45 protein-coding genes (1 of these 45 only partly in view) are annotated in these 57,671 nt (G+C 73.5%); 33 read left to right on the top strand and 12 right to left on the bottom strand.

What is annotated here, in order from left to right:
• The 3 genes from AMPC_RS14190 to AMPC_RS14180 form a co-directional block, all read right to left on the bottom strand.
• Positions 1 to 110, bottom strand: the start of a protein-coding gene (locus tag AMPC_RS14190) for a decaprenyl-phosphate phosphoribosyltransferase (RefSeq protein WP_248341935.1). Its footprint begins 769 nt before the window's first position; only the first 110 of its 879 coding nucleotides appear in the window; its start codon is at positions 108 to 110; its stop codon lies off the left edge, out of view.
• A gap of 215 nt (positions 111 to 325) precedes the next feature.
• Positions 326 to 1,630, bottom strand: coding sequence for a UDP-glucose dehydrogenase family protein (locus AMPC_RS14185; protein WP_248341934.1), 1,305 nt, complete (start codon positions 1,628 to 1,630; stop codon positions 326 to 328).
• Positions 1,631 to 1,691: 61 nt separating this feature from the next.
• Entirely contained in the window at positions 1,692 to 2,618 is a 927-nt protein-coding gene (locus AMPC_RS14180) for a nucleotidyltransferase family protein (RefSeq protein WP_248341933.1), read from the bottom strand.
• Positions 2,619 to 2,700: 82 nt separating this feature from the next.
• Here AMPC_RS14180 and AMPC_RS14175 point away from each other — a divergent pair, with 82 nt between their 5' ends.
• Positions 2,701 to 3,942, top strand: coding sequence for a baeRF10 domain-containing protein (locus AMPC_RS14175; RefSeq protein WP_248341932.1), 1,242 nt, complete (start codon positions 2,701 to 2,703; stop codon positions 3,940 to 3,942).
• Positions 3,943 to 3,997: 55 nt separating this feature from the next.
• The gene (locus tag AMPC_RS14170; protein WP_248341931.1) at positions 3,998 to 5,470 is read left to right on the top strand and encodes a hypothetical protein; all 1,473 of its coding nucleotides are present in this window, start codon (positions 3,998 to 4,000) and stop codon (positions 5,468 to 5,470) included.
• A gap of 52 nt (positions 5,471 to 5,522) precedes the next feature.
• Here AMPC_RS14170 and AMPC_RS14165 read toward each other — a convergent pair whose 3' ends face one another.
• A complete protein-coding gene (locus tag AMPC_RS14165) occupies positions 5,523 to 6,956 on the bottom strand; it encodes a glycosyltransferase (RefSeq protein WP_248341930.1) in 1,434 nt (477 codons plus the stop codon).
• An 11-nt stretch (positions 6,957 to 6,967) separates the two neighbouring features.
• Complete coding sequence (locus tag AMPC_RS14160; RefSeq protein WP_248341929.1) at positions 6,968 to 8,131, bottom strand: glycosyltransferase; 1,164 nt, start codon at positions 8,129 to 8,131, stop codon at positions 6,968 to 6,970.
• A gap of 36 nt (positions 8,132 to 8,167) precedes the next feature.
• Between AMPC_RS14160 and AMPC_RS14155 the strand changes: the two genes are divergently transcribed.
• Genes AMPC_RS14155 through AMPC_RS14130 form a run of 6 tightly spaced genes read left to right on the top strand, consistent with a single transcriptional unit; the run spans position 8,168 to position 13,649 of the window.
• Entirely contained in the window at positions 8,168 to 8,950 is a 783-nt protein-coding gene (locus AMPC_RS14155; RefSeq protein WP_248341928.1) for a glycosyltransferase family 2 protein, read from the top strand.
• Positions 8,951 to 8,979: 29 nt separating this feature from the next.
• Positions 8,980 to 9,720 carry an FkbM family methyltransferase gene (locus AMPC_RS14150; RefSeq protein WP_248341927.1) on the top strand — a complete coding sequence of 247 codons (741 nt, stop codon included), beginning with the start codon at positions 8,980 to 8,982 and terminating at the stop codon, positions 9,718 to 9,720.
• Complete coding sequence (locus tag AMPC_RS14145; protein ID WP_248341926.1) at positions 9,717 to 10,601, top strand: glycosyltransferase family protein; 885 nt, start codon at positions 9,717 to 9,719, stop codon at positions 10,599 to 10,601. The genes AMPC_RS14150 and AMPC_RS14145 overlap by 4 nt, the downstream gene beginning before the upstream one ends.
• Positions 10,585 to 12,069, top strand: a complete 1,485-nt coding sequence (locus tag AMPC_RS14140) for an oligosaccharide flippase family protein (RefSeq protein WP_248341925.1) — start codon at positions 10,585 to 10,587, stop codon at positions 12,067 to 12,069. Before AMPC_RS14145 ends, AMPC_RS14140 begins: the two co-directional genes overlap by 17 nt.
• A 12-nt stretch (positions 12,070 to 12,081) precedes the next feature.
• Positions 12,082 to 12,522, top strand: a complete 441-nt coding sequence (locus AMPC_RS14135; protein ID WP_248341924.1) for a low molecular weight protein-tyrosine-phosphatase — start codon at positions 12,082 to 12,084, stop codon at positions 12,520 to 12,522.
• Positions 12,519 to 13,649 carry a polysaccharide biosynthesis/export family protein gene (locus tag AMPC_RS14130; RefSeq protein WP_248341923.1) on the top strand — a complete coding sequence of 377 codons (1,131 nt, stop codon included), beginning with the start codon at positions 12,519 to 12,521 and terminating at the stop codon, positions 13,647 to 13,649. Before AMPC_RS14135 ends, AMPC_RS14130 begins: the two co-directional genes overlap by 4 nt.
• Positions 13,650 to 13,658: 9 nt before the next feature.
• Here the strand turns inward: AMPC_RS14130 and AMPC_RS14125 are convergent, their stop codons facing one another.
• The gene (locus AMPC_RS14125) at positions 13,659 to 13,859 is read right to left on the bottom strand and encodes a hypothetical protein (RefSeq protein ID WP_248341922.1); all 201 of its coding nucleotides are present in this window, start codon (positions 13,857 to 13,859) and stop codon (positions 13,659 to 13,661) included.
• A 439-nt stretch (positions 13,860 to 14,298) separates the two neighbouring features.
• Positions 14,299 to 15,090 carry a hypothetical protein gene (locus AMPC_RS14120; protein WP_248341921.1) on the bottom strand — a complete coding sequence of 264 codons (792 nt, stop codon included), beginning with the start codon at positions 15,088 to 15,090 and terminating at the stop codon, positions 14,299 to 14,301.
• Positions 15,091 to 15,346: 256 nt separating this feature from the next.
• On the opposite strand from AMPC_RS14120, the gene AMPC_RS14115 reads away from it, so the two are divergent.
• Positions 15,347 to 16,507: an acyltransferase family protein gene (locus AMPC_RS14115; protein ID WP_248341920.1), complete on the top strand. Its 1,161-nt coding sequence runs from the start codon at positions 15,347 to 15,349 to the stop codon at positions 16,505 to 16,507.
• Between the two features lie 57 nt (positions 16,508 to 16,564).
• On the top strand, positions 16,565 to 18,031 hold the full coding sequence (locus tag AMPC_RS14110; RefSeq protein WP_248341919.1) for a capsule assembly Wzi family protein: 1,467 nt from the start codon (positions 16,565 to 16,567) through the stop codon (positions 18,029 to 18,031).
• Positions 18,032 to 18,041: 10 nt separating this feature from the next.
• On the opposite strand, the gene AMPC_RS14105 is transcribed toward AMPC_RS14110, so the two are convergent.
• On the bottom strand, positions 18,042 to 18,347 hold the full coding sequence (locus tag AMPC_RS14105; RefSeq protein ID WP_248341918.1) for a hypothetical protein: 306 nt from the start codon (positions 18,345 to 18,347) through the stop codon (positions 18,042 to 18,044).
• Between the two features lie 182 nt (positions 18,348 to 18,529).
• Between AMPC_RS14105 and AMPC_RS14100 the strand changes: the two genes are divergently transcribed.
• The 14 genes from AMPC_RS14100 to AMPC_RS14035 all read left to right on the top strand — a co-directional run bounded on the left by AMPC_RS14100 (position 18,530) and on the right by AMPC_RS14035 (position 35,899).
• Positions 18,530 to 20,077, top strand: coding sequence for a lipopolysaccharide biosynthesis protein (locus tag AMPC_RS14100; RefSeq protein WP_248346325.1), 1,548 nt, complete (start codon positions 18,530 to 18,532; stop codon positions 20,075 to 20,077).
• Positions 20,067 to 21,263 carry a glycosyltransferase family 4 protein gene (locus AMPC_RS14095; protein WP_248341917.1) on the top strand — a complete coding sequence of 399 codons (1,197 nt, stop codon included), beginning with the start codon at positions 20,067 to 20,069 and terminating at the stop codon, positions 21,261 to 21,263. The genes AMPC_RS14100 and AMPC_RS14095 overlap by 11 nt, the downstream gene beginning before the upstream one ends.
• A gap of 55 nt (positions 21,264 to 21,318) precedes the next feature.
• Positions 21,319 to 22,518: a glycosyltransferase family 4 protein gene (locus tag AMPC_RS14090; RefSeq protein WP_248341916.1), complete on the top strand. Its 1,200-nt coding sequence runs from the start codon at positions 21,319 to 21,321 to the stop codon at positions 22,516 to 22,518.
• On the top strand, positions 22,515 to 23,858 hold the full coding sequence (locus AMPC_RS14085) for a hypothetical protein (RefSeq protein WP_248341915.1): 1,344 nt from the start codon (positions 22,515 to 22,517) through the stop codon (positions 23,856 to 23,858). Before AMPC_RS14090 ends, AMPC_RS14085 begins: the two co-directional genes overlap by 4 nt.
• Before the next feature lie 121 nt (positions 23,859 to 23,979).
• A complete protein-coding gene (locus tag AMPC_RS14080) occupies positions 23,980 to 26,112 on the top strand; it encodes a glycosyltransferase family 4 protein (RefSeq protein ID WP_248341914.1) in 2,133 nt (710 codons plus the stop codon).
• Complete coding sequence (locus tag AMPC_RS14075; RefSeq protein WP_248341913.1) at positions 26,109 to 26,849, top strand: class I SAM-dependent DNA methyltransferase; 741 nt, start codon at positions 26,109 to 26,111, stop codon at positions 26,847 to 26,849. The genes AMPC_RS14080 and AMPC_RS14075 overlap by 4 nt, the downstream gene beginning before the upstream one ends.
• A complete protein-coding gene (locus AMPC_RS14070; protein ID WP_248341912.1) occupies positions 26,846 to 28,018 on the top strand; it encodes a glycosyltransferase in 1,173 nt (390 codons plus the stop codon). Before AMPC_RS14075 ends, AMPC_RS14070 begins: the two co-directional genes overlap by 4 nt.
• Positions 28,015 to 28,584, top strand: coding sequence for a WcaF family extracellular polysaccharide biosynthesis acetyltransferase (locus AMPC_RS14065; protein WP_248341911.1), 570 nt, complete (start codon positions 28,015 to 28,017; stop codon positions 28,582 to 28,584). Before AMPC_RS14070 ends, AMPC_RS14065 begins: the two co-directional genes overlap by 4 nt.
• On the top strand, positions 28,581 to 29,777 hold the full coding sequence (locus AMPC_RS14060; protein ID WP_248341910.1) for a glycosyltransferase family 4 protein: 1,197 nt from the start codon (positions 28,581 to 28,583) through the stop codon (positions 29,775 to 29,777). Before AMPC_RS14065 ends, AMPC_RS14060 begins: the two co-directional genes overlap by 4 nt.
• A 119-nt stretch (positions 29,778 to 29,896) precedes the next feature.
• The gene (locus tag AMPC_RS14055) at positions 29,897 to 31,387 is read left to right on the top strand and encodes an MraY family glycosyltransferase (protein WP_248341909.1); all 1,491 of its coding nucleotides are present in this window, start codon (positions 29,897 to 29,899) and stop codon (positions 31,385 to 31,387) included.
• 10 nt (positions 31,388 to 31,397) lie between these two features.
• Positions 31,398 to 33,650, top strand: coding sequence for a polysaccharide biosynthesis tyrosine autokinase (locus tag AMPC_RS14050; RefSeq protein ID WP_248341908.1), 2,253 nt, complete (start codon positions 31,398 to 31,400; stop codon positions 33,648 to 33,650).
• 28 nt (positions 33,651 to 33,678) lie between these two features.
• On the top strand, positions 33,679 to 34,344 hold the full coding sequence (locus AMPC_RS14045; protein WP_248341907.1) for a diacylglycerol kinase family protein: 666 nt from the start codon (positions 33,679 to 33,681) through the stop codon (positions 34,342 to 34,344).
• On the top strand, positions 34,341 to 35,153 hold the full coding sequence (locus AMPC_RS14040; RefSeq protein WP_248341906.1) for a phosphatase PAP2 family protein: 813 nt from the start codon (positions 34,341 to 34,343) through the stop codon (positions 35,151 to 35,153). The genes AMPC_RS14045 and AMPC_RS14040 overlap by 4 nt, the downstream gene beginning before the upstream one ends.
• Before the next feature lie 218 nt (positions 35,154 to 35,371).
• A complete protein-coding gene (locus AMPC_RS14035; protein ID WP_248341905.1) occupies positions 35,372 to 35,899 on the top strand; it encodes a hypothetical protein in 528 nt (175 codons plus the stop codon).
• An 88-nt stretch (positions 35,900 to 35,987) separates the two neighbouring features.
• Here AMPC_RS14035 and AMPC_RS14030 read toward each other — a convergent pair whose 3' ends face one another.
• Positions 35,988 to 37,649 (bottom strand): Ig-like domain-containing protein, encoded by a 1,662-nt coding sequence (locus tag AMPC_RS14030; RefSeq protein ID WP_248341904.1) that lies wholly within the window; start codon positions 37,647 to 37,649, stop codon positions 35,988 to 35,990.
• A 215-nt stretch (positions 37,650 to 37,864) separates the two neighbouring features.
• Entirely contained in the window at positions 37,865 to 38,296 is a 432-nt protein-coding gene (locus tag AMPC_RS14025; protein WP_248341903.1) for a hypothetical protein, read from the bottom strand.
• A gap of 55 nt (positions 38,297 to 38,351) precedes the next feature.
• Here AMPC_RS14025 and AMPC_RS14020 point away from each other — a divergent pair, with 55 nt between their 5' ends.
• From AMPC_RS14020 to AMPC_RS14005, 4 genes are all read left to right on the top strand, one after another.
• The gene (locus AMPC_RS14020) at positions 38,352 to 39,080 is read left to right on the top strand and encodes an FKBP-type peptidyl-prolyl cis-trans isomerase (protein ID WP_248341902.1); all 729 of its coding nucleotides are present in this window, start codon (positions 38,352 to 38,354) and stop codon (positions 39,078 to 39,080) included.
• 424 nt (positions 39,081 to 39,504) lie between these two features.
• Complete coding sequence (locus AMPC_RS14015) at positions 39,505 to 45,027, top strand: choice-of-anchor D domain-containing protein (protein WP_248341901.1); 5,523 nt, start codon at positions 39,505 to 39,507, stop codon at positions 45,025 to 45,027.
• A gap of 28 nt (positions 45,028 to 45,055) precedes the next feature.
• The gene (locus AMPC_RS14010; protein WP_248341900.1) at positions 45,056 to 46,141 is read left to right on the top strand and encodes an Ig-like domain-containing protein; all 1,086 of its coding nucleotides are present in this window, start codon (positions 45,056 to 45,058) and stop codon (positions 46,139 to 46,141) included.
• 121 nt (positions 46,142 to 46,262) lie between these two features.
• A complete protein-coding gene (locus AMPC_RS14005) occupies positions 46,263 to 46,988 on the top strand; it encodes a hypothetical protein (RefSeq protein WP_248341899.1) in 726 nt (241 codons plus the stop codon).
• 59 nt (positions 46,989 to 47,047) lie between these two features.
• Here AMPC_RS14005 and AMPC_RS14000 read toward each other — a convergent pair whose 3' ends face one another.
• Complete coding sequence (locus AMPC_RS14000) at positions 47,048 to 47,512, bottom strand: zf-HC2 domain-containing protein (RefSeq protein ID WP_248341898.1); 465 nt, start codon at positions 47,510 to 47,512, stop codon at positions 47,048 to 47,050.
• Positions 47,509 to 48,111 (bottom strand): RNA polymerase sigma factor, encoded by a 603-nt coding sequence (locus AMPC_RS13995; protein WP_248341897.1) that lies wholly within the window; start codon positions 48,109 to 48,111, stop codon positions 47,509 to 47,511. The genes AMPC_RS14000 and AMPC_RS13995 overlap by 4 nt, the downstream gene beginning before the upstream one ends.
• A 125-nt stretch (positions 48,112 to 48,236) precedes the next feature.
• On the opposite strand from AMPC_RS13995, the gene AMPC_RS13990 reads away from it, so the two are divergent.
• From AMPC_RS13990 to AMPC_RS13970, 5 genes are all read left to right on the top strand, one after another.
• Positions 48,237 to 51,491 carry a DUF4175 domain-containing protein gene (locus AMPC_RS13990; protein ID WP_248341896.1) on the top strand — a complete coding sequence of 1,085 codons (3,255 nt, stop codon included), beginning with the start codon at positions 48,237 to 48,239 and terminating at the stop codon, positions 51,489 to 51,491.
• Between the two features lie 209 nt (positions 51,492 to 51,700).
• Positions 51,701 to 53,293 carry a peptidase MA family metallohydrolase gene (locus tag AMPC_RS13985; RefSeq protein WP_248341895.1) on the top strand — a complete coding sequence of 531 codons (1,593 nt, stop codon included), beginning with the start codon at positions 51,701 to 51,703 and terminating at the stop codon, positions 53,291 to 53,293.
• 17 nt (positions 53,294 to 53,310) lie between these two features.
• Positions 53,311 to 54,330 carry an AAA family ATPase gene (locus AMPC_RS13980; RefSeq protein ID WP_248346324.1) on the top strand — a complete coding sequence of 340 codons (1,020 nt, stop codon included), beginning with the start codon at positions 53,311 to 53,313 and terminating at the stop codon, positions 54,328 to 54,330.
• 154 nt (positions 54,331 to 54,484) lie between these two features.
• A complete protein-coding gene (locus AMPC_RS13975; protein WP_248341894.1) occupies positions 54,485 to 55,384 on the top strand; it encodes a DUF58 domain-containing protein in 900 nt (299 codons plus the stop codon).
• Positions 55,381 to 57,597, top strand: a complete 2,217-nt coding sequence (locus AMPC_RS13970) for a vWA domain-containing protein (protein ID WP_248341893.1) — start codon at positions 55,381 to 55,383, stop codon at positions 57,595 to 57,597. The genes AMPC_RS13975 and AMPC_RS13970 overlap by 4 nt, the downstream gene beginning before the upstream one ends.
• Positions 57,598 to 57,671: the final 74 nt, after the last annotated feature.

Here is a 57,671-nt window from a genome sequence, read left to right as displayed (position 1 = left end):
GCCGCCGGATCCCCCGCCCGCTGCGCGAAGAGCAGCGGCGCGAGGAGGGCCAGGTTCTTCGTCCACTGCCGCGGCCGGAGCGCGGCGAGGAGGGCGGCGGGCCGGGTCACGGGGCCACGCTACCCCGGGTCCTCGCGGCAGGCGAGTTCCGGGCGCGCCGCCTCGGGCTGGCCGCGCGTCGCACCCCCTCCCTCACCCTCCCCCGCTCCGCGGGAGAGGGGAACGGCGTGGGGCTCGGGGTGAGCTGCTCCCGGCTGAGCCTTGCGGCGCTCCCTCCCCGCTCGGGCGGGGAGGGCTGGGGAGGGGCGGCCAGGAGGACCCGCTGCTACGACTTCCCCCGCCCGATCCCGTAGTAGGTGAACCCGGCCGCCCGCATCCGGCCGGCGTCCCAGATGTTGCGGCCGTCGAAGAGCACCGGCTGCCGGAGGGTGGCCTTGAGCCGGTCGAGGTCCGGCATGCGGAACTCGCTCCACTCGGTGACGAGGAAGAGCGCGTCGGCCCCCTTCGCCGCGGCCCAGGCGTCGGGCGTGATCTCGACGTGGGGCCCGAGCACCTGGCGCGCCGTCTCGGAGGCGACCGGGTCGTGGGCGGCCACGGTGGCGCCGGCGCCGGTGAGCCCCTCGATGAGGCTGATGCTCGGCGCCTCGCGCATGTCGTCGGTGCGGGGCTTGAACGCGAGCCCCCAGACCGCGAACCGCTTGCCGGCGAGCGAGCCGAAGTGGCGCTGCGCCTTCTGGAGCAGCACCTGCTTCTGCTTCTCGTTCACCCGCTCCACCGCCCGGAGCAGGTCGAAGTCGAGCCCCGCCGCCCGCCCCATGCTGAGGAGCGCGCGCACGTCCTTGGGGAAGCAGGAGCCGCCGTAGCCGACGCCCGGGAAGAGGAAGGGGAAGCCGATGCGCTTGTCCGAGCCCATGCCGCGCCGGACCGCGTCCACGTCGGCGCCCATCCGCTCGCAGAGCGCGGCCACGTCGTTCATGAAGCTGATGCGGGTCGCCAGCATGGCGTTGGCGGCGTACTTGGTGAGCTCGGCGGAGCGGGTGTCCATGAAGAGGATCGGCTGCTCCACCCGGACGAACGGCCCGTAGAGCTCGCCCATCACCGCGCGCGCCCGCTCGGAGGGAGTGCCCACCACCACGCGGTCGGGCTTCATGAAGTCCTCGACCGCCGCCCCCTCCTTGAGGAACTCCGGGTTGGAGGCCACGTCGAAGGGCTCCGAGGTGACCGAGGCGATCACCGCGGTGACCCGGTCCGCCGAGCCGACCGGCACGGTGCTCTTGTTCACCACCACGGCGTAGCCGGTGAGGGCGCGCCCGATCTCCTCGGCGGCCGCGAGCACGTAGGAGAGGTCGGCCGAGCCGTCCTCGCCGGGCGGCGTGCCGACCGCGATGAAGATCACCTCGGCGCCGGGGACCGCGTCGGCGACGCGGGTGGTGAAGGCGAGGCGGCCGTCGCGGGCGTTCCGCTTCACCAGCTCGTCGAGGCCGGGCTCGTAGATGGGAAGCCGCCCGGACTCGAGGATCTCGATCTTGCGCGGGTCCTTGTCCACGCAGGTGACCTGGTGGCCCGACTCGGCGAAGCAGGTTCCGGTCACCAGGCCCACGTAGCCCGTGCCGATCACGGCGATCTTCACGCGTCCGTCCTTTCCTCAGGAGCCGCGGGAAGATACCACAGGAGGGTGCTGGGGCTCGCCCCTAGCCCTGGAGGCCGAGGAGCACCTTGCGCGCCGCCTCCTGCTCGCCGCGCAGCACCCGCAGGCGCCCCGGATCGCGCGCCCCCTCGATCACCGCCTCCACGAGCGCACGCTCGCCTGCCAGTAGTACGGGCAGCAGGGCGAGCGTCCGCTCGGCCACCTCCGGGAAGAAGGAGGCCGTGAGCGAGAGCGAGCCGTGGAGCGCGCGCGAGAGGCCGAGCCGCGCGGCCCGCGCGTGGAGCGTCGCCCGGTCGAGGTCGAGGCGGACGAGCTCGCGGACGTCCACGAAGGTGACGAGCTGGCTCCGGAGCCCCTCGAGCGCCTGGTCGGCCGCCGCGAGGAGGAGCGCGTCCTCGGGCGCCGGCCGCGCCACCCCCGGCCCCATGGCGCGGAACGGCGTGGCGCGGTCGAAGAGGCCGCCGTCGTCCGCGGTGCCCTCGAGCAGCCCCTCCTGGATGCGCAGCTCGATGCGCCCGTCGGAGAAGACCGCCGTGTGCCCGCCGGCGCCGGTGGACGCGGGCTGGAAGTCCCCGCCGAGCCCGGCCGCGAAGCGGGCCCCGTCCTCGCCGCGCACCGCGAGCCGCAGGTCGCCCACCGGCCGGAAGGCGAGGTGCGGGTAGAGCCAGTCCACCGTGGCCGCCGCGCCGAGCAGCACCGCGCGCACCCCGGCGAGCTCGCGCAGCGCCCCCTTGAGCGTGACCAGCTTGAAGACGTTGTCGTTGACCACGCCCTGGTAGCTCGTGAGGAGCCGCTCCCGGAAGCGCTCGGGCAGGCGAGCGCCCAGCGGCCGCGACTCGACCTGATAGGAGGCCATCGGGGCGAGGCCGTGCGACTCGAGCACGTTGACGAGGTCGTCGAGGTCGCAGGGCGGGAGCTCCGCCGGAGGGTCGAAGGCCGCGAGGGCCCGGATGGCGTCGAGGAGGGGCACGGCAGCCCTGTAACCCCGGAGCGGGGAGGGCCGCAACGGTGCTCTCGACCTCGCGCCCGGCCGTGGTCAGGTTTCGGGGGCCATGACCTCCCAAGAGCTGCGTGGCCATCTCGCCGAGCTGGCCGCGGTCCGGAGTGACGACGACCCCATCCTGAGCCTCTACCTCGACATCCGCTGGAACGACGAGCAGCAGCGCGATCGGGTCCGGGTCTGGCTGCAGGAGCGGACCAAGGCCGCGCTCGCGGGCCGGGCCGAGCCGGAGCAGGCCTCGCTCGCGCGCACCCTCGAGCAGGCGCGCGAGCTCGTGCAGCAGACCTTCGAGCGGAGCGCGGGGGAGGGGAAGCGCGGCCTCGCGCTCTTCGCCTGCGGCCGGATCGGGCTCTGGAAGCCGCTCTTCTTCCACGAGCCGCTCGAGAACCAGTTCACGGTGGACCGGGTCCCGCGGCTCCTGCAGCTCGCCCGGCTCGCGGGAGAGCTCGAGCCGGCGCTGGTGGTGCTGGCCTCCGTCCGCGGCGCGCACATCTACGAGGTGGCCGCCAACGAGGTGGTCGGGGAGATCACGGTCGCCGGCCCCATGCCGCGCCGGGTGGGCGACGCCTCCTTCGGCGCCGGCGCCGGCGAGCAGTTCGAGCGGGCCGAGAAGAACGCGCGCCACGTGGACGAGCTGCTGGCCCGGTTCCGGCGCATGGCCGCCGACGAGCTGGTGCACCTGTTCGACCGCGCGCCGCGCAGCCACGTGGTGCTCTTCGGACCGCAGCAGGCCCTCGCGAACTTCGAGCGCGAGCTGCCGGAGCGGGTCTGCGATCGCATCGCCGCGCGCTACCCGGCGCCGGCGGAGGGGACCAACGGCAACGGCGGCGCGGGCGGGCGGGCCGAGCTCGTCGCCCGGGCGGCCGAGGCGGTGGCGGTGGCGCAGGCGCGGGACGAGATCGCGCGGATCGACGGCGCGGTGGGGCAGGCCCTGCGCGGCTCCCTCTCGGTGCTGGGGCTCGAGGACGTGGTCCTCGCGGTCAACGAGCGGCGCGTGGGGCGGCTGCTCCTCGAGGCCGACTTCGACGCCGACGGCTGGCGCTGCAAGCAGTGCGGGGCCATGGGCGTCGAGCACACCCGCACCTGCAACTTCTGCGAGGGCCCGCTCGAGCTCGTCCCGTCCCTCGGCGACGAGCTGGTGCGCCGGGTCCTGGCCGACGACGGCGAGGTGCAGGTGGTGGCCCACGCCAACAAGCTGCACAGCTACCAGGGGGTGGCGGCGCAGCTCCGCCAGGCCTCGCAGACCGGGCTCAGCGGCTCGCCGGCGCAGCCGAACCAGCCGTGGGCGACGTAGCGGGGTCGGGGAGGGTCCGGGCAGGGGCCCGGCGCGGTGTGGTATCTCTCCCCACGTGAACGACGACGCGAAGCGCGGCGAGCCGCGCGCCTGCTCCCCCGGGGCCGCGGCCAAGGCGGGCGCGGCGGCGCTGCTGGTCGGGGGCGTGATCGCCTTCACGCTGGTGCGCCCGCCGGTGCGGCTGATCCACCCGGACGCCCTGCACTTCATGGGGATCTTCCAGGAGGTGTACGGGACCGTCCACGGCTGGCGGGAGGCGCCCGCGGCCTTCTGGGAGGCCCTGCAGCGGGTCAACGCGTACGACCTGAGCCGCGGTCGCCTGGTCAACTACCTCCTGTTCGGCCTCGAGGCCGCGATCCGGAGCCGCCTCCCGTTCCCATTCGTGAGCTGGCTCACGCTCGGCGTGCTGCTGCTCAACGCGGGGCTGCTGGCCCGGCTCGTCACGCGCCACGTCGAGCCGGCGGAGCGGAGGCAGACGATGGCCTGCCTCGCCTTCGCCCTCGCCGCCCTCGACCCCATGACCTTCTACGCGTACGAGATGCAGTTCACGTACGCCAAGTACACCTGCGTCACTTTCGTCCTCCTCTTCCTGCTCTCGCGCGCGGCCGTCGCCCGGGCGGTCGCGCTCGTCGGCGCGGCCTTCTCGGACGAGATCGGCCTGGTGATGGTCATGGCCGTCCTGGCCGCCGGCACCTTCAACCACGTCCGCCGCCGCGCGGGCTCCGAGCGCCCGGCGCTGGCGCTGGGTGGCGCGCTCGCGCTCGGCGCGCTCGCCGCGCTGGCGGCGCTGGTCGCCTATCACGCCATCCTGGGAGGGCTCTTCGGCGAGATGCCGTGGGTGATCCGGAAGGGCGGCTTCGACACGCCGCACGAGCCGTTCGCGCGCGAGCTCGGCCACTCCTTCGCGTACGCCTTCGCGACGTTCCAGTCGATCCTGACCACCCCGGGGACCCTGCTCTTCGCCGCCCTGCTCGGCGCTGGCGCGTGGAAGGCGGCGGCGCGGGAGCGGCCCGGCGGCGTGGTCGGCCTGGCCCGCGGGGCGTGGCAGGCGCTCGTGACCGACCCGGCCGTGCAGCTCCAGGTCGGCGCGCTGTGCGTGGCGTTCTTCGTCGTCCTCGCGATGTACCGGGGGGTCGGCGTGCAGTACTACTATCCGTACCCGATCGCGGTGATCTTGACGTTCACGTTCCTGTCGTTCGTGATCGCGAGGTGCCAGCCGGCCGTCGGCGTGGCGGTCGTCCTCGCGACGCTCGGCTGCCTCGTCCTGCGGCTGCCCGAGACCTTCCGATCGATGCGGGAGCACGCGGTCGCCGTGTGGCTGCCCGACGGCGCGGTCACCCTCGAGGCGTTCGAGCGCATCGACACGGCGGTGACCGACGCGCGGCGGGGGGAGTACGGTCCCTTCCGCGCCGTCAACAACCACCAGGAGCTCGACCTGGACGGTGGATACGTCTACACGGCCCGCTACTTCCCGGTGCAGGGCATGGTCCGGGTGCTCGTCTGGCCCGACGACGGGCCGTTCCGCTAGGCGCGCGGGCGCCGCAGCCTGGGCCGGATCACGGCGCGCGCGCCGGCCGGGCTCACTCCCGCTCCAGCACCGCCACGAGCGACAGCGCCGGCACCGGCAGCACCGGCTCGAGCTTGCGGAAGAGCGGCGTGAGCGCGTTCAGCATCAGGATCTGCCCGAGGCCGAAGGTGCGGCGGCGCAGCACCTTGCCGTTGAGCCACCAGGCGAGGGTGCCGATCCGGTTGAACTTCACGATCTCCCGCACCCGGAAGCCGCTCCCCGCGGCGAGCGCGGCGAGGCTCTCCTCGGTGTAGCGCCGCTTGTGGCCGAGCACCGCGTCGAGGGTGCCCATGTTCCAGGGCCCCTGCGGCACCAGCACCACCGCCCGCCCGCCCGGGGAGAGCACCTCGCGGATGTTCCGGAGCGCCCCCGCGTCGTCGTCCACGTGCTCCACCACGTTGAGGCAGACGACGGTGTCGAAGCCCTCCGGCAGCCGGGGGTAGCTCGCCGGGTCGGTGACGTCGGTGAACTGGGTGGTGAGGTAGGGCTTGTCGGCGGTGAGCGCCCGCAGCGACTCGAGGTAGAGCGGGTTGATGTCGCTCGCCACGTAGCGCCGGCGCGGGATGAGGTGGCGCGTCATGTTGCCGGTGCCGCTGCCGATCTCGAGCACCCGCTCGCCGCAGTACGGCCGCACCACGTCGGCCATCCAGGCGTTGAAGCGCGGGGCGCGCGAGAGGCGCCCCAGGATCTGGCTGCCGTAGGCGTCGGCCGTGTAGATCTTGTCGGAGAGGGTGAAGCGGGCGATGGCCGCGAGCGCCTTCACGCCGTCGCGCCAGCTGATCTTCTTGCCCTCCTGGTAGGTGCGCCCGGAGTAGCTGATGGGCACCTCGAAGAGCCGCGCGCCGCGCTTGGCGAGCTTGATGGAGAGCTCGGGCTCGAGCCGGAAGTCGTTGGAGACGAGCGGGATCGACTTGAGGAGCGCGGTCCTCACCGCCTTGTAGCAGGTCTCCATGTCGGTGAGGTTGAGGTCGGTCGCGAGGTTGGTGAGGAAGGTGAGGAGCTTGTTGCCGAGCTGGTGCCGGTAGTGGAGCACCCGCCGCGCCTCGGCGCCGGCGAAGCGCGAGCCGAACACCGCGTCGGCCTGCTCCTCCACGAAGACGCGCACGATCCGCAGGAGGTCCTGCGGGTGGTACTCGAGGTCGGCGTCGTGGATGACCGAGAGCTCGCAGGAGGCCCGCGCCAGCGCGGTGCGGATGGCCGCGCCCTTGCCCTGGTTCACCGGGTGCTCGAGGAAGATCCAGGAGAGCTTCCCCTTCGGCTCCGCCGCCACCTTCTCCGCGAAGGCGCGCAGCACCTCGCCGGTCCGGTCGCGCGAGCAGTCGTTCACCACGATCACCTCGACGCGGTCGAGGTGCGGGCTCTGCTCGAGCACGCGCAGGCGCTCGAGGGAGGCGGCGACGAGGTGCTCCTCGTTGTAGGCGGGGACGAGGACCGAGAGCGACGTCATGGGCGAGGGTTCTACCCCGAAAAGCGCCCGGCGATCACCGCCTCGTAGGCGCGCCGGAGCGCCGCGCCGACCGGAGCGGGCGCCCAGCGCGCGCGCACCAGCGCCCGGCCCCGGGCCCCCATCGCCGCCCGGCGCGCCGGATCGCCGAGCAGCCCGGCCAGGGCCTCGGCGAGCGGCGCCGGATCGCAGGGGACCACCGCGCCCGCGCCGGCGGCCGCGATCTCCCCGGCGATGTTCACCTTGTCCGAGACCACCACCGGCAGCCCCGCCGCCATCGCCTCGGCCACCGCCATCCCGAAGTTCTCGCGGTAGGAGGGGGCGGCGAGGAGCGCCGCCCGAGCGAGCGCCCGGGCCCGGCCGGCGGCGTCCAGGAGCCCGGTGAAGGTCACCCGCGCCGCGATCCCGGCCCGGGCGCAGAGGGCCTCCACCTCCGCCTGGTGGCCCGCCTCGTCCGGCCCGGCGACCACCAGCCGCGCCCCCGGCTCGCGCGCCAGGACCTGGCGGAAGGCCGGGACGAGCAGGTCGAGCCCCTTCATCGGGTGGATGCGCCCGAGCACCAGCACGTCGCGGCTCGCCGCCCGGACCGCCTCCTCGCCCACCGCGGCGAAGGGCGCCGGATCGACGGTGTTGCCGACCACGAAGGAGGGGAGGGCGCGCGCCCAGGCCGGCGCCGCCGCGCGCTCGGCCTCGGCGGTGAAGTGGACGGCCGCGGCGCGGCGCAGGGTGCGGCCCTCGAGGAGCGCGAGGAAGAGCCGCTTCTCGAGCCGGCGCTGCCGGAGGGCCCACGGGTCGAGCGAGCCGTGCGGCGTGAGCACGTAGGGCACCTTCGCCCGCTCCGCCGCGCGCGCGGCGGCGATGCCGGGGAAGGCCCACATCATGTGGGCGTGGACGAGGTCGAACTCGCCCGCCCGGCGCAGGAGGGCCGCGCCGAGCGCCGGCGAGAAGAAGGCGCGGGAGCGGCCCCAGGCCGGGAAGAAGGTGACCGGCACGCCGTCCTGCACGCGGGACCCGGCCGCGACGGGCGGGAGGTCCGCCGAGGCGCGCGCGGTGGTCGCGAAGACCTCCGCCTCCACCCCGGCCGCCCGGAGCGCCCGCGCGTACCCGGCCACCGCCGGCGGCGGGCCGCCCCACTCCAGCGCCGGGGGGTAGCAGCCGACGACGTGAAGGACGCGCACGGGGCGAGACTACACTAGGATGCGCGGACAACAGAGATGCGCGTCTCCTTCGTCGTCCCGACCCGGAACCAGGCCCCCTTCCTGCGCCGCTGCCTCGACTCCTGCCTGGCGCAGGGGATCGCCGACGCCGAGGTGCTGGTGCGCGACGGGCTCTCCACCGACGGCACGCAGGAGATCCTGGCGAGCTACGGCGACCGCGTCCGTTGGGTCTCGAAGCGCGACTCGGGGCAGGCGCAGGCGGTGAACGAGGGGATCCGGGAGGCGCGCGGCGAGGTCGTCGCCTGGATCAACTCGGACGACTGCTACGACGGCCCCGGCGTGGTCGCCCGGGCGCTGGCGGCCTTCGAGCGCGATCCGGCGCTCGACCTCGCCTACGGGGAGGCGCTGGTGGTGGACGTGGAGGGCCGTCCCATCCGGCCCTTCGCCCGCCGCGAGGTCGCCACCGCCCGCGACGTGCTCCTCGCCCCGACCGGCCCCTCCCAGCCCGCCACCTTCTTCCGCCGCGCGCTGTTCCTCGAGGCGGGCGGGCTGCGGGAGGACCTGCACTACGCCCTCGACTACGACCTCTGGCTCCGCCTCTTCGCCCGCGCCCGCAAGGTGGAGCGGCTCCCGTTCACCGTGGCCCGCATGACCTTCCACGCCGGCGCCAAGTCGGTGGCCGCCATGGGCACGCAGATCGCCGAGGCGGTGGCGCTGAAGCGCGCCTTCGCGCGGGGGCTCCGGCTCTCGCCCCTCGAGCGGCTGCGGCTGGAGGCCGGGATCGCCTCGCTCCGGCTGTACCGGGTCGCGGTCCGGTCCGGGCTCTGGCGCGGCGCGTGAACCGGCGCCGCGATGCTAAGCTGACTCCCGTGAGCGCGCCCCTCCTCCCCCGGCTCCGCCGCGCCGTCCGCCGCACCGGGCTCGATGTCGTCCGCTTCCACCGCCGCTCGCACCCGCTCGCCCGGCGCATGCAGCTCCTCGCCGACCGCCGCATCGACCTCGTGCTCGACGTCGGCGCCAACGCGGGGCAGTACGGGCAGGAGCTGCGCCTCTACGGCTACCGCGGCCGGCTGGTCTCCTACGAGCCGCTCTCGGCGCCGTACCGCAAGCTCGCCCGCGCCGCCGCCGGCGATCCGGGCTGGGAGACGGCGCAGCTCGCGCTCGGCGACGCGCCCGGTCAGGCCACCCTGCACGTGGCCGGCAACTCGGCCAGCAGCTCGCTCCTCGACATGCTGCCGCTCCACCTCGAGAGCGCGCCGGAGGCGGCCTACGTCGGCACCGAGGAGGTGCGGGTCTCGACGCTCTCCGAGGAGCTGCCGCGCCGCCGTCGGCCCGGCGAGCGGGTCTACCTCAAGCTCGACGCGCAGGGGTTCGAGCGGCGCATCCTCGCGGGCGCCGGGGCCGCGCTCCAGGAGCTGGCGGGGGTGCAGCTCGAGGCGTCGCTCACGCCGCTCTACGCCGGGGAGGCGCTCTTCCCGGAGCTCCTCGCCCTCCTCGACCGGGCTGGCTTCGAGCCCTGGTCGATCGAGCCGGGGCACTCCCACCCGGCGAGCGGCCGGCTCCTGCAGGTGGACGCGATCTTCTTCCGCCGGGAGGGGGACGGGCGATGAGCGGGGCCCCGCCCGCCCCGCGGTACCGCTCGTTCACGGTGGTGCTCCCGGTGCACGAGGAGGCGGCGCGGCTCGAGCGCGTGCTCCGCTATTACCAGCGCTTCGCCCCGGTGGTGGTGGTGGACGACGAGAGCACCGACGGGAGCGCCGAGCTGGCCCGCGGGTGCGGCGCCCGCGTGATCCGGCTCCGGAACGCCGGCACGACGCAGACGCCGGAGTGGTTCCGGCAGGTGGCGGGCCTCCTCGAGACGGAGCACTTCGCGGTGCCGTCCTGCTCGGAGCTGCTGCCCGCCCGGCTCCTCGCCCGCTACGACGAGGTGGCCCGGACCGGCGGCGCCGACGTCGTCTCCACGGTGCGGCGGGTCTACACCTCCGGCCGGCTCCTCACGCTCTGGGGCGACGCCCCGCGGGTGGAGCGCTTCTTCGACCGGCGCGGGCTCGACTACGACGCCATCGAGATCCACGCCCCGTTCCGCCCGCGCGACCCGGCGCGGCTCCTCGCCCTCCCGCCCGAGCCGGGCTACGTCATCACCCACCTGCGCGACGTGGACGCGGTGTCGCTCACCCGCAAGCACGTCGCCTACGCTGCGGTCGAGGCGCGCCACCGGGCGGAGCGCGGGAGGCCCCTCCAGCTGGGCGGCCTCCTGAAGCTCTCGGCCATCGAGCTGATCCAGCTCGCCCGGCAGGGGCCGCGGGGCTGGTCGGGGCTCGCGCTGCGCGAGACCTGGGCGCGGCTGGTGATGCACGCCCTCGTGGCCTGGGCCGGCTGGGAGCTGCGCACCGGCGCCGGCCTGGAGGACTCGCGGCGGCGGAACGCCGACCTCTGGGACGAGCTCACCCGGGAGCCCGGCGACGGGCCGGACCATGGCGCAGCCCGCTGACCCCGCCGCCCCGGACACCGGGCTCTCCGGCCGGTTCCGCGCCTCGGTGCTGAGCTACGGCGCCCGCCAGCTCGCGGTGATGGCGCTCGGGCTCGGCTCGAGCCTGGTCCTCACCCGCTTCCTCTCCCCCGCCGAGTTCGGGCGCGTGGCGGTCATCTCTGTGGTGACGCAGCTCGCGCTCCTCCTCGCCGACGGCGGCCTCGGCGTCTACCTCGTGCAGCGGCCGGAGGAGGTCACCGACCGCGACCTCGCCCGCGTCACCGGCCTGCAGCTCCGGCTCGCCGGCGCCATCGTCCTCCTTTGCGCGGTCGGGGCCGGCGTGGCGTTCGCCCTCGCGCCGGGCCAGCGGCTCGGGTGGATGGTGGCGGCGGCCGCGCTCTCCCTGCCACTCCTCGTGGTCCGCGGGATGTCGCTCCTGCGGCTCGAGCGCGGGCTGCGGCTGGACCGCGTGGTCCGGGTCGAGATCCTCGAGGAGGCGGTCTACGCGGCGGTGGCCGTCGCCGCCGCGGCGCGCGGCGCCGGGGCCTGGAGCGTGGTCCTGGCGCAGCTCGCGCGGGCCGTCGCCGGCGCCTCCGCCGCCGCGGCGATCGGCCGGTTCCGGCTCCCGCGCGGCCCGGTCGGCTGGGACGAGGAGCTCGCGCGCGGCGTCCGCTTCGGCCTCCACTTCCAGTCGGCGCAGCTCATCAACCTGGCGCGGGTGGCGGTGGTGCCGCTCTACATCGTGCCGGTGCTCGGCCTCGCCGCGGCCGGCCTGGTGGAGCGGGCCTGGTTCGTCTGCGGCCTGCCGCTCGCGATTATCTCCGCGGTCCAGCAGCGCACCATGTTCCCCTACGTGGCGCGCATCCAGGCCGACCGGGAGCAGGTGCGCCGCTTCGCCGAGGACGCCGTGCACGCGAGCGCGCTCCTCGCCACCCTCTGCTACCTGCCCCTCGTGCTCTTCCCGCGGGCGCTGGTGGTCGGGGTGCTCGGCCCGCAGTGGGAGCCGATGCTGCCGCTCGCCGGCTGGCTCCTCGCCGGCAACGTCGCCTTCGGGGCGCTCCCCGGGCCCATGTACGCCGTCGCGAACGGCCTCGGGAAGGCGCACCTCATCTCGCGCATCAACCTCGGCGTGCTGGTCGCCTCGTGGGCGCTCATCGTCGGCCTCACTCGAGCCTTCGGGGTGGTGGGCGTCGGAATGACCGGGCTCCTGCTCTGGGCCGGCACGCTGCTCCTGCGCCGCTGGCTGCGCGCCGAGCTCGGCCCGTTCCGCTTCTTCCGGCAGATGGCGGCGCCGCTCGGGGCGCTGGGCGTGGCCTGGGCGGCGGTCGAGGCGGCGGCCCGGCTGCGCGGCCACGGCCCGGAGGGGCTGGCCGGGGCGGCGGCCGCGAGCCTCCTCGCCGGCGCGGTCTACCTCGCGGTGGTGGTGGCGGTGGACCGCGAGCGCGTGCGCGCCCTCTGGAGCAGGTTCCGGGGCGGCGCCGTGCGATAATGGCGCCGCCCCATGTTCACCCGCCTCCTCACCGTCTGCATCGGCAACATCTGCCGCAGCCCCATGGCGGAGGCGCTCCTGCGCGCGCACCTCGAGGCCGCCGGGAAGCCGGGCGTGCGGGTCCAGTCGGCCGGGCTCGCCGCCCTGGTGGGCCGGCCCGCCGACCCGCTCGCGCAGGCGCTCCTGGCCGAGCGCGGGATCGACCTCTCGCAGCACCGCGCCCGCCAGCTCACCTCGTCCCTCGTCACCGGCTCCGACCTCGTGCTGGTGATGGACGAGGAGCAGCAGCGGGCGGTCGAGAAGCTCTGCCCCACCGCGCGCGGCCGGGTGCAGCGGCTCGGGCGGTTCGGGAAGTTCGACGTGCCCGACCCGTACGGAGGGTCACGCGCCCATTTCGAGGAGGCGCTGCGGCTCATCGACCGTGGTATTGCTGACTTCGCCCGCGTCTTATGACTCCGCGCCTCGCCCTCGTCGCCGCCCTCGCCGTGCCGCTCGCCGGCTGCGTGCTCCTCCCCACCACCAAGATGGACGAGGGGGCGCTGGAGGGGCGCGGGGAGGGCCAGCCGCCGCCGCCCGCGCCGGCCGCGTTCAAGGTGCAGCTCATCGACGCGAAGCTGGTCTCGGAGCAGATCGCCGCCACCGGCCGCGAGGTCCCGGCGCCGGCCGATCCGCTCGCGCCCCGCCCCGGCGCGCCCGGCTACGACTACCGGATCGCGCCGTACGACGTCCTCACCATCATCGTCTACGAGCACCCGGAGCTCACCATCCCGGCCGGCGAGATCCGGTCGGTGGACCAGACCGGCTACACCGTCTCGCCCGACGGCTACATCTTCTTCCCGCACGTGGGCCGCTTCCAGGTCGCCGGCCACACGCTCGACGAGGCCCGGCGCGACCTCACCGACCGGCTCGCCGTGTACGTGCGCCGCCCGCAGGTCCAGATCCTGGTCGCCACCTACCGCGGCAAGCGCTTCCAGGTGACGGGCGAGGTGCTGCAGAGCGGCACCTATCCGATCGCCGACGTGCCGCTGCGCGTCTCCGACGCCATCGCCGCCGCCAAGGGGACCGGCCCGGAGGCCGACCTGCGCGAGGTGACGCTGAGCCGCGCCGGCAAGACCTACGTCCTCGACCTCCAGCGGTTCTACGAGGAGGGCGACCAGACGCAGAACTGGCTGCTCGCGCCGGACGACACCGTCCACGTGCCCGACCGGAGCGCCAACAAGGTCTTCGTCCTCGGCGAGGTGCGCCAGCCGCAGACGCGGCAGATGCAGAAGGCGCGCATGTCGCTCGCCGAGGCGCTGTCCGACGTCGGCTGGCTCGACCCGCTCGCCGCCGACCCGGCGCAGATCTTCGTCCTGCGCGGCAGCTACGAGGCGCCGCAGATCTACCGGCTCGACGCCAGCCAGGCCGACGCCATGCTCCTCGCGGTGAACTTCCCGCTCCGACCGCGGGACGTGGTGTTCGTGCAGACCTCCGGCGTGGCCCGCTGGAACCGCTCGCTGCAGGGGCTCATGCCCACCGTCCAGAGCATCTGGCAGGCGTACGACATCGTCTACCGGACGGTGTACCGGCCCATCTACTAGGCGCCCGGCTCACGCGCCGCGCGCGAGCCACTCCCGGTCCTCGTCGGTCACCGTGAGGCTCCCGTTCGCCGGGCGCGGGGCCGGCGCGGCCTCCCGGCGCTCCTTCTTCGCGCGCGGCCGCTGCTCCTCCTCCTCGAAGGCGGCGAGGAAGGCGCGCTTCGCCTCCTCGACCGAGCGGCGGACGGCAGCGGCAGCGAAGTCCCTCGGCATGGTGCTCCCCCGGCGATGGCGAACGGACTCAGGGTTGATACACCGAGGGTAGGACCCGCCGCAACCGGGGTACCCTGGGCGCGGGATGCGCCCGGGCCGCGCCGCACTCGCCGGGTCGGAACGGACCCTCCCGCGCGACGTTCCACCCTGAGTCCCTACCCGCACTTACCCCCACTCAGGTCTGGCTGCTTGCTTGCAATCTGCTTACCCAAGAGGAGCAGGCAAGCGACCAAAGGAGCCCGACCATGAGCCCCACCGCCCCGCTGACTGCCCAGTCCGACGCCTTCTGCCACCCGTCCGAGCTGGTGGACGCGGCCCTCCGGCACGCCGGCCAGGCGCTGCGCCACCTCTCCCGGGTCGAGCGGTACGTCGATCGCGACGAGCTCGTCGGCCCCGTCCCGCGCCAGCGGCTGGTCGGGATCGTCACCACGCTGCTCGCCTACTCCAGCGAGAGGATCAACGCCTCCGGCTCGCCCGGCTGCCGCTGGCTGCGCGTCGAGGCGACCTCGGCCGACGGCGAGCTCGTCGTGGCGGTCGAGGACGGCGCGACCGCCATCCCCGACGACGGCGACGTGTCGCTCATCGACGAGGCGGTGCAGCGGCTCGGCGGCACGCTCGAGGTCGGGCTCGGCCCCTGCCGCGGCACGCAGTTCCTGGTGCGGTTCCCGCCTTTGACGATGGTCGCCGCGGCGTAGGGCTGCCCTCTGGCGGGCTCGCCCGGCCCGACCTCCGCGGCCCCGGCCAGCAGCGCGTTGGCTCCCTCGGGGAACCCCACCGCGCCCTCGCGCGCCAGCGTCGCTTTCGCCGCGAGCCGCTCGCGCGCCTTCCTCGCCGTCTCGGCGTCCTCGTCCAGGCCCGGGCCGGCGCGGCGCGCGCGGAGGAGGTCCCACGCCAGCACCGCCGCGCACGGAACCACCTTGGTGAGGAGGTCGGCCCGCACCTCCGAGGGATAGGCCGCGCCCGGCCGCGGCGGCGCGTGGAAGAAGGTCTCGGTGAGGAAGGCGGCGCCGATCCAGCTCAGGCCGGCGATCCACATGCCGCGCCGGCCGCCCACCGCGTACCCGCCGAGCGGCAGCGCCAGCGACCAGGCCACGTGGGCCGAGGCGTTGGTGAGCGCGGCGTCGTCGTCGAAGATGTTGACGAGCTTGCCCCCGCCGAAGACGGGCAGGTTGGGCGACGTCGGCTGCATGCTCACGGCGAGCAGCACCGGGAGCACCGTGGAGCTGATCATAGGGCCCCCCCGGCGAGGCCTCTTCCCCGGCGACCCGTCGAAGTGTCGCCTGCTCGGACGCTATGCAGCCGATGGCCCGGCCGCCAGTACCACGCCCCGGTGGTGCTTCCGCGCGGGGCTGGCTCTCGAACACCCGGACGAGAGCCCAGGCGCTCGTTCGCCCGGCACTCGGGTTCCCCTCGGCGCGGGTCCCCGTCCGTTGCTCCGCTCATCCGCCCGCTGCTAGTCTGCCCGTCCGTTCGAAAGGGCTGGGAGCATGAGCCACGAGGAAAGCGCGCGGCCCGCCGTGGCCAGGTTCTACCGCCCGGAGCTGGATGCCCTCAGGTTTCTCGCGTTCCTGATGGTGTTCGGCAGCCACGTGGTGTGGCGGCTGCCGAGGGCCTCGATCTTCGCGAGCGCCCCGGCGCTGGCCCTGGCGGTCATCGCCAGCGGCGGATTCGGAGTCGATCTCTTCTTCGTCCTGAGCGCGTACCTCATCACCGAGCTGCTGCTTCGGGAGAAGGACGCGACCGGATCGATCGACGTCCGGTCCTTCTACGCACGGCGGATCCTGCGGATCTGGCCGCTGTACTTTGCGACCATCGCGGCGGGGTTCGCGCTCCAGTACGCGATGCCGCTGCTCCGGGGCGGCGAGCCCAGGATCGTCCTCCCGCTCGGGGCCGTGCTGGCGTTCGTGCTGCTCGCCGGAAACTGGTACTCGACCCGGGGCTTCGTCTCCTCGCCGGTCTCTCCGCTGTGGAGCGTCTCCATCGAGGAGCAGTTCTACCTGCTCTGGCCGCTCTGGGTCCGCCGCTGCGGCCGCCGCGCGCTCCAGGTCACGGCGGTGCTCCTGGTGGGCGTCGGCTGGGTGACCAGGGCGTGGCTCTTCGCCAGGCACGCCCCGTATCCGGCGGTCTGGTGCAACACCTTCGCGCGGCTGGATCCGATCGCCGTCGGCGTCCTCCTCGCGACCACGCTGCACGGACGCTCGCTCAGGGTGCCCGGCTGGGCGCGGCCTGCGCTGCTCGCGAGCGGGCTCGTGCTCATGGCGGTGGCCTACGAAGGCTGCCGCATCCAGGGCGAGGCGGTCTCGATGACCGCGGGGATGATCGGCTATCCCCTCGGGACTCTCTCCGTCACGCTCGTCTTCTTCGCGTTCTTCGGCGCCAGGTTCGTCGCGCGGCAGCCGCTGCTCTACCTCGGGCAGATCTCCTACGGCCTCTACGTGTTCCACCGGTTCGCCCTGGACGCGGCGCACGCCGCGCGGCTGGGCGAGGCGGCGTCTGCCGCGGCAGCCCTGGCGCTGACCATCTCGGCGGCGGCCGTGTCCTATCGCTGGTTCGAGCGTCCCTTCCTCGCGCTCAAGAAGCGCTATGCCCGCGTGCCCGGCGCCGCGAACGAGGCGGAGGTTCCCGGGCGCGCCGAGCGCGCGGCCTGAGCCCCCGCGCCGCCCGAGACGCTCGACGCCCCTCCCGACCCGTGGTCTGTTGACCGCATGCATTCTGCGCTTGCGCTCCTCATCGCGGCGAGCACCGCGATCACGGAGGCGCCGCCCGCCTCGCCGCTGCTCCCGCCCGAGCACTGGGCCGTCCAGGCCGCGGCGCGGCTCCACGACCTCGGCCTCGCGCCGGAGTGGCTTCCGGCGCAGCGCGCGGCGCCCATCCTGGTGGTTGAGCGCGCCCTGACCCAGGCCGCCGCGGCGGCCGGTCGGGAAGGCTCGGCGGCAGCGCCCCTGGCGCGGGCGTGGCTGGAGCGCTTTCGCGCCGAGTTCCCGGGGAGCGCGAGCGCCGCCGCCGATGCCTTCGTGCCCCGGCTGATGGGGGCCAGCGTGGGCGCCGGTTACGAGGGCGGCGGCACCCATCCGGCCGCCGCGCCGGCGTCGTCCGCGCCCGCCGCCCTCCGCCTCGGCGCGCCGGGCTCGGCCGCGGTCCTCGACACCTCCGCGGCCGCGAGCTGGGGGCCGCACCTCGCCATCGGTCTCCAGGGGCGCGCCACGGCGTGGGACGCGGAGCTGCGCGGCGGTGAGCTGGTGCTCGCCGTCGGCCCAGTGGCGCTCTCGGCCGGTCGCGAGCCCGTGGGCTACGGCCCCGGCGCGTTCGGGGCCGTGGTGGCGAGCGGCCGCGCCGCGGTGGATCGGCTCGAGCTCATGACCACGACGCCGGTGCGGCTGCCCGGCCTCCTCGGCGGCCTCGGCGAGCTCGCCCTCGACACCGCCCTCGCGCGCTTCTCGGAGGCGCGTCACCCGTACCACCCGCTCCTCTGGGAGTTCCAGCTCCAGTGGCGCCCGCATCCGCGCCTCACGCTCTCGGCCATCCGCGGCGTGATGTTCGGGGGCGCGCTGTGGGAAGGGATCGACGCGCACGACGTCCCCCTCGCGATCCTGGGGATCAAGAACTACCGCGAGAACAACGTCTACTCGGGAGCGATCCGCTACCGGCTGCCCACGGAGGCGCTCCTGCCGCTGACCGCCCGGCTGGAGTGGGGATCGGACGACAACCCCGGCGCCGCGGTCACCTGGCCCGGCCTGGTCGTTGGGCTCTCGGCGCCGATGGTGCCGGGGATCCTCGCCGAGCTCGGGATCGAGTACGCCTACTTCGGCCGGGGGCCGTCCGGCTACCACGACCCGTTCGCCTGGTACTCGCACGGTCAGTACGCCGGCGGCTGGGCCACGGGGGAGACGCCGCTCGGCGATCCGCTCGGCGGGAACGGGCGCGCGCTCCGCCTGACCGGCGCGGCCGACCCGTTCGACGGGCGCGCGCGGATCGCCGGCGCGCTCTGGGTGCAGGACCGCTTCCGCGACAACCTCTACGCGCCCGCGGCGGCCGGCCGGAGCGTGGGCGGGCAGCTCGAGGCGGAGTGGCGGTTCGGCCGCGCGGCGGTGGGCGCGCGCGCGAGCTACGAGCGCGGCGAGGCGGGCTGGTACCGGCGGGAGCTGGGGGCGGAGGGGCGGGTGTTCTTCTGACCGCCGGGGATCAGCCGTGGGCGTTGAGCCCCGACCAGATCCCGAGGACCAGCGCGGCCGCGATGAAGCCGGCGATGATGAGCCGGGTGCGCCACGTGCTCCGGATCGTGTGCTCGTCGGAGGCGCGGCCGCCGAACGGAGAGCGGGCGGACGCCCGGTAGCTCCCCCGGTGGCCGCAGTCGCGGCAGCGGTAGAAGCGGGTGCGGGTGAGCTCGCGCAGCAGTCGCTCCTTGCCGCGGCGAGCGCGCGAGGAGCGGAGGTGAGCGGAGCCGCACCGAGCGCAACCCTTGGTCGATGGGGTCAGTTCGAGCTTCACGGAAACGAGATACACCGATCTTGGCCCCGCGTTCCACCCCGGGGAGAGGAGCCCCTCGTCTCCTCGCCTGCTTCCCGCCGCGCGGCCGGCTGCCCCTTCTAGGAGCGCGGGGGGCCTTCGCGGTAAGCTCCGGACGTGTCGCGCTGTTCCAGCGCGGGGCGGACGTGCCGGAACCCAGCGTGATGAACGACCACCAAGCGCCCACCACGGGGCGGACCCAGCGAGCCGCGGCGGGAGCGGCCGCCGGCCTGCTCCAGTACGTGCTGCAGATGCTGTTCCAGGCGCTGCTCGCGCCGATGGTCCTGCGCTTCGCCGGCCAGGAGGCGCTCGGGGTCTACTCGATCATCGGGCAGTCGCTCGGTTACCTCGCCCTCGTCGATCTCGGCCTCTCCCTCGCGCTCGGGCGCGAGCTCGCCCAGGCGAGCGGCCGCGACGACCGCGCGGCGGTCTTCCCCGGCCTGCTCGGCTCTGCGCGGGCCTTCGGCAGGGTGACGAACGGCGCGTTCGCCCTGCTGGTCGCGGGGCTCGCCTGGTGCCTGCCGCACCTGGTGCAGGCCGCCCCGGAGTCGATTCGCCAGGGCCGGATCGGGCTCGCGGTGGTTGCGGCGTGGGCGCTCGTCCGCACCCCGGTCATCGTGCGCGCGACGGCGCTGACGGCCGTGCAGGATCTGGCCAAGGCGAACGCGGCGGCTCTCTTCGGAAACTTCTCGCGGCTGGTGTTCGCACTGGCCCTGGTCTGGGGCGGTTACGGAGTGGCCGGCCTCATGGTCGGTCAGGTCGTGGGAGAGGCGATCACCACCGGCATCCAGTCCTGGCTGTTCACGCGTCATCATCGACCGCTCAGCAAGTGGGGGCGCTCCGCGCCCGAGCGGATACGGGCACTGCTCGCGTTCGGATCGCAGGCCCTGCTGCTCAACCTCGCGGTCAGGCTGATCCTGCAGACCGATTCCATCGTGGTGGGGTCCCTGTTCGGCGCCGCCTCGGCTGGCGTGTATTACGCCACCCAGATGCCAGCGATCGTCCTCTGGAACCTGCCCCTGCGCCTATCGGACAACGCCAGCCCCGCAATCCAGGAGCTTCACGCCAAGGGCGCGGAAGTTGCGCTGCGACGGTCCTATCTCAGGATGCACAAGCTCATGGCCGTCGCGGCCTTCCCGATCGCGGTCGGGATCGGGGTCTATACGGGCCCGCTGGTGTCTTGCTGGGTTGGGCCGCAGCAGTTCGCCGGAACGTCCATGGCCTGGGCGCTCGCGGCCTTCGCCGTGCTGACCACGTCCTACGTGGCGCAACCCTTCATCGTCGCGACCGGCCGGCTGGGCGGTCTGTCCGGGCTCACCGCCGTGGAAGGGGTCGCGAACCTCGCCTTGTCCTTCTGGCTCGGTCGGCGGATGGGAATGGCCGGGGTCATGTGGGCGAGCGTGGTCGCCAAGGTCCCGACGACCGCATACATCCTCTGGCGGGCGAGCCGCCAACTCCGGGTCACTGCCGTGCAGACATTGCAGCGCATCTGGCCGGCAGCGCTCGCCGCTGTCGTAGCGGCAGCGCTGGCGACCCAGACGCTGCCCCTGGCCGAGCATTGCACGTGGGCGAACCTGGTCGAGGCGGTCTCGCTCTACGGAAGCGCGTACCTGGTCTTGATCTGGTTTGTCGCGCTGGCACCCGAGGAGCGCGAGCGGGTGCTCCAGCTCGCTCGCGGGCGCTTCGGCGTGAGGAGCTCCTATGAGCCATAGCCGGTCTCCTCGCCGGTACGCCTTCCTCGTCCGGCCGCACATGGGAGGGACCTACACGGTCTTCTCGGTCCTGCGCGGTGCGCTCGCGCGCCATGGGGTGGAGTTGCGGTGGCTCGCGGCGACGTCCGATCGTGAGGCGGCGAGAGCGCGCATGGAGGATGGGGAGGGAGAGCTCGCACCCGCGTCGTCCGACTCGGGCGCGGATGTCGGCCGGGCGCTCGTCCAGCACCTCGAGTCGCACTACGACGGCGTCTTCGTGAACGTCCTGACCAGCGCCGCCGAGATGAACGTGGCGCGCTACCTGGGGCCGAGGGTCACGCGGATCATGGTGGTCCACAACATCACTCCGGGAACCTACGCGGCGGCGCGCGCGCTCCGTGACCACGTCCAGGCGACCATAGGGGTCTCGCCACGGATCGTGGATGACCTGGTCCGAAGACACCGCTTCCCCGTCCAGAGCACCGTCTGCGTGCCGAACGCGGTCCCGGTCTCTTCGTACGCCAAGGGGCGAGGGGAGAAGGCCGGCGGCCCGCTGCGCGTCCTGTTCCTCGGCAGGATCGAGGAGAGCGCCAAGGGGGTCCTCTGGCTGCCCGAGATCATGCGCCAGGTACGCGACGCTCCCATCACCCTGACGGTCGCGGGGGACGGCGTCGACCGCGCGCGTCTCGAGGAAGCCTGTCGCGACCTGGATGGCACGATCGCCTTCGTCGGCGCGGTTCCTCCCGGCGAGGTCCCCAGGCTGCTCGCCACGCACGACGTGCTCCTGATGCCTTCGCGCTTCGAGGGCCTGCCGATGGTCGCGTTGGAAGCAATGGCAGCGGGATGCGTCCCGGTGCTTTCCCGGATCCGGGGCGTGACCGACTTCATGGTGCGCCCGGGCGTCGACGGTGAGCTGTTCGGAGTGGGGCGGACACGAGAAGCCGCGGAGATCCTGCGCAACCTACAAACCCACGGAAAGGAGCTCGCCAGGCTCTCGGACAACGCGCGGGAGACCGCTCGACGGATGCTGGACTGCGAGGCGATGGGAAGCGCCTACGCCAAGGTCGTCGCGGACGCGGAGGCACGAGGACTCGCGAGACCACCGCTGTCCATCTCGCGGTGGAGCTATCCGCGAGGCTTCGGCCCCGGGATCAGGAGCCTGGCGCCGGAGTGGTGCAAGCACCTGGTGCGCCGGTGGGTTGCGTGACCTCCTATCGAAGCACTTCCCGCACCCGGCACATTCGTCACGTTTGAGCTCGCACTTGTCCATCATCGTCGCCCACGCCGAGACGCAGCACAGCTACCACGCCGCCGTGGGGCTGAAGCGCGCGCGGCTGCTCGAGTGCTACTTCACCGGGTACAGCCTGCAGCGGCCCCGCTGGCTCTGGAACGCGGCCCGCGCCCTCGCGCCGGAGAAGTACCAGCGCATGGCGCAGCACCATGGTCACCCGCTGCTCGACCCGTCGGAGGTGAGGACGTTCCCGCTGCACGCGCTGGCGGTCCGGGCGGGACCGAGCGGAAGGCGCTTCGCCTCACGGGGGTTCGCGGCGCGGGTCGCTGGCCACGCGCTGCGGGCCGGCGCCGGCGTGATGGCCTTCAACAGCGCCGCTGCCGGGATCTTCCGCAGGCTCGAGCGAGCCGGATTGCCCTGCATCCTGGATCAGAGCATCGCCCACGCGCGCTACGGCGTGCGCGAGACCCGACGGGAGATGGAGGCGTTTCCGGATTGGGGAGACCAGCCCATCCCCTCGGTCTTCGAGTGCGAGGACGCGGATCGGGAGCTGGCACTCGCCGACCTCGTCCTCTGCGGCTCGGACTTCTGCGCTCGCACGCTCGTGGGGGAGGGAGTCGACCCTGCGAAGCTGGCGGTGGTGCCCTATGGGGCGGACACCCAGCGCTTCCGTCCGGGGCCGGACGGGCCGCCCCAGGACGGGCCGCTCCGGGTCCTCTTCGTGGGCGCCCTGCTGCTGCGCAAGGGCATTCAGTACCTGCTGGAGGCGGCCAAGCTGCTCGGCCCGGGGCGCGTCCGGATCACGGCCATCGGGGCGCGCCACATCCGCCCCGAGATCCTCGCCCGCTACGAGGACGTGCTCGAGCCTCGCGGGTTCAGGCTCCACGCCGAGATGCCGCAGGCCTACCGCGAGGCCGACGTCTACGTCTTCCCGAGCCTTGTGGAGGGCTCGAGCCTCTCCATCTACGAGGCCATGGCGTCGGGGCTACCGGTGGTGACGACAGCGGCCTCCGGGAGCGTGGTGCGGCATGGTGTGGACGGCCTCATCGTGCCCCCGCGCGCCCCCGAGGCCATCGCACAGGCCCTGGAGCGGCTGGCCTCGGATCCGGAGCTGCGCCGGAGCATGGGGCGGGCTGCCAGGCTGGCCGCGGAGGCGCGCGGCGGATGGGAGCACTACGGCGAGCGGCTCGCGGACGGCATTGGCCGTTTCGCGGGGGCGGGCAGGCCATGATCTCCATACTCTTTTCCCTGCTGCTCCTCGCGACTGCGGGGCTCGCATTGTGGGCCATCTACTCCGCCGCCAAGAGCGACGATCGTCTTCTCGAGTACCCGCTCCTGCTCGCGGCAATGTGGCTGTACTTCTACGTCTTCATGGGGTGGGGGGCCGCGACGACCCTGGCGGACTATCTGCCACCGTACACTTATGAGCTCGGACAAGCCGTAGCGCTTCTGGCTCTCGCGGCCGTGCTCCTGGGGTGGAGATTCGGGCTGCCTCGTAAACCCTCGCGACCGGTGCTGTCGGAATGGCCGACGAGATACTCGGCTCGACGCGCGTGGAATCTCGGGGCGACCGTAATGGTGGTGGGCGCGGTAGCCTTCTATCGATTCATCGGCCAGTCAGAGATCGATTGGGAAAACACAAGCGCATACTGGTACCTGTTGTTCCACGTGAGCTATCCGGCCGCTGGTGTGTGCCTCATGGTGATGCGGTCGAATGCTCACATGCGCACGAAGGGGCGATGGCTCGCATTTGCCGGGCTGGTCGCGCTGGTGATGTGGCCGCATGTGCTGAACGCACGACGAGGCCCCTTGTTCCCGATGGCCATCATGCTGCTGCTGGTTGGGGGGTTCACGTCTCGCACGAAGCCGAGCCGGAAGGTCGTGCTCGGCTCGATCGCAGGCGTCGGGGTGCTCATGCTTCTGGCGGTAGCCGTGAGGCCCATTCTGTACGACGAACGCGGCTCCTACGTGGTCGACTCAACTCAGCGGCTTGCTGGCTGGTCGGAGGCGCTCTCGAAAGTGACGTTCGAGGACGTGTTCGGCAAGCGAGTGAAGCAGGAAGGGGACAATGAGTACTTCTATCATTGCGGCTCGATCGCGACGGCGGTGGAGCTGTCCTGTTACGAGTACGGCACCGGGTACCTGTCCCTGCTCGTGCATTGGATCCCGCGTGCGGTCTGGCGCGATAAACCACAGCTCGGCACGGGGGCGTTCTGCTCCGCGCTCGACGAAATGCCGCATGTGTTCGGACGAGAAGCGACCGTGGGTGCGTCCGTAGGCGGGGTCGCCGAGGTCTTCATGCAAGTGGGCTGGTTCAGTCCATTGCTGTGGTTCTTGAGTGGTTACCTGGCCTCGGGATTCTACCGACGGGCGGCGGAGCACAATGACCCGCGGGCATTCATGACCTACGCGGGTGTGTTGAGCGCAAGTCACTGGCTTGTAAGTCAAGGCTTCACCGCAGCAGCAGTGCCGCTCGCGATCTACGTTGCTGTTCCCCGGGTGATCTTCCGGCTTGCCCGGATACGCAAGGCGAGGCTCATCCCTTCCGGCGCGTTGCCCGCCGTGCGATGAGTGCCGTCCTGAATCGCGCGAAGTGGCCGGTACCGAGGCGGCACCGAACCATTGGAAAGCCTCGGGAGCGTCCGCGCGTGAGCGGCCGGGGCTTCGAGCGAAGTCTATGTGGGGTGGCCAAGTGAACGACAGTGCCCGCATCACCGTGATCTTCGGCCGTTTTGGCCCATATCACGCAGCTCGGTTGGCGGCGCTGACGCAAAGGTGTGGAGAGGAGCGAGTGCTGGGGCTGGAAGTCGCATCCGGCACGCGGGAGTACGATTGGGAGCCGGTCGTGGCTGCAGGTTTCCGACGCCGCACGGCGATTCGAGGCGCGGATTACCAGGACGTCAGCGCCATCCGCCGATCAGTATCGGTCGTGCGGGCGCTCGAGGAAGAATCCCCTGACGTGGTGGGGATCCACGGGTGGGCTGTTGCCGAGGCGCTCTCGGCTTTGGCGTGGTGCAAGCGCCGCCGGCGTGTCGCTGTCCTGATGTCCGATAGCCAAGAGCACGACTGCGCGAGGAACATCTTCAAGGAGACCGGGAAGGCTTGGATTGTGCGCCGCTTCGACGCCGCCCTGGTCGGCGGACCCACGCATGCCGATTACCTTGTTCGCATGGGCATGGACCCAGGGCGAATAGCGCTCGGGTATGACGTGGTGGATAATGCGTATTTCGCAGAAGGCGCGGCACGCGCCCGCGCTGTGGCAACGAAGCTTCGCCGTGAGCTGGCTCTACCCGAGCGCTATTTCCTTTGCAGCGCGCGTTTCATCCCAAAGAAGAACCTGAGCTGCCTGCTGGAGGCCTACGGGATCTACCGGAGGGGAGCCGGCAAATCGGCGTGGCAGCTGGTGCTCCTGGGGGACGGCCCTCTGCGGTCGGAGTTGGAGGCGACGCGAGGCAGGCTGGGTCTCAAAGACACGGTGTTGATGCCGGGGTTCAAGCAATATGCCGAATTGCCGAGCTATTACGGCTTGGCTTCGGGGTTCGTGCTGCCGAGTACCACCGAGCAGTGGGGATTGGTGACCAATGAGGCAATGGCTGCGGGGGTTCCGGTTCTAGTGTCGGAAGCGGCCGGATCGGCTGCTCTGGTGCGTCCAGGGGTGAACGGGTTCACGTTTCCGCCCACAACGCCTGCTCTTGCTGCCGCCATGTCGGAGCTGGCGCGAGACGCAGGGCGAGCCGATGCCATGGGTACTCAGGCCGCTGGTGACGTGGAGCGCTGGGGCGGCGATGCATTCGTCAAGGGATTCATGACGGCAATGCGGGCCGGCGACCGCAGGTATCGGGTGTTTTCCTTCGCTGGTCGGGACATCGCCGCCTGCCGCCGCGAGGGGGCGAACAGCCGACACACGGTCGAAGCCCTTCCGAGACACAGCGTTCGCGCTCGAGCTTACCGAAGCGGTATTGCGCTCGCCGTGAAATGTGGCGGCGCGCCGCTCGTGTCTCGCTCCGCTGCGACGCCTGTCGCCGCGTTGAATGCAGGCTCGGCGGAGGCCCTGGAGAAGCACCTTTGCGACCTCCTGGGCGATGCGAATCTCGCGGCGGTGTTTGTTCATCCCCGCCAGCTGCAGCGCCGCCGCATCTATGTTCACCTGTTCGACAAGCTCGGGCGCCGCATCGCCTTCGCAAAGGCGTCCCTGGACTCGCTCGCCGATCAAGACCTCGTTCGAGAGGCTGCTGGGATCAACGAGATCCGGAGAGTCTGCCCAGAGCGCTTCACTGCTCCTCGAGTCATCGGGCTCGATCTGTTCGAGGATCATCGACTGCTCGTTCTCGAGGGCATCCCCGTGGAAGCCAAGTGCGTTGCGCCCCACTGGTCCGATGCCGTCGCGGGAGTGCAATCGGAACTGGCGGGAAGTGAGTTCCGCCTGGCTCGTTGTGAGAAGGCGAGTTGGTGGCCGCTGATAGGGGCTGAGTACAAGGACCTCGCGGCCCGGATTGGCGCCGGCGCGGAGGTGCGCGCATGTCGTGCGCATGGAGACTTCGTGCACTGGAATCTGGTGCGTAGCAGAGAGCGACTGTGGTTGTTCGACTGGGAGTCCTTCGCCGAGGATGCGCCCGTTCTTGCGGACCCAGTTCGTTTCTGGCTGGGGCGCATGACGAGGTGGGCAGGGCAGGCCCCCGGCCAGGTGGCCGCTCGCCTGCTGGCTGACTTCGACGCGTGTGGATACAGGGAGCGCGATGTAATGCTGAGCCTGCTGTTTTTGCAGGCGCGCGGGGTCACCGCGGCCGGTGAGATCATCCAGAGTTGGAGAGGAGGCGGTGCGTGAAGTCCTATCGCGATGCTTTCAGGGCGAGCGGTGCTGGCGCGCTCTACGACGCGGACCAATACAGGCCAGGCAGCTATTGGGATCTGCAGTGGAGATTGGAGCAGAACGTGCTCGCGGGCGTGGTGGAGGAACTGAGGGGCCGGAACAGGCTTGCTGATTATCTGGACTTCGCCTGCGGCACAGGGCGGGTCCTCTCCTATGTGCAGCCGAACTTCTCTAGGACTCGTGGAATCGATGTGTCCCCCGCGATGCTCGAGCAGGCCCGAGCCAAGTGTCCGAATGCTGAGTTGTTGCTGAAGGACATCACGGCCGAGACGGGCGTAGAGGCAGAGTATGACCTCATCACCGCGTTCCGGTTCCTTCTGAACGCCGAGGATTCGTTGCGGGAGACCGTTCTGATGAGGCTCGCGGCTCGTTTGCGAGATAGAGAGGCCCGACTGATCGTGAACAACCACGGGAGCCTGCCCAGCTACAAGGTGGTGTCTGCCCCCTTCGGATTGGTTAGGCGAGCGCTGGGGCGCCGCACGGAGCGGTATCTCAGTGCGCGGCGGACGCTCGATTTGTTGAAGGGCGCTGGCCTGATAGTGGAGCGGGTCGTGGGGCTCGGCGTCTTGCCAGGTCTCGTTGCCAGGCGACTCGGAGAGGAGCGCACACTCGAAATCGAACGCTGGGCAGCCGGAAGTGTTGGGTTGTCACGACTGGGCGTCAACCAGATCTACGTCTGCCGCCGGGCATGATCCCCGCGCACCTCACCTGGCTCCTGTCGGTGCGGGGCGGCGGCATCCCGCCGGTGGTGGCCGCGCTGGCGGCGGCGCAGCACCAGGCCGGCCTCCGCCCGCGGCTGCTCGGGGTGCGCGATCCCGCCGCGCCGGCGCTGACCGAGTGCGGCGACTCGGCCGAGCTCTTCCCCCACCGGGGCCCGCTCGCGCTCGGGTTCGCCCCCGGGCTCGCGCGCGCGCTCGCCGGCCCCGCGCCGGACCTGCTCCACCTCCACGGCCTCTTCACCTGGCCGTCGCGCGCGGCGCGCCGCTGGGGTCGCGGGTCCGGCCGCCCGGTGCTGGTCACGCCGCACGGGATGCTGGAGCCCTGGGCGCTCGCCCACTCCCGCTGGAAGAAGCGGCTGTTCTGGGCGCTGGTGGAGGAGGGCAACCTGCGCGGCGCGCGCTGCCTGCACGCGCTCAACCAGAACGAGGCGCGGGCCTTCCGGGCCCTCGGCCTGCGAAACCCGATCGCCGTGATCCCGAACGGCGTCACGCCTCCCGCCGCGCGGCCGGACCGAGGCGCCTTCGCGGCCCGCTTCCCGTCCGTCGCGAACCGCCGCCTCCTGCTCTTCCTCGGCCGCATCCATCCGAAGAAGGGCCTGCCCATCCTGGTGGAGGCCTGGGCGCGGCTCGCCCGCGAGGCGGAGCTCGCCCGCGAGGACTGGCTATTGGTGGTCGCCGGCCCGGATCAGCTCGGGCACGCCGCCGAGGTGGCGGGCCGCGTGGCGGAGCGCGGCCTGCAGCGGTCCGTGCTCTTCACCGGCCCGCTCTTCGGGGAGGCCAAGGCGGAGGCGCTCACGGCCGCGGACGCCTTCGTGCTGCCCTCGCACTCGGAGGGGTTCTCGATGGCGGTGCTCGAGGCGATGAGCCTCGGGCTGCCGGTGGTCGTCACCCGTGCGTGCAACTTCGACGTGCAGGCGCTCGGCGCCGGGCTGGTCTGCGATCCAGAGGAGGGCTCGCTGTCGGCGGCGCTGCGAGACCTCGTGCGGCTGCCGCCCGGCGAGCGGGAGCGGCTCGGCGCGCGCGGGCGCGAGGAGGTCCTGCGCCGCTACACGTGGCAGGAGGTGGCGGAGCAGGTCCACTCCGTGTACCGCTGGTCCTTGGGAGGCGGCGCGCCTCCGTCCAGCGTGGAGCTCCTCGAATGAACCCTCGCGGCCGCACCGACCTCTCCACCTTCGACAACCGCTGGTACGACCCCGGCCGGCCGCTCGCGGTCCGCGTCCTCTGGCTGGCGGCCCACCGCGCCTTCCTCCAGACCGCCTTCCCGTGGCCGTCGCGCCTCAAGTCCGCGCTGCTCCGCGCCTTCGGCGCGAGGGTCGGCGAAGGGGTGGTGATCAAGCCGCGCGTCACCGTGAAGTACCCCTGGAACCTCTCGCTCGGCGACCACACCTGGGTCGGGGAGGGCGTCTGGCTCGACTCGCTCGGCCGGATCGAGATCGGCGCCGACGTCTGCCTGTCGCAGGGCGTGATGGTCGAGACGGGGAACCACGACTGGTCGAAGCCCTCCTTCGACCTCGTGGTGAAAGGCGTCACGGTGGAGGACGGCGCCTGGGCGGCGGTGCGCTCGCTGCTCCTGCCCGGGAGCCGCCTCGCGAGCCACGCGGTGCTGGGCGCGGGCGGCGTCCTCTCGGGCGACACCGAGGCGTACGGCGTCTACGCCGGCAACCCGGCGGCGAAGCAGAAGGAGCGGAGGATCGGCTCGGCGCCATGAAGCTCCTCCTCCTCAACCAGTTCTTCCACCCCGACCTCGCGGCCACCGCGCAGCTCGCGACCGATCTCGCGGAGGACCTGGCCGCCGCCGGCGTCTCCGTGACCGCCCTCGCCGGCCGCGGCAGCTACCTCGGCGGCGGCACCTTGCCGGCGCGCGAGCGCCACCGGGGCGTGGAGATCCGGCGGGTGGCGGCGACCTCGCTCGGGAAGCGGACCCTGGCGCACCGCGCGCTCGACTACGGCAGCTTCTACGCGGCCGCCGCGGTGGAGCTGCTCCGGCTCCCGCGCCAGGACGTGGTCCTCGCCATGACCACCCCGCCGCTCATCGCCGCCGCCGCCCTGGCGGTGCGACCGCTGCGCGGGGCGAAGCTCGTCTACTGGGTGCAGGACCTCTATCCCGAGATCGCGGTGGCGATGGGCGTGCTCGGCCCGCGCGCCCCGGCGACGGCGGCGATGCGCGCGGCCTCGCGGCAGGTGCTCTCGCGCGCGGACGCGGTGGTGGTGCTCGGCGAGGCCATGCGCGACCGGGTGCTGGCGGCCGGCGCGCGCGCGGACCGGGTCGAGGTGATCCCGAACTGGGCCGACGGGCGCGCGGTGCGCCCGGTCCCGCACGGCGAGAACCCGCTGCGGGCCGAGCTGCTGGGCGACGCCCGCCACCTCGTCATGTACTCGGGCAACATGGGCCGGGCGCACGACCTCCAGACGCTGCTCGACGCGGCCCGACTCCTGCGGGAGCACCGGGACGTCCGCTTCGTCTTCCTCGGCGACGGCGAGCGCCGGCGGGAGGTGGAGCTCGCCGCTCGCGAGCTCCCGAACGTCCGGCTCGGCCCCTACCAGCCGCGCGATCGGCTGGCCCTGTCGCTCTCGGCCGCCGACCTGCACCTCGCCTCGCTGCAGCCCGCGTTCCTCGGGCTGGTCGAGCCCTCGAAGCTGTACGGCATCCTCGCCGCCGGCCGGCCGACCCTGTTCGCGGGACCGGAAGAGTGCGAGGTCGCCCGGACGCTCTCCAGGGAGGCGTGCGGCGTCGTCGTCCCGAACGGCGCGGCGGAAAGGCTCGCCGACGCGGTGCTCCAGCTCACCCGAACGGATGATGCGCGAATCCGAATGGGGGAGCTCGCTCGCGCAGCGCTCGAAAAACACCACGATCGGCGCGTGGCCTGCCGATCCTTCGAGCGCCTGCTCGATCGCTTGTGAAACATACAGGTGACGGCGCGTACCCAGCGTTGATCGGCCTGGAAGGGGTGCCTCGCTTGTGTTAGCGTGACCCATGATGGGTCGCCCCGGAACGCGGGACGGACGTCACGCCCCGGGACATGAAGACCGCCGCCATCGCCTTCTCACTTTCGGCCGCCACCAGCGCGTGGCTGACGCCGGTGGTGGGCGCGGCGGCGCACCGGTACGGGTTCCTCGACCACGCCCTGAGCTCGCGAAAGATCCACGGCCGCCCCATTCCCCGCCTGGGCGGGATCGCGATCGTCGTCGCGTTCTACGCGCCGCTCCTCGCGCTGCTCCTCGTGCACGGGAGCGGGGTGGGGGCGCGCTTCTGGGGGGACCTCCCGCACGCGCTCGGGCTCTTCCTGGGCGGCGCCGTGATCGCGGCGCTCGGCGTCTACGACGATCTCTTCGGCGCCGGCGCGCGCCTCAAGTTCGCGGTCCAGTTCGGCGTCGCCGCCCTGATGTACGCGTTCGGGTTTCGCATCGACGCGATCGCCGTCCCGCTGCTCCACACCGTCAGCGTGGGGTGGCTGGGCCTGCCGCTCACCATGCTCTGGATCGCGGGGGTGATCAACGCGCTCAACCTGATCGACGGCCTCGACGGCCTCGCGGGCGGGACGGCGCTGATCGCGGTGGTGGCGACCTTCGTCGAGGCGACGAGCCGCGGCAACGCGCTCATGATGCTCTTCATGGGCGCGCTCGGCGGCGCGATCCTGGGCTTCCTCCGCTACAACCTCAACCCGGCGCGCATCTTCATGGGCGACACCGGGAGCATGTTCCTCGGCTTCGTCCTCGCGGTGAGCTCGATCCAGACCGCGCACAAGTCCTCGGCCGCGGTGGCGCTGGCCATCCCGGTGGTGGCGCTCGGCCTGCCCATCGCCGACACGCTGCTCGCGATGGCGCGCCGGGCCGTCCGCGGCGTGCCGCTCTTCGCCGCCGACCGCGACCACATCCACCACCGCCTGCTCGAACGCGGGCTCACCCAGAAGCAGGCGGTGCGCGCTCTCTGGGCGGCGTCGGCGCTGCTCGGGTGCTCCGCGGTCGCCCTCACTCGGCTGAGCGGCGTCGCGGCCGCGGCGTTCCTGGTGGGCGTGGCCGCCACCTTCGTGCTCGGCCTGCGCCGGCTCGGCTACCTCCGGATGAGCTGTCCCCGCGACCTCCTGGAGCGCCGCCGGCGCAACGTGATGACGCTGCAGGCGATCCGCGAGGTCGGCGAGCGGCTCGCCCGCGCCGACCGGGGAGAGGACGTCTGGGTGGCCGTGTGCGCCGCCGCGCCGGTGCTCGGCGTGAGCTGCGTCGCGCTCCGCCGCGGCGGGCCGGCCGGCGCCAACCAGCCGATCGTCAGCGACGGCTTCCAGGAGGCGGGCCCGGCGCCGTTCGTGGCCCGCTTCTCGCTCCGCCCCGAGCGTCCGGGCGGAGACGAGCTCGAGCTGGGCTGGCGCGACGGCCGCCGCAAGCTCTCCCGCGACACCGAGATCGCCGTCGAGCTGCTCTGCGGGTATCTTCACGACGCCCTCGATCGCTTCGATCCGGACGTCCCTCTCGCCCCGGCCCGGCACGAGCCCGGCCGCTCGCGACTCGCCAGCTGAAGGAAGACCAGTGACCCCGTCCGCTCCTCGCGACCCCTCACCCATCGCGGTGGCGCCCAGCACCACCTCGGACTCCGACGAGGACGAGGCCGGGCTCGCGCAGTACCTCGGCGTCCTGCTCGCCTCGCGCGGGCTCATCCTCGCCACCACCGTGGCCGCGCTCCTCGGGGGCCTGCTCTACACCTGGCTCGCCGCCCCGGTGTTCCGCTCCGACGTGCTCGTGCAGGTCGAGGAGAAGCAGAAGGGGGTCGGCGCGCTCGACGAGCTCTCCGGCATGCTCTCGACCCAGACCCCGGCCGACACCGAGATCGAGATCATCCGCTCCCGCTCGCTGGTGGGCGCCGTGGTCCAGGAGCTCGGCCTGGACGTCGTCGCCGAGCCGCGGCACTTCCCGCTCGTCGGGGCCGCGATCGCCCGGCACCACCGCGGCGAGGCGCTCGCGGCGCCGCTCCTGGGGCTGGCCCGCTACGCCTGGGGTGGCGAGCGGATCGCCGTGGATCGGCTGGCCGTGTCGCCGCGCCTCGAGAACGAGCGGCTGACGCTCGTGGCCGGCGAGGCGGGCCGGTACCGGCTCCTCACCGCGGACGGTGACCTGCTCGTCGAGGGACAGGTCGGACAGGCGGCCGGGACCGCCGGCGGCCCGGCCCAGCTCTTCGTCTCGGAGCTCCGGGCCCGGCCCGGGACCTGGTTCCGCCTCATGAAGCGGCCGGCCAGCGAGGTGGTCCAGAAGCTCCAGAAGGACCTCGTCATCGCCGAGAAGGGCAAGAAGACCGGCATCATCCGGGTCGAGCTCTCGAGCACCGATCGCGAGCGGCTCGTCGCGATCCTCGACGCGATGGCCACCGACTACCTCCGCCAGAACGTGGAGCGGAAGTCGGAGGAGGCGCAGAAGACGCTCGAGTTCGTGAACGCCCAGCTGCCGGTGCTCCGCGGGAAGGTGGAGGAGGCGGAGCAGGCGCTCAACGCCTATCGCTCGGCGCACGGCACCATCGACCTCTCGCTGGAGGCCAAGGCGGCCCTCGACCGCAGCGTCGAGATCGAGAAGCTCGTCACCGAGTTGTCGCTGCAGCGGGCCGAGCTCAAGCAGCGCTTCACCGACACGCACCCGTACGTCGTCACCATCGACAAGAAGCTGGCCGAGGCCGAGGCGGAGCGCACGCACCTCGTGAACCAGATCAAGGGGCTGCCGCAGACGGAGCTGCAGTCGGCGCGCCTGATGCGCGACGTGAAGGTCTCGAACGAGCTCTACGTCCTCCTCCTCAACAAGTCGCAGGAGCTCAAGGTCGCCAAGTCCGGGACCATCGGGAACGTCCGGATCCTCGATCGCGCGCTCGTGCCGCGGAAGCCGGTGCACCCGGAGCCGGTGCAGACGGCCGGGCTCGCCGTCGTGCTCGGCCTGGTGCTCGGCGTGGTCGCCGCGTTCGTCCGCCGCTCGCTGAACCGCGGCGTGGAGGATCCGGACCTCGTGGAGGCGGCCACCGGCATCGGCGTCTACGCGAGCGTGCCCCACAGCGATCTGCAGTCGCAGCTGGGGCGCGGCCGCAAGGCGGCCGAGGGCTCCGGGCTCCTGGCGGTGCGCGACTCCACCGACCTCGCCATCGAGAGCCTCCGCTCCCTGCGCACCAGCCTCCAGTTCGCGCTCATGGACGCGCCCAACCGCGTCATCGCCCTCGGCGGCCCGAGCCCCGGCATCGGCAAGTCGTTCGTGGCCACCAACCTCGCCGCCGTGCTGGCCGACGCCGGCGAGCGGGTGCTCCTCATCGACGGCGACATGCGCAACGGCCGGCTCCACAAGGTCTTCGGGCTCGAGCGGAGCCCGGGCCTCTCGGAGGTGATCGCCGGCTCGGTGTCCTTCGACGAGGCGGTGCACCGGGACGTGGGGCCGAACCTCGACCTCCTGCCGCAGGGCGTGCTGCCGCCGAACCCGTCGGAGCTCCTGATGAGCGCCGGGTACCGGAAGCTCGTCGAGCGGGTCTCGGCCCAGTACGCGCTGGTCCTCATCGACACGCCGCCCATCCTGGCGGTCACCGACGCGGCGATCATCGGCCGGACGGCCGGCGTGAACCTGCTCGTCCTCCGCGCCGGACAGCACCCCCTGCGCGAGATCACGCTGACGCTGAAGCGCTACGGCCAGAGCGGCATCCGGCCGGCGGGGTTCGTGTTCAACGACGTGGTCCGCCTCGCCGGCCGGTACGGCTACGGTTACGGCTACGGGTACGGGTACCACTACCAGTACGACTACAAGAAGCGGAAGTCGGCCTAGCGAGCCACCGGTGCCACGCGCGCGCGAAGTGCGGACACGGCTCGTCCCGGCGCCTCCGGCGAGGCCGCCGGCAGGCGAGGGGCGCGTCGCGGCGCCGGGCGGGCTCCTCGCCAGCTTCGGCCATGCCTGGCGCGGGCTCGTGCACGCGGTCGCGCACGAGCGCAACATGAAGCTCCACGTGGCCGCGGGGCTCGCCGTGGGGCTCGCGGGCGGCTGCGTCGCGCTGCCGCTCGCGGCGCAGCTCGGCCTGCTGCTCTGCGTCGCGCTGGTGCTGGCGGCCGAGGCGTTCAACACCGCCCTCGAGGCCCTCGTGGACCTGTGCACGACCGAGCTCCGGCGGGAGGCCCGGATCGCCAAGGACGCGGCGGCCGGCGCGGTGCTGGCCCTCGCGGCCGGCGCGGTCCTCGCCGGCGCCGCGGTGGTGGCGCGCGCGGGGCCGGCGCTCTCCGCCGCTCGCCCGCGGCTCGGGGCGGACGCCGCCATCGGCGCGGGCGTGCTCGCCGCCGCGGGCTGGCTCCTCGGCCGGGGCCACGCCAGCGGCCGCGCCAACCGGGTGGCCACCGCCCTGGGTGGAGCGCTCCTGGCGGGCGCCGCCCATCGGACGGTGGCGTGGCCCTTCACCGGCCTGGCGGTGGCGCTCTTCGCGCTCGCCGCCGCGGCGGCGGCCAGGCGCTCCCCGCAGGTGAGCCGATGACCTCGCCCGTCCGATCCTCGCGCTGGCTCGCCGCCGCGCTCGCCCTGGCCCTGGCCGCGGCCGGGGCGCGCGCCGACGACGCGCTCCCCGCTCCCCCGCGGTACGACCTGACGCTCGACCTCGCCGTCACCGGGGCCGCCGGGGCCGCGACCCTGGCGCTCCTCGGGCTCGAGGGCCCGCTCGCCCCGCGCGCCTGCCGCTGGTGCAGCCCGCCCGGCTTCGAGGCGAGCGCCGCCCGGTCGCTCGCGTGGGGCAACCCCGGCGCCGCCGCCACCAGCTCCGACGTCCTCGTGGGCGTGATGACCGCCGGCGTGCTCGGCTACGCGCTCCTCGATGGCTACCGCCGCGACGACCCGAAGACCGGCTGGGTGAACGTGCTCCTCGTCACCGAGGCCGTGAGCCTCGCCATGCTGCTCGACACCGGCGTGAAGTACGCCGTCGGCCGGGAGCGGCCGTACGCCTGGCTCGGGAGATCGCCCTCCGCCGCGATCGATCGCGAGCGGAACCTGTCCTTCTTCTCGGGCCACGCGACGTATGCCTTCTCGCTCGCCGCGGCCTCGGGGACCCTCTTCCTGTCCCAGCGCGTGCCGGGCGCCCCCTGGATCCTGGCCGCGAGCGCGGGGGGCGCGGCGGCCGTGGCCTACCTGCGCCTCGCCGCCCGCGACCACTACCTCACCGACGTGGCCACCGGGGCGGTGGTGGGCACCGTGATCGGCTGGGCGGTGCCGCACTTCTTCCACCCGGCGGAGGGCGCGCGCTCCTCGCTGCGGCTCGCGCCGGCGCCGGGAGGCATCGCCGTCCTCTGGTGACGCCCGCCCGGCTCCCGCGGGTGACGTCCTACCCTGGGTCTGCCGGCGCCGGGGGCCTCCGGCGGATTCGCCGTCCGTGAACGTGCCGATCCACCCGGATTTGCGGGGCTTCGCCGCGCGCACCGGCCCTTCGCCATTCCTCTCCCGGGGGCACGCGCGCTGCACCCCGAGCCGCGAACGCTTCGTTCGAGGAGGGGGCACGGGTCATGAGCGCTGGCGTGAGCCGAAGGTCGGGGACGCGGTGGAGGTGGCTCGTCCTCCCCGCCCTGCTGGCCGCGTGCGGCGGAGGCGCGGCCGGGTCGGGCCCGGCGGCCACCGCGGCGAGCGGCGTGCAGGTCTCCGGATCCGGGCCGGGCGCGGTGGAGGTGGAGCTCAACCAGCCCCCGGTGCTCTCGTCGATGTGGCTCGTCCGGCAGGAGCTCCGGACGGAGGGAGAGGGCGGGGGCGTGGACGTGGAGGTCGCGGCGCGCGCCGCCGACCCGGACGGCGACGACCTCGAGTACGCCTGGAGCGCGCCCACCTGCCCCGGCGCGGTCCTCACGCCGGCGCCGTCCGGCGGCGCGGACCGGATCCTGGTGCACCTGCCGGACTCCTCCGCCGGGTGCGCGGTGGAGCTCGTGGTCCTCGACTTCTGGAAGGGGCACGCGCCGCCCGCCGGGTCCGGGCTGTCGCCGGCGCGAGGCGGCGCCGCCACGGGCACGATCCACGTCGCCCCGACGACCGCCCCCGCGATCGTCGGGCGGTGACGCTCCGGCGGACCGGAAAGAAAAGGGCCCCTCCTCGTGAAGGGGCCCCTTCCTCCGCGGCGGCGCGCTCGGCGCCGCGCCCGGTGCGCTACGGCTGGAAATCGACCTGCGTCACCGAGCCGTCCGTCAGCTCGATGCGGAGCCCGTCGAGCTGCCCCTGGAAGCCGGCCGCGCCCGAGGCGGTCTGGACCGAGAAGTAGAGGATGGGCAGATCCTGGTAGGCGGCGACCACGCGACCGCCGGAGCCGCCGAGGCTGTTGCCGGCGACGAACTCGCTCCAGGTCGGGTCGGTGTAGCTGCCGAAGTAGCCGGCCGTGGACTCGAAGAAGCGGAGCTGGTTCTGGGTCCCGGAGGAGTCCCAGAGGTTCCAGTCGCCGACGGTCTCGGTCAGGTTCTTCGCCAGGTAGGCCTCGGCCTCGACCCGCGCGCCGTACCAGCCGGAGGTCTGGCCGGCGTAGGGCGTGGTGTAGATGGCGAGGAACCAGTCGAGCACGTCCTCCGTGTGGCTGGTGGCCTTCTTCGTGTAGAAGCTGAGCCGGGCGATGTCACCGAGCTTGAGCCCGGTGCGGCTGAAGAGGCCCTGCGGGGTGAAGTAGAGCTCGGCCTTGGGCGTGCCGGTGGCGCGGATGCTGCCGCCGAGGAAGCCGGGGGCGCCGTCGTCCGCCACCCCGACCACGTTCGGCACGGTGGCCGGCGAGGTGGGGGTCACCACCTCGGTGCGGGGCGGCTGCAGCGGATCCACGTCCAGCGCGACGGTGCCGGTCGCGGTGAGGCCGTTCGCGTCGGTCACGGTGACGGCGAGCTTGCAGACGCCGATCGCGCTGCCGGCGGTGAACATGGCGGTGGAGGCCGCCTGCGGCGCTCCCTCCAGCGCGCCGAAGGAGCCCGTGCAGGTGCCCTTCGAGAAGGTGTAGGTCAGGGCGTCGCCGTTCGGGTCGGAGGCCGACACCGACAGGTCCACGGTCTGCGCCGGCGCGACGCGCGGCTGGCCGAGGGTGAGGGACGCGAGGACCGGGGCGTCGTTCAGGGTGACCTGCACCGGCGCGTCCACCTTGGCGGTGACCGCCACGTCGAAGGTGACGCTGGAGGGGGCGGCGAGGCCGTTGGAGGCGGTGACGGTGATGTGCACGGTCTGGAAGGACGGCGTGGTCGGCGCCGTCCAGACCGTGGTGCCCTGCGTGGGATCGGTGAAGACGGTGGCCGGGTCGACCACGTCCATCTGGCTCCACTGGAGGGCCACCGGCCCGGTGGCGTCGGGGTTGACCGTCACCTTGAAGGTGAGCTGCTCGCCGGAGCGGACCTGGGCGGCCGCCTCGACCGCCGTGATCCGGACCGGCACGTAGTCGGTGTGCACGACCGGCGCGGTGCTGTTGGCGATGATGATGATCGTGCTCATCACGCCCTCGGTCACCCTCACGCCGGCGGCCGAGCCGCGATAGAGCACGGTCCCGCCCGCGTCAACCGCCTCCGCCAGGAGCTGGTAGGTGGGGCCGCCGTTGGTGCTGGCGCGGAGCTGGGCGAACGTGCCGGTGTAGGTCCCGGCGGGCGTGCCGGCCGTCAGCTCGATGGGCGCGATCGTCTCGTTGGGATCGGACGAGGTGACCGCGACCGTCACCTTGGTGACGGGCCCCGCCGCGAGCCCCTGCAGCCGGACGGTGGTCTGCAGGCTCCCCTTGTTGGACTGCCCGGTCCCGCACGCCGCGAGGCCCAGCGCCACGAGCGAAAGAGCTCCGATACGCAGCGATCTCATCCGTGTACCCCCTCGAGCAAAAGGACGCCCCGCGCCGGCCCGAGCGGACCGGAGGAGCGCGCCTGGCTGTCGTTTGCGACCCCTTCGCGATCCGCCCCGGAACGGAGCGCCGCGAACGCGGGGCATGAAACGCCCGAACGGACTGTGGGTCAAGTCAAAAATTTGACGCACGGCCCGGCGAGGACGACGGCGCCGCGCGGCACGCCGCGCTCACCCTACGGCCACGGCCGGATGCTCACGAAGGTGGCCGTGCCGTCCTTCTCCGGCGCCACCTGGTGCACGATCCGCTGATCCTTGCTGATGGTGAGCCTGGAGGCGGTCTGGCTCCGCGGCACCTTGAGCTGGAAGGTGACGGTGTCCTTCTTCGCCTCCTGGATGGTGAGCTCGAGCGCGCTGCCGTCCGGCAGCGAGAAGCTGGCCGGCTTGCCGACCTCGAGGTCGCGCTGCTCCTCCTTCACCTGCGTCCAGGTCTGCCACGCGAGCGGCGAGAGCTGCGCCTGGAGGTCCTTGAGGCGCGGGTCCACCTGCGGCGGCCCCTGCCGCTTCCCCGCGAGCACGCGCACCCGCACCGGGATCCCGGCGGCCAGCGTGCGGCAGGGGACGGCCACGATGCAGCAGAGCGCGGCGGCGAGAGCGAGCTTCCTCATGGACCGGAAAGCTATAATGCGCGCGCCCGAAGGCCAATCTCGAAAGGACTCCCCCATGCGCCGGTTCGCCGTCTCCGCTCTCGTGCTCACGCTCGCCTCCGGCGCTCACGGCGCCGATCCCAGGCCGGCGGCGCAGCCGCCCGCGGCCCAGAAGACCGACCTCAAGCCGACGGCCCAGCCGCCCGCCGATTCAACGGCGCCCGACGAGCAGACCCTCGCCGCCATCGGCGCGACGGTCACCCGCGAGCTCGAGCTGTTCTCGCTCAGCAAGGAGGAGTACGCGGTGGTCCGGCGCGGCATGGACGACGCCTTCGCCGGCAAGGGCGTCGATCCCGGGCCCGCCCAGGCGCGCATCAACGCCTTCGCGCAGGCGCGCATGAAGGCGGCCGCCGACAGGCGCAAGGCGGAGGCGAAGCCGTTCCTCGACAAGGCCGCCGCCGAGAAGGGCGCCGAGCGGACCGCGTCGGGCCTCGTCTACCTCCCGCTCGCCGCCGGCACCGGCGCGCAGCCCAAGGCCGCCGACACGGTGAAGGTCCACTACACGGGCCGCTTTCCCGACGGGAAGGTCTTCGACAGCTCCGTGCAGCGCGGCCAGCCGGCCGAGTTCCCCCTCGGACGGGTCATCCCCTGCTGGACCGAAGGGGTGGCCAAGATGAAGGTGGGCGGCAAGGCCCGGCTCGTCTGCCCGGCCGACCTCGCCTACGGCGATCGAGGGGGGCCGGGCATCCCGCCGGGGTCCACCCTGGTGTTCGAGGTCGAGCTGCTCGGCGTCAGCGCCAAGTGAGCCCCCGGAGGGCAATCTCCAGCCAGGACGCAGGATTTCGTGATGCAGATCAAGTCACGAATGGTGCGTTGACGTAAGTTTTACAAAGCGCGCCCTGTAAAGACGACCGGCCGTCCCCCGAGCTCACGGGCGGGCGTCCGGTCGTCGTCCATTCGGGGCTCCCATCGGCAGGCCGGGCACTGACCCGGGCGGGCGGCCCGCAAACGAACGTTTGGGTTCGGTCGCTCAGGCCTTTCCGGTCTCCGCGCGGGTACGCCGCCCTGGTTCACCGATCGTGACGCGACGGTGCGTGAATCCCAGGAACACGTGACACGCTCCGGGAGCGACCCACCCGGCGCGCCCTTTGCTCTAGCGCTCGCCACGTACGCGGCCGGCCAGGTCGCGGGCACCAGGGATAGCGGCGCGCCGCCAGGGGAGACCACGCATGCGCATCAACTTCATCGTCCTCGCGACACTGGTCGTGAACGCAGCTCTCGCTCCGACCCTGGCCCTATCCCAAACTCAAGGTACGGCCTCGTCGGCGAACGTGACCGCGATGCGCCGCGTCACCAACGCCGACCGGCAGGCGGCGGCGCAGCGCCGCGCCGCGGCGAAGGCGGCGGCGGCCCCGGCCACCACGACCACGCCGACGACGACCACCACCACCACCGCCAAGGCCGGCCTCGCCGCCGCGCTCGCCGGCTCCGGAGTGAGCGCGGCCACGCTCGCCCCCACCATGAACCCGGGCGGCACCCCCGACGTCTTCAACGTCGGCAACTACGCCAACAGCCCGCTCCCGGTGCGCGCCTGCTCGGTGACCACCACCCAGCTCTGCTACTCCGACGCCGACTGCCCGGTGAACCCCACCACGCAGATCCCGGAGACCTGCACCACCTACGTCTCCGGCGGCATCAAGAAGTTCGTGGACGGGCTGCCGGGCCTGGGGAGCGCCAACGCCAACAACCTCGGGCAGTACATCCCCGTCGCGACCCCCGACACGACCCGCTTCCCCAACTCCGACTACTACGAGATCGGCGTCGTCAACTACACGCAGCAGTTCCACACCAACCTGCCGGCCACCACGCAGGTGCGCGGCTACTACGACAAGCTCGCCGCCGCGCCGAACGACCAGCTCCCGCACTACCTCGGCCCCGTCATCGTGGCGCAGAAGGACCGGCCGGTCCGCATCAAGTTCACGAACGAGCTCCCCACCTCCGACCAGCCGGGCAGCAAGCTCTTCCTCCCCGTGGACACCACGGTGATGGGCGCGGGCATGGGCCCCGACGGCTCGAGCTACACCGAGAACCGGGCCGAGCTGCACCTCCACGGCGGCGTGACCCCGTGGATCAGCGACGGCACGCCGCACCAGTGGATCACGCCGGCCGGCGACCCGGCCACGCTCAAGCGCGGCGTCTCGCAGCGCAACGTCCCCGACATGCCGGATCCGGGCGACGGCGCCGGGACCTACTACTACACGAACCAGCAGTCCGCCCGGTTCATGTTCTACCACGACCACTCCTACGGCGTGACGCGGCTCAACGTCTACGCCGGCGAGGCGGCCGGCTACCTCCTCACCGACCCCGTCGAGGAGGACCTCATCTCGAACAAGAAGGTGATCCCGGACCTCGGCGGCGTGTACCACCTCGGCGTCCCGCTCATCCTGCAGGACAAGACCTTCGTCCCGGACACGACCCAGCTCGCCCAGCAGGATCCGACCTGGGACACGGCGAAGTGGGGCGGCCCGGGCAACCTCTGGTTCCCGCACGTCTACGTCCCCAACCAGAACCCCTACGACTCGCAGGGCGTGAACGCGTTCGGCCGCTGGGACTACGGACCGTGGTTCTGGCCGCCGTGGCCCTCTACGCCGGGTGAGCAGTGCCCGGTGCCGCCGGCGACCGGCCCCTGCACCCCCGGCCTGCCCAACCCGTCCATCGTGCCCGAGGGCTTCATGGACACGCCGCTCGTGAACGGCACGGCCTACCCGACCTTCACGGTGGACCGGAAGGCCTACCGCTTCCGCATCCTCAACGCCGCCAACGACCGGAGCGTGAACCTCTCCATCTTCTTCGCCGACGCCTCCGGGACCGAGGTGAAGATGGTGCCGGCGACGCCCCACGGCGCCTCCGACCCCGTGCCGGCCTGCGCGCCCGGCATCACCGTCGGCACGCCCGGCTACGTCTCCATCGTGAACGGCGTCGCGGTCACCAACCCGGCCTCGGGCTGCTGGCCCTCCACCTGGCCCACCGACGGCCGCGACGGCGGCGTGCCCGATCCGACCACCGCCGGCCCGTCCTTCATCCAGATCGGCTCGGAGGGCGGCTTCCTCCCGGCGCCGGTCCAGATCGACCCCACCCCGGTCGGCTACGAGTACAACCGGCGCAACATCGTGGTGCTCAACGTCTCCACGCACGCCCTCACGCTCGGCCCCGCCGAGCGCGCCGACGTGATCGTGGACTTCTCGCAGGTGCCGGCCGGCTCGAAGCTCATCCTCTACAACGACGCCCCGGCGCCGTTCCCGGCCTTCGACACCCGCTACGACTACTACACCGGCAACATGGACCAGGCCTCGAGCGGCGGCGCGCCCACCACGCTCCCCGGCTACGGTCCCAACACCCGCACCTTCATGCAGTTCGTGGTCTCGAGCGCGCCGGCGGCCGCGCCGTTCGACCTGGCCTCGCTCCAGGCGGCGTTCAACGGCACGAGCGGGCAGCCCGGCCCGTTCGCCGCCTCGCAGCCCGTCCCGGTGGTGCCGGAGTCGGCCTACGGCCCGGCGTACGGCACCACGCTCACCGACAACTACGCCCGCATCCAGAACACCACCGGCCTCACCTTCACGCCCATCAACGGCAGCGCGCCGGTGACCATCCCGCTGCTGCCGAAGGGCATCCAGGAGCTCTTCGACCCCGCGGGCCGCATGAACGCCACGCTGGCGACCGAGATCCCCAACACGACGGCGACCACGCAGACCACCATCCCGGTCGGCTACGTCGACCCGCCCACCGACTTCACGCTCGACGGCCAGCCGCAGCTCTGGAAGATCACGCACAACGGCGTGGACACCCACACCGTCCACTTCCACCTCTTCAACGTCCAGGTGGTGAACCGCGTCGGCTGGGACGGCCAGATCCGGCCGCCCGATCCCAACGAGCTCGGGTGGAAGGAGTCGGTCCGCATGAGCCCGCTCGAGGACGTGATCGTGGCGGTGCTGCCCATCACGCCCGTGGTGCCCTTCGTCCTGCCCGACATGCACCGGCTCCAGGACGTGACGCAGCCCGCGGGCGGGGCGGTCACCTACTTCGACCCGCTCACCGGCGCCACCGTCAACGGGACGAACGCAGAGTTCAACTACGGCGGTGAGTACGTGTGGCACTGCCACCTCCTCGGCCACGAGGAGAACGACATGATGCGGCCCATCGTGCACCTCGCCACGCCCGAGGCGCCGTCCGGGCTGGCGGTGTCCGCGTCGGGCACGTCCGTGACCGGCTCGTTCACCGACAACTCCGCGTCGGCCACCGAGTTCGCCGTGCAGCAGTCGGCCGACGCGGCCTTCACCGCGCCGACCACGACCACGGTGCCGGCGACGGCGCAGGGACCGGTCGCGGTCGGCTTCTCGGGCACCGTCGCCGACGCCACCGTGGCCTGGTACTACCGGGTCCAGGCGGTGAAGCGGATCACCGGCCCGTACGGTGACAACGTGGTCGCCTCGGCCTGGTCCAACACCGCCATGCTCGGCGCCTCGCCGACCGCGGCGCTCGCCCCGGCGACGCTCGACTTCGGCAACCAGCTCGTCGGCGTGGTGAGCGCCCCGCTCACGGCCACGCTCTCGGCCACCGGCGCCGGCGCCCTCTCGATCGGCGCGGCCACCCTCTCCGGCGTCACCCCCGGCGACTTCGCCGTCACCACCACCTGCGCCGGGAGCCTCGTCGCCGGACAGACCTGCGACTACGCGGTCACCTTCAAGCCGGGCGCCCTCGGGCAGCGCGGGGCGGTGCTCTCGGTCGCCACCTCCGACCCGGCCAACCCGGTGGTCACGGCCACCCTGGTCGGCGTGGGCGTGGCCCCGGCGGCCTCGGTCGCCCCGACGGCGCTCACCTTCGCCCCGCAGCTCCTCGGGACCACCAGCGCCCCGGCGCTCACGGTGACCCTCACCAACGCCGGCACCGCGCCGCTCGGCTACACCGGCTTCGCCATCGCCGGCGCCAACCCGGCCGACTTCGCCGCCACCACGGGCTGCCCCGCCAGCGTCGCCGTCGGCGCGAGCTGCACCTTCCAGGTGACCTTCACGCCCGGCGGGCTCGGCGCCCGCGCCGGCCGGCTCACCCTCAACACCACCGACCCGGCCAACCCGGCGGTGCTCGTGACCCTCGCCGGCACCGGCATCGCGCCGGCCATCACCCTCTCGCCGGCCTCGCTCACCTTCCCGAACCAGCTCGTGGCCACGACCAGCGCGGCGCAGGTGGTGACGGTCGGCAACGCCGGCACCGCCCCGCTCCTCGTCTCCGGCGTCGGGCTCTCCGGCGCCAACGCCGCGGAGTTCGCCCAGACCAGCACCTGCCCCGCGAGCCTCGCCGTCGGCGCGACCTGCACCATCTCGGTCACCTTCACGCCGGCGACGGTGGCCCCGAAGGCGGCCTCGCTCGGCGTGCTGAGCTCCGACCCGGCGCGCCCGACCGCCTCGGTGGCCCTCGCCGGCACCGTGGTGGCCCCGACCGCCTCGCTCACCCCGGCCTCGCTGACCTTCGGCGCCCAGGTCATCGCCACGACGAGCCCGGCGCAGGTCGCCACGCTCGCCAACACCGGGACGGCGCCGCTCGCCGTGAGCGGGATCTCGGTCACCGGCGACTTCGCCCAGACCAGCAACTGCCCGGCGAGCCTCGCCGTCGGCGCGAGCTGCACCATCTCGGTCACCTTCACGCCGACCACGTCCGGCGCCCGCTCCGGCGCGCTGACCGTGGCGAGCTCCGACCCGGTGAACCCCACCGTCTCGGCGTCGCTCGCCGGCACCGGCACGGCGCTCGCCCTCGCGCCCGCGGCGGTCGCCTTCGGCAACCAGCTCGTCGGGACCACCAGCGCCGGCCACACGGTGACGCTCCTCAACACCGGCACCACCGCGCTGGCCCTCACCTCCGTCACCCTCACCGGGACCAACGCCGCGAGCTTCAGCTTCAACAACAACTGCGGCACGTCGATCGCCGCCGGCCGGTCCTGCACCGTCTCGGTCCGGTTCTCGCCCACCGCCGCGGGCCCGGCGACGGCCGCCTTGTCGGTCGCCACCGCCGACCCGGTCTCCCCGCAGACCGTGGCGCTCACCGGCACCGGCACCGCGCCGGTGGCCTCGGCCACCCCGTCCTCGCTCACCTTCTCGAGCGGGATGAACGTGACGAGCGCGGCCCAGACGGTGACGCTCACCAACACCGGCACGGCGCCGCTCACCCTGAACGGCATCGGCCTCGGCGGCGCGAGCCCGAGCCAGTTCGCCCAGACCAACAACTGCGGCGGCGGCCTGGCCGTGGGCGCGAGCTGCACCATCGACGTGACCTTCACGCCCACCACCTACGGCGGCGTGCTCACGAAGACGGCCACCCTCACGATCAACGCGGCGGCCCCGGCCACCCCGGTGAGCGTGGGCCTGTCCGGCACCATCGTGGTCCCGACCTACGCGGTCAGCCCGACGGCGCTCACCTTCGCGAAGCAGGCGGTGGGCACCACCAGCGCGGCGCAGGTGGTCACCATCACCAACGGCAACGCGGCGCCGCTCGGGATCCGCGGCATCACGCTCGGCGGCAGCAGCCCGTGGAACTACGCCCAGACCAACAACTGCCCGGCCACCCTGGCGACCGGCGCGAGCTGCACCGTGAACGTGACCTTCACGCCCACGAGCGCCGGCACCAAGACCGCCACCCTCAACGTCCGCGCGGCGGCCCCCGCCGCCTCGCAGTCGGTCACCCTCACCGGAGCCGGGCAGTAGGCCCGCGCCGCTCGATCCCGGAGGAAACATGAACGCGAACGATCGACGCCTCGCTGATGCCCCGGCCTCCCGCCGCGCTCCCTCCCCGCTCCGGCGGGGAGGGCAGGGGAGGGGCGGCCAGCCGTCGCAGTGGCTCCGCGCCTGCGCCCTCGCGCTCCTCGCCGCCGTCGCCGCCACCGGCTGCAAGAGCAGCTCGAGCGCCCCGCCCGCGCTGAGCGGCCTCGCCGTCACACCCGGCGCCGCCTTCGCCGTGGTCGGCGACCAGACCCAGCTCGCGGTCACCGCCCGCTACGCCAACGGGACCACCGCGGCGTTCTCCGGAACGCTGCAGTGGTCCTCCTCGGACCCGGCCGTCGCCGCCGTGACCCCCGCCGGCGTGGTCACCGCGGCCGGGGCCGGCACCGCCACCCTGACCGCCCGCGACCCCGCGAGCGGCCTCTCCGGCGCCGCCCAGTTCACCGCCCGGGCCGCCACCAACGTGGCCACGGCCCCCGCGCCGCCCGCGACCGGCCAGGTCGGCGCCACCCAGGCCTACGTCCGCTACACCGGTCTCACGCCGGGCGGGTTCTACGTGGTCACCCTCGGCGGCCTCACCGACGACCTCGACCTCGCCGTCTACGCCGACGCGAGCCTCGCGCAGGACGCGCTCCTCTGCAGCTCGTCCACGGTCGGCACGGCGCCCGAGTCCTGCCTGGCGCAGGCCACCGCCAAGGGCGAGCTCTTCGTCTCCGTGGACGGCACCTGGAGCGAGGCCGGCTCGAGCTACCAGCTCGCGCTCGCCACCCCGACCCCGGCCGCCCTCGCCGGCACGCTCGCCCTGGGCCAGCCGGCGCTGTCCGGCTCGGTGGACGCGCACACCGCCGTCTACAAGGTGACCGGCCTCACGCCCGGCGCGCAGTACCAGCTCAAGCTCTCGGGCCTGACCGCCGACCTCGACCTCGCCGTCTACTCCGATCCCTACCTCTACGGCGAGGCCTGCGCGTCGTACCTCTCCGGCAACGTGGACGACGCCTGCACCACCACGGCCAGCGCCGCCGGCGAGCTCTACGCCGAGGTGGACGGGGAGTCCTCCGGGACCGGCGGTCACTTCCAGCTCTCGGTGGCGGCGAGGTAGCGAGGTGGCCGGAGCGCTCGCCAGGAGGGGCGCCGGGGCCCCGCACGCTCAAAGGCCCCGGCTGACCCCGCTGCCCTCCCTCCCCGCTCGGGCGGAGAGGGCAGGGGAGGGGCGGCCAGGGGTGCCCCGCGTCTCACCCCCTCCCTTTCCCTCCCCCGCTCCGCGGGAGAGGGGAAGAGGTGCTCGGGGTGGCCTGGACGAGCACCCCGTCTCCTCCCGCCGCCTCCTCGCCCTCGGCCTCGCCGCCAACGCGCTCCTGCTCGCCGGCAGCCTGGCCTTCATCCTGCGCGCCCGCGCCCCGTCCCTGCTCGACGGCGACGACGCCCCCGCGAGCGCCGCCGCCGGCCCTGCGGGCGCGTCCGCCTCGCCCGCGATGCCGCCCACGCTGCTCCCCGAGGGCGCCCGCGCCATCCCGGCGGTGCCGCCGCCGCCCCCGGCGCCGGGCCGCAAGCGCACCGCGACGAGCGGCGTCGCCCACCCGTCGCCCGCCGATCCCCCGCGCCCGGTGACGCTCAAGCCCTCGCGGCAGACCTGGGACTTCTTCTCCGCGCTCGGCGACCTGCAGGGGAAGATCGACGAGTGCGCCGCCCGCTCGCCGCGCCCCGCCCCGGCCGGCCACGAGGCCCAGACGGTGCTCCGCCTCACCATGGAGACGCTCGACGGCCAGGTGCTCGTCCACGACGCCGCCGTGGAGCGCGAGGGCGACGCCAGCCCTGCGCTCGTGGGCTGCGCCCAGCAGCTCCTCCGCGGCGCCCGCGTGCCCATGGCCGCCGCGCGCCCCGGGACCCGCATGGAGATGCAGCTCCCCCTCACCGACGCCGTCGCCGGCCGGAGGACGCTGCGCTGAGCCGTGAGTCTCTCCTCCCCGCCGGGCGGGGAGGGCTGGGGAGGGGCCGCCAGGCCGCGCTACGTCGGCTCGTCGCTCCCGATGAGCACCACCGGTCCGTCGCTCGTGCGCAGCACCGTCGCGCTCCGCCCCTCGGTGACCACGTCGAGGTCGTTCTCCGGGCCAGCGCCGGGCAGGAGCAGGTAGAGCGCCAGCGCCGCCGCCACCGGGGCCATCGCCGCGCCGAACGCGAGCGCCCGGTGCGCCCGGAACCAGGCCGCGAGCCGGCGCAGCGCGCCCTCGTGGTCCGCCGGCGCCGCCTCGAGCCGCGCCAGCACACCCTCCGCGAACCCGCTGAAGTCCCGCGCCGCCGCCGCCCGCGTGAGCCCGTAGCCCACCACGCCCTCGACGGCCAGCAGGTCCTTCTGGATGGCGCGGCACCGCGCGCAGCCCGCGAGGTGCCCGGCGAGCCCGGCCTGCTCCTCCGCCGAGAGCTCGCCCCGGCGCGCCGTCAGCATGGGCGCGAACCGCACGCAGGCGCTCACGGCGCGCCTCCCCCGGGCGCGAGCCCGGCGTACTCGGCGAGGAGCGCCTGCATCTTCTTCCGCGCGTGGAACAGCCGGCTCATCACGGTGCCCTTGTGGATCCCGAGCCGCTCGGCCAGCTCCTCGTAGGAGAGCCCCTCCACCTCGCGGAGCACGAGGATCGTCCGGTGCTTCTCCGGGAGCTGCGCCAGCGCCCGCTCCATGTTCTCCGCCAGCTCGCGCCGGAGCGCGTTCGCCTGCGGGTCGTCGCCCAGCGCCGTCGCCAGGATCCCCTCGCCCCCCTCGGCCAGGCTCTCGTCCCGGACCTCGTCGAGCTCCTGCTTGGACGACGTCCGCTCCTTGCGGACCACGTCGATCCCGAGGTGGGTGGCGATGCGCAGCACCCAGGTGGAGAAGCTCGAGTCGCCCTTGAACTCGGCCAGGTGGCGGTGCACCCGGACGAACGCCTCCTGGGCGACGTCCCAGGCGAGGTCCGGATCCTTCACGATGCCGAGCGCCACGGCGTACACCTTTCTCTGGTAGCGGACGACCAGCTCCCGAAAAGCCTCCCCGTCGCCTCGCTGGGCGCGGGTCACGAGGGCGTCGTCGTCGGCTTCCATGCGCTGGACGGTCGGGGCGGCGGGGAAATTCACCGCGGCGGGGAAAACTACCACAGCGGCGTTCTTCCCTGGCCGCTGGTTCCGCAGCCGCCCCCGCCCCGTCGCGCTACTATCAGTAGCTCCGCATGTCCGGCAGCTACCCCCAGATCGCCCGGGTCCTCGACGGGGCTCGCCGGCGAGAGGCCCTCGTCGTCCTCGGGACGGCCGCCGGGTGGGGGCTCGCGGCGGGGCTGGCCGTGCTCCTGCTCGGCGCGCTCGCGCTCGCCGGCTGGCCGGGACGCGCCCCCGCGCTCCGGCTCGCGACCCTGGGGGCGGCCGCCATCGCCCTCGCCTGCGCCGCCGGCTGGGCCGCGGTCGCGCTCTTCCGCCGGGCGGCGGCGCCGGAGGCGGTGGCCCGGACGGTCGCCGAGGCCGAGCCGGCGCTCCGCTCCGACCTCGTCTCCGCCGTCGAGCTCGAGCGGGAGCGGGCGGAGATCGCCGCCGACGGGCGGTACTCGGTGGCGCTCCTCGACGCGCACCTCGACGACACGGCCCGCCGGGCGGTGGCCGTGGACCTCTCCCGCGCCATCCCGTCGCTGCCGGCGCGCCGCGCGCTCGGGGCGCTCGGGGCGATGGCCGCGCTGCACCTCCTCGGCCTCGCCCTGGGCTGGAAGCCCCTCGCCGCCGGCTGGACGCTCCTCACCGCCCGCGGCGCCGCCGCGCTCGCCGCCCGCGCCGACCCCATCACCGGGGACGTGGAGCTCGTCTACCGCTACCCCGCCTACATGAGCCGCGCGCCCCGGACCCTCTCCGGCACCGGCGGCGAGGTGAGCGCGCCGCGCGGCACCGAGGTCACCCTGCGCACCCGCGCCGACCGCGACGTCGCGGAGGCCGAGATCGTGCTCGAGGAGAGCGGGGCGGCTCCGCTGGCCGCCCCTCCCCAGCCCTCCCCGCCCGAGCGGGGAGGGAGTGCCGCGGCGCCTCCCCAGGCCAGCCCCTCGGCTCCTCTCATCCCCTCTCCCGCGCCAGCGGGGGAGGGCCAGGGAGGGGGCGCCGCGCCCCGCAGCCGCATCATCCCGGTGACGGTGCAGGATCGGCGCGGCCTCACCGCCTCCTTCCAGGTGGACGCCCCCGGCTCCTACCGCTTCCGCTTCAAGAAGGGACGCCGCGTCGTCGCCGAGGGTCCGCCCATCCCGGTGGTCCTCGAGCCCGACGCCTTCCCCGAGGTCCGCATCACCGCGCCGGCCGCGGAGCTGGAGGTCCGCTCCACCGATCCCGTCCGCGTCGACTGGTCCGCCTCCGACGACTACGGCCTCTCGGACCTCACCCTCGTCACCAAGCTCCCCGCCGGCGACGAGGAGCGCCGCCCGCTGAAGCAGTTCAGCGAGACCCGCCGCGAGGGCGGCTCGCTGCTCCTCGACCTCGCCGCCTACCGGCTCGCCGAGGGCGAGAAGCTCCTCTACTGGCTCGAGGTGCGCGACAACGACGCCGTCTCGGGCCCGAAGCGCGCCGCCTCCGCCACCCACGCGGTGAAGCTCTACAGCGAGGCCGAGCACCACCGCGCCCTGCTCGAGCAGGCCCGCGCGCTCTGGGAGCAGCTCGTGGGGCTCCTCGGCGACCGGCTCGCGTTCCGCGGCGGCGAGGACCGGGCCTGGACCGACACCCGGGCCGCGCAGGCGCTCGCGCTCGACGCGCGCGCGAAGAAGCTCCACCAGGACGTGCGCGAGGCCGCCCTGGCCATGAAGAAGGAGAGGGCGGCGCCCAAGGAGCTCCCGGCCGCGCTCGCCAACGTCGCCGCCGGGCTCCGCGCCGCCGAGCAGCAGCTCACCGCGCTCCACCAGACGGTGGCGCGCATGCTCCAGTTCTCGCCCGGCGAGACGGGCGGCCAGCTCCAGCGGCGCGCCGCCGATCTCGACGACGCCATGGACGCCGAGCTCGAGAAGGACGTCCTCTACCTCGAGCAGCTCCTCGACCGCCGCCGCGCCGAGGACCTGCTCCACCTCGCGCAGGACCTCGCCGCCCGGCGGCGCGACCTCGCCCAGCTCCTGGATCAGTACAAGCAGAGCCCGAGCGACGCGGCGAAGAAGCAGCTCCTCGCCGAGATCGGCCGGATGAAGCGGCGCATGCAGGAGATGGCGCAGCGCATGGCCGAGCTCGCCAAGGGGATCAACGACGAGCACATGAACGCCGAGGCGCTGGCGGAGCTGCAGAAGAGCCGCGACCTCGCCGGCGGCATGGACGAGGTGGAGAAGAAGCTCGCGCAGGGCGACCTCGAGGGCGCCATGAAGGCGCTCGACGCCATGGGCAGCGCCATGCAGGACATGCTCGCCGGGCTGGAGCGCACGGCCGGCGAGCCGGGCCGGCGCAACGCCGGGCTCATGAAGGAGATGCTCGCCTTCAAGGACGAGCTCGGGAAGGTCCGGGCCGAGCAGCAGCAGGTCGAGTCGGAGACCGGCGCGATCCGGCAGCAGTACCGCAAGAAGGTGGGCGAGAAGCTGGCGCAGCTGAAGGGCCAGACCCGCAAGCTCCAGCAGCTCGCCGAGCAGGCGCGGCGCGAGGTGGAGGCGTCGCGCCAGGCGGTGCCGCAGCGCCCCGACGACGACGCGCAGCAGGCCCGCGACCGGCTCGGCGACGCCGGCCGGGCCCTCGGCGCCCAGGACCTCGACGCCGCCCTCGACTCGGCCCGCCGCGCCGCCGCGCCGCTGCAGCGGCTCGCGACCTCGCTCGAGGACGAGGCCCGCTTCGCCAGGCTGGGTCAGCTGGGCCAGCCGCGCGACGCCCGCCAGCTGGAGGAGGCGGCCCGGCACGCCGGCAAGGCGCTCCCGCTGGCGCGCGAGCTCCGGCAGCAGCTCGAGCAGCTCTTCCCCGACCCGAAGGGCCTGCTCGGCAAGGCGCAGCAGGAGCAGCTCGACCGGCTCTCGAAGCGGCAGGACGGGCTGCAGCGCCGCGCCGGCGAGCTGCGGCAGAAGCTCTCCGAGCTGGCGCAGAAGGCCCCGGTCTTCCCGCCCGAGGCCGACCAGCAGATGAGCGAGGCGCAGGGGGAGATGATGCAGGCCGCGGGCGAGCTCGCCCAGCGCGACCCGCAGCGCGGCCAGGGGCACCAGCGCCAGGCGATGGACTCGCTCGACCGCTTCCAGAAGGGGCTCGAGGAGGTGGCGAAGAACGCCCGCCCCGGCGGCGGCGGCGACGGCTTCCCGTTCCCCTTCGGCCAGACCCAGCCCGGCTCCGGTCAGGGCGACGGCGAGGACGCCCCGAGCCCGGAGAAGGTGGAGATCCCCGGCGCCGAGGCCTACAAGGCTCCCGAGGAGTTCCGCAAGGACCTGCTCGACGCCATGAAGCAGGGCGCCCCCCAGACCTACGAGGGCGAGGTGAAGCGCTACTACCAGGAGCTGGTGAAGTGAGCCCGCCGCATCCGCGCCCCCTCCCCATCCCTCCCCCGCTCCGCGGGAGAGGGGAACAGGCTCCGGGGCTCACGCTCTCGCTGCCTCCCGCGCTGCACTCCCTCCCCGCTCGGGCGGGGAGGGCAGGGGAGGGGCGGCCAGCGGTGCCTCGCGTCTCACCCCCTCCCTATCCCTCCCCCGCTCCGCGGGAGAGGGGAAGAGGCGCGCGAGTGGCGAGCTCCAGCTCGAGGGCCGGCGCCCTCCTCCTGGCGCTCCTCGTCGCCCTGCTGCCGCTCCCGGCCCGCGCCGCGCGCGCCGGGCACGCGGAAGTCGAGGCCCTCCAGCACGCCCTCGCGCTCCTGCAGGACGAGGACGTGGAGGGCGCGAAGGCCATCGTCGATCCGCTCCTGGCGAAGGACGGCTCCGACCCCGACGTCGCCTTCGTCGCCGGCGTGCTCCGCTTCCACCAGCAGCGCTACGCCGACGCCGTGGCGCTGTTCGACGCCGCGGGCCTGGACACGCCGGGCGAGCCCGACTACCGCGCCCTCGCCCGCACCGCCCTCGAGGTCACCAAGGGGCACCAGCGCGCCGAGGGCGCCCACTTCGTGGTGAGCTACCCGCGCGGCAAGGACGAGGTGCTCGTCCCCTACGTCCTCGACGCCCTCGAGTCGCAGCGCGCCGCGCTCGAGAAGGACCTCGGCTACGCCCCGCCCGGCAAGGTGACCATCGAGTTCCTGAACGACACGAAGGAGCTCGCGAAGCTCTCGACCTTGAAGGAGGAGGAGATCAAGACCAGCGGCACCATCGCCATCTGCAAGTTCGACAAGCTGATGGTGGTCTCGCCGAAGGCGCTCCTGCAGGGCTACGACTGGCTCGACACCGCCGCCCACGAGTACGTCCACTACGTGGTGACGCGGCGCACCCGAAACAACACGCCCATCTGGCTGCACGAGGGGATCGCCAAGTTCGAGGAGACCCGCTGGCGCGGCCAGGGCGGCGAGGCGCTCTCCACCGAGCAGGCGACGATGCTCCGCGACGCGGCGAGGAAGGACGCCCTCATCACCTTCGCCCAGATGCACCCCTCGATGGCCAAGCTCCCCTCGCAGCACGCCGCCGCCCTCGCCTTCGCCGAGGTGATGGTCGCGGTCGAGTACCTGGAGCAGAAGGGCGGCGGGCCGCTCATGAACGGCGTGCTCGACCGGATCGCGAAGGGCGCCACCGCCGAGGACGCCGTGGCCCAGGCGCTCGGCACGAGCTTCGACGGCTTCCTCGACGGCTGGAAGCGGCACATCGCCGCCCGGCCGCTCCCGGCGCGGGCCGAGAAGGAGACGCGGCCGCTCCGGTTCAAGGGCGACCCGAAGCACGGCGGCGCCCACAGCGAGTGGAGCGAGATCCCGGACGAGCGGGCCCGCGGCTTCGCGCGGCTGGGCGAGATCTTCCGCGAGCGCGGCCGCTGGGAGGCGGCCCGGCTCGAGTACGGCAAGGCGGTGAAGAAGGTGGGCGCCGCGATCCCGGTGCTGGCGAGCAAGTACGCCACCGCCGCCATGATGACCGGCCACGACGCCGAGGCCGGCGCCGCGCTCGCCGAGGCGCTGGCGGCCCACCCGGAGCGCGCGCCGCTGCACGTGCAGATGGGCCGCCTCCACGTGCGCCGCAAGGAGTGGGCGAAGGCGCGGGACGAGCTGTTGCTCGCCAACCGCGTGGACCCCTTCGACCCCGAGATCCACGCCGGGCTCTCGCAGGCCCAGGCCGCGCTCGGCGACAAGCCCGCCGCGCAGCGCGAGGAGCGGTTCGCGAAGCTGCTCGCCGAGGGAGAGCGATGAACGGAGACCCGACCACCATGAACGACCCCATCCCGCTCGAGACCCGCGTCGCCGAGCCCGACCTCGAGGCGGTGCGGCAGCTCGCCGAGGCCCGCCGCCTGATGCTCGGCGAGATCGAGAAGCGCATCGTCGGCCAGAAGGACGTGGTGGACCACCTGCTCACCGCGCTCTTCGCCCGCGGCCACTGCCTCTTCGTGGGCGTGCCCGGGCTCGCGAAGACGCTCCTCATCTCCACCGTGGCCGAGGTGCTCCACCTCAGCTTCAACCGGATCCAGTTCACGCCGGACCTCATGCCCTCCGACATCACCGGCACCGACGTGCTGGAGGAGGACCGGACCACCGGCAAGCGGGTCTTCCGCTTCGTGCAGGGGCCGCTCTTCGCGAACCTGCTCCTCGCCGACGAGATCAACCGCACCCCGCCGAAGACGCAGGCCGCGCTGCTGCAGGCGATGCAGGAGTACCGGGTCACCGCCGGCGGGCGGACCTACCCGCTCGACCTGCCGTTCCTGGTCTTCGCGACCCAGAACCCGATCGAGCAGGAGGGCACCTACCCCCTGCCCGAGGCGCAGCTCGACCGGTTCATGTTCTACGTGGACGTGGACTACCCGTCGGCGGAGGAGGAGGCGGAGATCGTCCGCTCCACCACCGCGGCGCGCCGGCCGGTGCTCTCGCGCGTGCTCTCGCCGGAGCAGATCCGCGCGCTCCAGGAGCTGGTGCTCCGCGTCCCGGTGGCCGACCACGTGATCCGCCACGCGGTGGACCTGGTCCGCCTCACCCGCCCCAAGGACCCGGCCGCGCCCGCCTTCGTGAAGGAGCTCGTCTCCTGGGGCGCCGGCCCCCGCGCGAGCCAGTACCTCATCCTCGCCGCCAAGGCCCGCGCCGTGCTCCACGGCCGCATGGCCGCGAGCGTGGAGGACGTGCGCGCCCTCGCGAAGCCGGTGCTGGTGCACCGGGTGATCCGGAACTTCCGCGCCGAGAGCGAGGACGTGACGAGCGAGCAGATCGTGGAGCGGCTCCTGGAGCAGGTGAAGGCGTGAGCCGCCTCGGGACTCCCGGCCGCACCCCCTCCCTGACCCTCCCCCGCTCCGCGGGAGAGGGGAAGAGGGGCTCGGGGCATGCGCGCAGGAGCGTGCCCCGCGGCACTCCCTCCCCGCTCGGGCGGGGAGGGCCGGGGAGGGGCGGCCAGGCGGCATGAGCGCGCACCCCCTGCTCGATCCCGTGGTCCTGGCCCGGCTGGCGACGCTCAAGCTGCGGGTCCGCGCCATCACCGACGGCCTCCTCACCGGGCTCCACAAGTCGCCGCAGCACGGCCAGTCGGTCGAGTTCGCCGAGCACAAGGAGTACGCGCCCGGCGACGACCTGCGGCACATCGACTGGAAGGCCTGGGGCAAGTTCGACAAGTACTACGTGAAGCGCTTCGAGCAGGAGACCAACCTGCGCGCCTGGCTGGTGGTGGACGCCTCCGGCTCCATGGGCTACCGCGGCGACGAGAAGCGGCTCACCAAGCTCGACTACGCGAGCGCCCTCGCCGCCTCGCTCGCCTACCTGCTCGTGCGCCAGCAGGACGCGGCCGGCCTGGTGGTGGTGGAGGACCGGGTGGTCCGCCACGTGGCGCCGCGGGCCGCCGCGAGCCACCTCGCGCAGGTGGTGGAGACGCTCGAGGGGCTCGCGCCCTCCGGGCCGACCTCGCTCGGCGCGGCGGTGGACTTCGTCCTCGAGCAGGCCGGGCGGCGCGCCAGCGTGGTGGTGCTCTCCGATCTCTTCGACCGCGACGAGGCGGTGCTCAGGAAGCTCGCGCAGCTCCGCCGCCGCAAGCACGACGTGACCGTCTTCCACACCCTCGACCCCGCCGAGCTCGTCTTCCCCTTCGACGACCCGACGCTCTTCCTGTCCATGGAGGACGCCCGGCAGGTGGAGGCGCACGGGCGCGACGTGAAGAAGGGCTACCTCGCCGAGCTGGGGCGCTGGCTCGAGGAGGTGCGGCGCGGCGCCGCGGCGGCCGACCTCGACTACCAGCTCTGCGACACCGGCCGGCCGCTCGATCAGGTGCTCTTGCCGTGGCTCTCGCGCCGGGAGCGGAGCGCGGCGTGAGCCTCTCGTTCCTCCACCCGGGGCTGGCCTGGGGCCTCCTCGCGGCGGCCCTCCCGCTCGCCATCCACCTCTTCTTCCGGCGGCGGCCGCGGCCGGTGCCGTTCCCGGCCATCGACTTCATCCTGCGGGCGCGCCAGCAGACCGAGCGCCGGCTCAAGCTCCGCAAGCTCCTCCTCTTCGCGGCGCGCACCCTGCTCCTCGCCGCCGTCGCCGGCGCCATCGCCCGCCCGCGCCTCGTGCGCGACGCCGCGGCCGCCGCCGCCGCGCCCCGCGGGCCCTCCGCCGTGGCCATCGTGCTCGACGCCTCGGCCTCGATGACCTACCAGCTCGGCGGCCGCACCCTCTTCGAGCGCGGCCGCGCCCTGGCCCTCCAGGCGCTCGACGACCTCTCCACCGAGGAGCCCGCCACCTTCGTCTGGTGCGGCGGGCCCGGCGCGCCCGAGGCGGCGCCGCCCTCGTTCGACCGCGCCGGCCTGCGCCGCAAGCTCGCCGGGGCCGAGCCGACCCTCGGCTACTCCGACCTCTCCGCCTGCGTCGGCGCCGCGGCGCGGGCGCTCGCCGACCCCGCCTTCGCCGCCATGGGCAAGCGGATCGCGGTGGCCACCGATCTCACCGCCTCCGCCTGGCGGCTCGACGGCCCGCCGCCGCTGGTGGAGGGGCCGGGCGGCGCGAAGGTCCGGCCGGAGGTGACGCTCCTCGACGCCGCCGACGGCGCGCCGCTCCCGAACGTCGCCGTCGAGGCGATCGCCGCCGAGCCGGACGCGGCCGTCGGCCCCCGCGGCTACCGGATCACCGCCACGCTCGCGAACCACGGCGGGGCCCCGGTGAAGGACGCCCCGCTGCAGCTCCGGGTCGGCGCCGGCAAGGAGGAGCGCATCGCCATCCGCGCCTTCGCCGAGCTCCCGCCCAACGGGACCGCGAAGAAGTCGCTCGCCTGGTCCTTCGCCTTGGGCGGCCCCGCCGCCGTGACCGCCGCGCTGGCGCCCGACGCGCTCGAGGTGGACGACGCCCGCGCGCTCACCGTGTCGGTGCCGCACGAGGTCCGCGCCCTGGTGGTGGACGGGGCGCCGTCGCCGGTGAAGTACAAGGACGAGAGCTTCTTCCTCGAGGCCGCCCTCGCGTCGCCCGCCTCGCCCGCGCGGCCCACCGTGGTGGACGTGGAGGCGTTCTCCGGGGTGGGCGCTTCCCCAGCCGAGTCCGCGGGGCCGTCCTCCCTCTCCCGCGCAGCGGGGGAGGGCCGGGGAGGGGGCGTCCGCCTCTCCGACTACGACGTCCTCTTCCTCCTGAACGTCCGCAGCGTCGGGGCCCGCGCCGCCGAGCTCGCGAGGTGGGTGGAGGCGGGCGGCGGCCTCTTCATCGCGCTCGGGGACGAGGTGGACGCGGACCGCTACGACGAGGAGCTGGGCGCGCTGCTCCCGCAGAAGCTCCGGCTGGTGAAGACCGCCGCCGAGCGCGGCACCCCCGGGGCCGAGGCGCGCGCCGCCCGCTTCGCCGACCTCGACTGGACGCACCCCGCGCTCTCGGTCTTCGAGGGGCAGGCGCGCGAGGGGCTCCTCGGGACGCGGACCTTCCGCTACATGCTGCTCGAGCCGGCCCGCGGGAAGGGGGCCGAGCCGCCGCGGGTCCTCGCGAGCTACGACGACGGCGCCCCGGCGCTGGTCGAGGCGCGGCGCGGGAAGGGGCGGGTGGTGCTCTACACGAGCACGCTCGACCGCGCCTGGAGCGACTGGACGATCCGCACGAGCTTCCTCCCCGCGATGCAGCGCTTCGCCGCCTACCTCGCCGGCGGCCTCGAGGACCGGCCCGCGCCGCCCGCCCTCGTGCTCGGCGCCCATCCCCTCCAGCCCCGCGGGGGCCAGAAGGTGCTCGCGGTGGTCCGCCCCGACGGGCGCGAGCTCCCGCCCGACCGCGGCCCCGACGGCGCCCTCACCGTCACCCCCGACCGCCCCGGCCTCTGGCAGGTGAAGGTGGAGGAGCCCGGCGCCGCGCCGCGCCTCGACCCCCGCCTCGCCTTCGCCGTCCAGCCCGACCCCCGCGAGTCCGACACCCGCCGCATCGATCCCACCGAGCTCACCGCCTGGCTCGGCGGCGCCGACCACGCCAAGGTCACCGGCGAGAAGTCCGCCGCCGCCCAGCGCACCGTCCCGCTCTGGAGCTGGCTCCTCCTCCTCGGCCTCGCCGCCTTCCTCGCCGAGGGCGCGCTGGCGAGGTGACGGGCGCCGGGAGGCCTCGCGTCGCACCCCCTCCCCGTCCCTCCTTCGCTTCGCGGGAGAGGGGACATCGCGGC

Source organism: Anaeromyxobacter paludicola (assembly GCF_023169965.1).
GTDB lineage: Bacteria > Myxococcota > Myxococcia > Myxococcales > Anaeromyxobacteraceae > Anaeromyxobacter_B > Anaeromyxobacter_B paludicola.
This window is presented reverse-complemented; position numbering and strand designations above follow the sequence as displayed.

Bases quoted from the DNA above. Each gene is read 5' to 3' on its own strand.
- AMPC_RS14070 (WP_248341912.1), top strand. From the start codon at position 26,846: ATGATCCCCGCGCACCTCACCTGGCTCCTGTCGGTGCGGGGCGGCGGC.
- AMPC_RS14010 (WP_248341900.1), top strand. From the start codon at position 45,056: ATGAACGCGAACGATCGACGCCTCGCTGATGCCCCGGCCTCCCGCCGC.
- AMPC_RS14120 (WP_248341921.1), bottom strand. From the start codon at position 15,090: ATGATCAGCTCCACGGTGCTCCCGGTGCTGCTCGCCGTGAGCATGCAG.
- AMPC_RS14030 (WP_248341904.1), bottom strand. From the start codon at position 37,649: ATGAGATCGCTGCGTATCGGAGCTCTTTCGCTCGTGGCGCTGGGCCTC.
- AMPC_RS14135 (WP_248341924.1), top strand. From the start codon at position 12,082: ATGTTCACCCGCCTCCTCACCGTCTGCATCGGCAACATCTGCCGCAGC.
- AMPC_RS14155 (WP_248341928.1), top strand. From the start codon at position 8,168: ATGCGCGTCTCCTTCGTCGTCCCGACCCGGAACCAGGCCCCCTTCCTG.
- AMPC_RS14085 (WP_248341915.1), top strand. From the start codon at position 22,515: ATGATCTCCATACTCTTTTCCCTGCTGCTCCTCGCGACTGCGGGGCTC.
- AMPC_RS13975 (WP_248341894.1), top strand. From the start codon at position 54,485: ATGAGCGCGCACCCCCTGCTCGATCCCGTGGTCCTGGCCCGGCTGGCG.
- AMPC_RS14140 (WP_248341925.1), top strand. From the start codon at position 10,585: ATGGCGCAGCCCGCTGACCCCGCCGCCCCGGACACCGGGCTCTCCGGC.
- AMPC_RS14100 (WP_248346325.1), top strand. From the start codon at position 18,530: ATGAACGACCACCAAGCGCCCACCACGGGGCGGACCCAGCGAGCCGCG.
- AMPC_RS14055 (WP_248341909.1), top strand. From the start codon at position 29,897: ATGAAGACCGCCGCCATCGCCTTCTCACTTTCGGCCGCCACCAGCGCG.
- AMPC_RS13995 (WP_248341897.1), bottom strand. From the start codon at position 48,111: ATGGAAGCCGACGACGACGCCCTCGTGACCCGCGCCCAGCGAGGCGAC.
- AMPC_RS14175 (WP_248341932.1), top strand. From the start codon at position 2,701: ATGACCTCCCAAGAGCTGCGTGGCCATCTCGCCGAGCTGGCCGCGGTC.
- AMPC_RS14115 (WP_248341920.1), top strand. From the start codon at position 15,347: ATGAGCCACGAGGAAAGCGCGCGGCCCGCCGTGGCCAGGTTCTACCGC.
- AMPC_RS14015 (WP_248341901.1), top strand. From the start codon at position 39,505: ATGCGCATCAACTTCATCGTCCTCGCGACACTGGTCGTGAACGCAGCT.
- AMPC_RS14025 (WP_248341903.1), bottom strand. From the start codon at position 38,296: ATGAGGAAGCTCGCTCTCGCCGCCGCGCTCTGCTGCATCGTGGCCGTC.
- AMPC_RS14125 (WP_248341922.1), bottom strand. From the start codon at position 13,859: ATGCCGAGGGACTTCGCTGCCGCTGCCGTCCGCCGCTCGGTCGAGGAG.
- AMPC_RS14145 (WP_248341926.1), top strand. From the start codon at position 9,717: ATGAGCGGGGCCCCGCCCGCCCCGCGGTACCGCTCGTTCACGGTGGTG.
- AMPC_RS14065 (WP_248341911.1), top strand. From the start codon at position 28,015: ATGAACCCTCGCGGCCGCACCGACCTCTCCACCTTCGACAACCGCTGG.
- AMPC_RS13980 (WP_248346324.1), top strand. From the start codon at position 53,311: ATGAACGACCCCATCCCGCTCGAGACCCGCGTCGCCGAGCCCGACCTC.
- AMPC_RS14040 (WP_248341906.1), top strand. From the start codon at position 34,341: ATGACCTCGCCCGTCCGATCCTCGCGCTGGCTCGCCGCCGCGCTCGCC.
- AMPC_RS14095 (WP_248341917.1), top strand. From the start codon at position 20,067: ATGAGCCATAGCCGGTCTCCTCGCCGGTACGCCTTCCTCGTCCGGCCG.
- AMPC_RS14020 (WP_248341902.1), top strand. From the start codon at position 38,352: ATGCGCCGGTTCGCCGTCTCCGCTCTCGTGCTCACGCTCGCCTCCGGC.
- AMPC_RS14130 (WP_248341923.1), top strand. From the start codon at position 12,519: ATGACTCCGCGCCTCGCCCTCGTCGCCGCCCTCGCCGTGCCGCTCGCC.
- AMPC_RS14165 (WP_248341930.1), bottom strand. From the start codon at position 6,956: ATGACGTCGCTCTCGGTCCTCGTCCCCGCCTACAACGAGGAGCACCTC.
- AMPC_RS14060 (WP_248341910.1), top strand. From the start codon at position 28,581: ATGAAGCTCCTCCTCCTCAACCAGTTCTTCCACCCCGACCTCGCGGCC.
- AMPC_RS13990 (WP_248341896.1), top strand. From the start codon at position 48,237: ATGTCCGGCAGCTACCCCCAGATCGCCCGGGTCCTCGACGGGGCTCGC.
- AMPC_RS14110 (WP_248341919.1), top strand. From the start codon at position 16,565: ATGCATTCTGCGCTTGCGCTCCTCATCGCGGCGAGCACCGCGATCACG.